The 55831-nt window shown below is 70.9% G+C and carries 57 protein-coding genes (1 of these 57 cut by a window edge); 38 read left to right on the top strand and 19 right to left on the bottom strand.

The window, feature by feature from the left end; genetic code table 11:
• Positions 1-157 precede the first annotated feature (157 nt).
• On the top strand, positions 158-856 hold the full coding sequence (locus ACWDEW_RS32820) for an SDR family NAD(P)-dependent oxidoreductase (RefSeq protein WP_450517577.1): 699 nt from the start codon (positions 158-160) through the stop codon (positions 854-856).
• A 135-nt stretch (positions 857-991) separates the two neighbouring features.
• The gene (locus ACWDEW_RS32825; protein WP_450517579.1) at positions 992-2773 is read left to right on the top strand and encodes an FAD-binding dehydrogenase; all 1782 of its coding nucleotides are present in this window, start codon (positions 992-994) and stop codon (positions 2771-2773) included.
• 62 nt (positions 2774-2835) lie between these two features.
• On the opposite strand, the gene ACWDEW_RS32830 is transcribed toward ACWDEW_RS32825, so the two are convergent.
• Positions 2836-3492: a maleylpyruvate isomerase N-terminal domain-containing protein gene (locus tag ACWDEW_RS32830; RefSeq protein ID WP_450517581.1), complete on the bottom strand. Its 657-nt coding sequence runs from the start codon at positions 3490-3492 to the stop codon at positions 2836-2838.
• A gap of 32 nt (positions 3493-3524) precedes the next feature.
• Positions 3525-4250, bottom strand: a complete 726-nt coding sequence (locus ACWDEW_RS32835; RefSeq protein ID WP_450517582.1) for a TetR/AcrR family transcriptional regulator — start codon at positions 4248-4250, stop codon at positions 3525-3527.
• A gap of 184 nt (positions 4251-4434) precedes the next feature.
• Between ACWDEW_RS32835 and ACWDEW_RS32840 the strand changes: the two genes are divergently transcribed.
• From ACWDEW_RS32840 to ACWDEW_RS32855, 4 genes are all read left to right on the top strand, one after another.
• Positions 4435-6636, top strand: a complete 2202-nt coding sequence (locus ACWDEW_RS32840) for an MMPL family transporter (RefSeq protein WP_450517584.1) — start codon at positions 4435-4437, stop codon at positions 6634-6636.
• Between the two features lie 71 nt (positions 6637-6707).
• Positions 6708-7175 (top strand): MarR family winged helix-turn-helix transcriptional regulator, encoded by a 468-nt coding sequence (locus tag ACWDEW_RS32845; RefSeq protein WP_450517586.1) that lies wholly within the window; start codon positions 6708-6710, stop codon positions 7173-7175.
• The gene (locus ACWDEW_RS32850) at positions 7172-8104 is read left to right on the top strand and encodes an NADP-dependent oxidoreductase (RefSeq protein WP_450517588.1); all 933 of its coding nucleotides are present in this window, start codon (positions 7172-7174) and stop codon (positions 8102-8104) included. The genes ACWDEW_RS32845 and ACWDEW_RS32850 overlap by 4 nt, the downstream gene beginning before the upstream one ends.
• A 137-nt stretch (positions 8105-8241) precedes the next feature.
• Positions 8242-8442: a hypothetical protein gene (locus ACWDEW_RS32855; RefSeq protein WP_450517590.1), complete on the top strand. Its 201-nt coding sequence runs from the start codon at positions 8242-8244 to the stop codon at positions 8440-8442.
• A 10-nt stretch (positions 8443-8452) separates the two neighbouring features.
• Here ACWDEW_RS32855 and eno read toward each other — a convergent pair whose 3' ends face one another.
• The gene (eno, locus tag ACWDEW_RS32860; protein WP_450517591.1) at positions 8453-9736 is read right to left on the bottom strand and encodes a phosphopyruvate hydratase; all 1284 of its coding nucleotides are present in this window, start codon (positions 9734-9736) and stop codon (positions 8453-8455) included.
• Positions 9737-9836: 100 nt separating this feature from the next.
• On the opposite strand from eno, the gene ACWDEW_RS32865 reads away from it, so the two are divergent.
• Entirely contained in the window at positions 9837-10700 is an 864-nt protein-coding gene (locus tag ACWDEW_RS32865) for a winged helix-turn-helix transcriptional regulator (RefSeq protein ID WP_450517593.1), read from the top strand.
• A 6-nt stretch (positions 10701-10706) separates the two neighbouring features.
• Here ACWDEW_RS32865 and ACWDEW_RS32870 read toward each other — a convergent pair whose 3' ends face one another.
• Positions 10707-11483 carry an SDR family oxidoreductase gene (locus ACWDEW_RS32870; RefSeq protein ID WP_450517595.1) on the bottom strand — a complete coding sequence of 259 codons (777 nt, stop codon included), beginning with the start codon at positions 11481-11483 and terminating at the stop codon, positions 10707-10709.
• A gap of 231 nt (positions 11484-11714) precedes the next feature.
• Between ACWDEW_RS32870 and ACWDEW_RS32875 the strand changes: the two genes are divergently transcribed.
• Both ACWDEW_RS32875 and ACWDEW_RS32880 read left to right on the top strand, forming a co-directional pair.
• Positions 11715-12134, top strand: coding sequence for a hypothetical protein (locus ACWDEW_RS32875; RefSeq protein WP_450517597.1), 420 nt, complete (start codon positions 11715-11717; stop codon positions 12132-12134).
• On the top strand, positions 12131-12754 hold the full coding sequence (locus ACWDEW_RS32880; RefSeq protein WP_450517598.1) for a threonine aldolase family protein: 624 nt from the start codon (positions 12131-12133) through the stop codon (positions 12752-12754). The genes ACWDEW_RS32875 and ACWDEW_RS32880 overlap by 4 nt, the downstream gene beginning before the upstream one ends.
• A 47-nt stretch (positions 12755-12801) precedes the next feature.
• Here the strand turns inward: ACWDEW_RS32880 and ACWDEW_RS32885 are convergent, their stop codons facing one another.
• On the bottom strand, positions 12802-14202 hold the full coding sequence (locus ACWDEW_RS32885) for a glutamate decarboxylase (RefSeq protein ID WP_450517599.1): 1401 nt from the start codon (positions 14200-14202) through the stop codon (positions 12802-12804).
• A gap of 81 nt (positions 14203-14283) precedes the next feature.
• Complete coding sequence (locus ACWDEW_RS32890; RefSeq protein WP_450517601.1) at positions 14284-14874, bottom strand: CGNR zinc finger domain-containing protein; 591 nt, start codon at positions 14872-14874, stop codon at positions 14284-14286.
• Between the two features lie 26 nt (positions 14875-14900).
• On the opposite strand from ACWDEW_RS32890, the gene ACWDEW_RS32895 reads away from it, so the two are divergent.
• From ACWDEW_RS32895 to ACWDEW_RS32915, 5 genes are all read left to right on the top strand, one after another.
• The gene (locus ACWDEW_RS32895) at positions 14901-15398 is read left to right on the top strand and encodes a GNAT family N-acetyltransferase (protein WP_450517602.1); all 498 of its coding nucleotides are present in this window, start codon (positions 14901-14903) and stop codon (positions 15396-15398) included.
• A gap of 250 nt (positions 15399-15648) precedes the next feature.
• Positions 15649-16005, top strand: a complete 357-nt coding sequence (locus tag ACWDEW_RS32900) for a hypothetical protein (RefSeq protein WP_450517604.1) — start codon at positions 15649-15651, stop codon at positions 16003-16005.
• A 215-nt stretch (positions 16006-16220) separates the two neighbouring features.
• Entirely contained in the window at positions 16221-16688 is a 468-nt protein-coding gene (locus ACWDEW_RS32905) for a cupin domain-containing protein (RefSeq protein ID WP_450517606.1), read from the top strand.
• 48 nt (positions 16689-16736) lie between these two features.
• A complete protein-coding gene (locus tag ACWDEW_RS32910; protein WP_450517608.1) occupies positions 16737-17666 on the top strand; it encodes an alpha/beta hydrolase in 930 nt (309 codons plus the stop codon).
• Positions 17667-17730: 64 nt separating this feature from the next.
• Positions 17731-18600, top strand: a complete 870-nt coding sequence (locus ACWDEW_RS32915) for a helix-turn-helix transcriptional regulator (RefSeq protein ID WP_450517609.1) — start codon at positions 17731-17733, stop codon at positions 18598-18600.
• Between the two features lie 13 nt (positions 18601-18613).
• On the opposite strand, the gene ACWDEW_RS32920 is transcribed toward ACWDEW_RS32915, so the two are convergent.
• Complete coding sequence (locus tag ACWDEW_RS32920) at positions 18614-19150, bottom strand: hypothetical protein (protein WP_450517611.1); 537 nt, start codon at positions 19148-19150, stop codon at positions 18614-18616.
• 100 nt (positions 19151-19250) lie between these two features.
• Positions 19251-19844, bottom strand: coding sequence for a TetR/AcrR family transcriptional regulator (locus ACWDEW_RS32925; protein WP_450517613.1), 594 nt, complete (start codon positions 19842-19844; stop codon positions 19251-19253).
• An 88-nt stretch (positions 19845-19932) separates the two neighbouring features.
• Between ACWDEW_RS32925 and ACWDEW_RS32930 the strand changes: the two genes are divergently transcribed.
• A complete protein-coding gene (locus ACWDEW_RS32930; RefSeq protein ID WP_450517615.1) occupies positions 19933-20424 on the top strand; it encodes an FBP domain-containing protein in 492 nt (163 codons plus the stop codon).
• On the opposite strand, the gene ACWDEW_RS32935 is transcribed toward ACWDEW_RS32930, so the two are convergent.
• Entirely contained in the window at positions 20402-21163 is a 762-nt protein-coding gene (locus ACWDEW_RS32935) for a phosphotransferase (protein WP_450517616.1), read from the bottom strand. The two genes, ACWDEW_RS32930 and ACWDEW_RS32935, sit on opposite strands and share 23 nt — an antisense overlap.
• Before the next feature lie 304 nt (positions 21164-21467).
• On the opposite strand from ACWDEW_RS32935, the gene ACWDEW_RS32940 reads away from it, so the two are divergent.
• The 3 genes from ACWDEW_RS32940 to ACWDEW_RS32950 are packed head-to-tail and all read left to right on the top strand — an operon-like array spanning position 21468 to position 24360.
• Positions 21468-22532, top strand: coding sequence for a FecCD family ABC transporter permease (locus ACWDEW_RS32940; RefSeq protein WP_450517789.1), 1065 nt, complete (start codon positions 21468-21470; stop codon positions 22530-22532).
• Complete coding sequence (locus ACWDEW_RS32945) at positions 22532-23299, top strand: ABC transporter ATP-binding protein (RefSeq protein WP_450517617.1); 768 nt, start codon at positions 22532-22534, stop codon at positions 23297-23299. The genes ACWDEW_RS32940 and ACWDEW_RS32945 overlap by 1 nt, the downstream gene beginning before the upstream one ends.
• A 14-nt stretch (positions 23300-23313) precedes the next feature.
• Entirely contained in the window at positions 23314-24360 is a 1047-nt protein-coding gene (locus tag ACWDEW_RS32950; RefSeq protein ID WP_450517619.1) for an ABC transporter substrate-binding protein, read from the top strand.
• Between the two features lie 85 nt (positions 24361-24445).
• Here ACWDEW_RS32950 and ACWDEW_RS32955 read toward each other — a convergent pair whose 3' ends face one another.
• From ACWDEW_RS32955 to ACWDEW_RS32980, 6 genes are all read right to left on the bottom strand, one after another.
• On the bottom strand, positions 24446-26650 hold the full coding sequence (locus ACWDEW_RS32955; protein WP_450517620.1) for a bifunctional serine/threonine-protein kinase/ABC transporter substrate-binding protein: 2205 nt from the start codon (positions 26648-26650) through the stop codon (positions 24446-24448).
• Between the two features lie 42 nt (positions 26651-26692).
• Entirely contained in the window at positions 26693-28867 is a 2175-nt protein-coding gene (locus ACWDEW_RS32960; RefSeq protein ID WP_450517622.1) for a bifunctional serine/threonine-protein kinase/ABC transporter substrate-binding protein, read from the bottom strand.
• Positions 28867-29685, bottom strand: a complete 819-nt coding sequence (locus tag ACWDEW_RS32965; protein ID WP_450517624.1) for a hypothetical protein — start codon at positions 29683-29685, stop codon at positions 28867-28869. The genes ACWDEW_RS32960 and ACWDEW_RS32965 overlap by 1 nt, the downstream gene beginning before the upstream one ends.
• A 195-nt stretch (positions 29686-29880) precedes the next feature.
• Positions 29881-30747, bottom strand: a complete 867-nt coding sequence (locus ACWDEW_RS32970; RefSeq protein ID WP_450517625.1) for an RNA polymerase sigma-70 factor — start codon at positions 30745-30747, stop codon at positions 29881-29883.
• The gene (locus ACWDEW_RS32975; RefSeq protein ID WP_450517626.1) at positions 30744-31310 is read right to left on the bottom strand and encodes a carboxymuconolactone decarboxylase family protein; all 567 of its coding nucleotides are present in this window, start codon (positions 31308-31310) and stop codon (positions 30744-30746) included. The genes ACWDEW_RS32970 and ACWDEW_RS32975 overlap by 4 nt, the downstream gene beginning before the upstream one ends.
• A gap of 116 nt (positions 31311-31426) precedes the next feature.
• On the bottom strand, positions 31427-31618 hold the full coding sequence (locus ACWDEW_RS32980) for a GNAT family N-acetyltransferase (RefSeq protein WP_450517628.1): 192 nt from the start codon (positions 31616-31618) through the stop codon (positions 31427-31429).
• Here ACWDEW_RS32980 and ACWDEW_RS32985 point away from each other — a divergent pair.
• The 10 genes from ACWDEW_RS32985 (at position 31617) to ACWDEW_RS33030 (ending at position 41077) form a co-directional block, all read left to right on the top strand.
• Positions 31617-31805 carry a hypothetical protein gene (locus tag ACWDEW_RS32985; RefSeq protein WP_450517630.1) on the top strand — a complete coding sequence of 63 codons (189 nt, stop codon included), beginning with the start codon at positions 31617-31619 and terminating at the stop codon, positions 31803-31805. The genes ACWDEW_RS32980 and ACWDEW_RS32985 overlap by 2 nt on opposite strands.
• Positions 31781-32092 carry a hypothetical protein gene (locus ACWDEW_RS32990; RefSeq protein WP_450517631.1) on the top strand — a complete coding sequence of 104 codons (312 nt, stop codon included), beginning with the start codon at positions 31781-31783 and terminating at the stop codon, positions 32090-32092. The genes ACWDEW_RS32985 and ACWDEW_RS32990 overlap by 25 nt, the downstream gene beginning before the upstream one ends.
• A gap of 768 nt (positions 32093-32860) precedes the next feature.
• Positions 32861-34162, top strand: a complete 1302-nt coding sequence (locus tag ACWDEW_RS32995) for an extracellular solute-binding protein (protein ID WP_450517633.1) — start codon at positions 32861-32863, stop codon at positions 34160-34162.
• Between the two features lie 7 nt (positions 34163-34169).
• Complete coding sequence (locus ACWDEW_RS33000; RefSeq protein ID WP_450517635.1) at positions 34170-35123, top strand: carbohydrate ABC transporter permease; 954 nt, start codon at positions 34170-34172, stop codon at positions 35121-35123.
• A complete protein-coding gene (locus ACWDEW_RS33005; RefSeq protein WP_450517637.1) occupies positions 35120-36013 on the top strand; it encodes a carbohydrate ABC transporter permease in 894 nt (297 codons plus the stop codon). Before ACWDEW_RS33000 ends, ACWDEW_RS33005 begins: the two co-directional genes overlap by 4 nt.
• A 26-nt stretch (positions 36014-36039) precedes the next feature.
• The gene (locus ACWDEW_RS33010; RefSeq protein ID WP_450517791.1) at positions 36040-37170 is read left to right on the top strand and encodes an ROK family transcriptional regulator; all 1131 of its coding nucleotides are present in this window, start codon (positions 36040-36042) and stop codon (positions 37168-37170) included.
• Positions 37171-37204: 34 nt separating this feature from the next.
• Positions 37205-38764: a GMC oxidoreductase gene (locus ACWDEW_RS33015; protein WP_450517638.1), complete on the top strand. Its 1560-nt coding sequence runs from the start codon at positions 37205-37207 to the stop codon at positions 38762-38764.
• Positions 38761-39372, top strand: a complete 612-nt coding sequence (locus ACWDEW_RS33020; RefSeq protein WP_450517640.1) for a nucleoside deaminase — start codon at positions 38761-38763, stop codon at positions 39370-39372. The genes ACWDEW_RS33015 and ACWDEW_RS33020 overlap by 4 nt, the downstream gene beginning before the upstream one ends.
• Entirely contained in the window at positions 39369-40307 is a 939-nt protein-coding gene (locus ACWDEW_RS33025) for a sugar phosphate isomerase/epimerase family protein (protein ID WP_450517642.1), read from the top strand. The genes ACWDEW_RS33020 and ACWDEW_RS33025 overlap by 4 nt, the downstream gene beginning before the upstream one ends.
• A complete protein-coding gene (locus ACWDEW_RS33030; protein WP_450517644.1) occupies positions 40304-41077 on the top strand; it encodes a TIM barrel protein in 774 nt (257 codons plus the stop codon). Before ACWDEW_RS33025 ends, ACWDEW_RS33030 begins: the two co-directional genes overlap by 4 nt.
• A gap of 88 nt (positions 41078-41165) precedes the next feature.
• Here the strand turns inward: ACWDEW_RS33030 and ACWDEW_RS33035 are convergent, their stop codons facing one another.
• Positions 41166-42224, bottom strand: a complete 1059-nt coding sequence (locus ACWDEW_RS33035; RefSeq protein WP_450517645.1) for a LacI family DNA-binding transcriptional regulator — start codon at positions 42222-42224, stop codon at positions 41166-41168.
• A 148-nt stretch (positions 42225-42372) separates the two neighbouring features.
• Here ACWDEW_RS33035 and ACWDEW_RS33040 point away from each other — a divergent pair, with 148 nt between their 5' ends.
• The 4 genes from ACWDEW_RS33040 (at position 42373) to ACWDEW_RS33055 (ending at position 46474) form a co-directional block, all read left to right on the top strand.
• The gene (locus tag ACWDEW_RS33040) at positions 42373-43491 is read left to right on the top strand and encodes a substrate-binding domain-containing protein (RefSeq protein WP_450517647.1); all 1119 of its coding nucleotides are present in this window, start codon (positions 42373-42375) and stop codon (positions 43489-43491) included.
• Between the two features lie 120 nt (positions 43492-43611).
• Positions 43612-44646, top strand: a complete 1035-nt coding sequence (locus ACWDEW_RS33045; protein ID WP_450517649.1) for an ABC transporter permease — start codon at positions 43612-43614, stop codon at positions 44644-44646.
• Positions 44643-45425: an ATP-binding cassette domain-containing protein gene (locus tag ACWDEW_RS33050; RefSeq protein ID WP_450517651.1), complete on the top strand. Its 783-nt coding sequence runs from the start codon at positions 44643-44645 to the stop codon at positions 45423-45425. Before ACWDEW_RS33045 ends, ACWDEW_RS33050 begins: the two co-directional genes overlap by 4 nt.
• The gene (locus tag ACWDEW_RS33055; protein WP_450517653.1) at positions 45422-46474 is read left to right on the top strand and encodes an aldose epimerase family protein; all 1053 of its coding nucleotides are present in this window, start codon (positions 45422-45424) and stop codon (positions 46472-46474) included. The genes ACWDEW_RS33050 and ACWDEW_RS33055 overlap by 4 nt, the downstream gene beginning before the upstream one ends.
• Positions 46475-46481: 7 nt before the next feature.
• Here ACWDEW_RS33055 and ACWDEW_RS33060 read toward each other — a convergent pair whose 3' ends face one another.
• Together ACWDEW_RS33060 and ACWDEW_RS33065 are read right to left on the bottom strand one after the other, a co-directional pair.
• The gene (locus ACWDEW_RS33060; protein ID WP_450517655.1) at positions 46482-47552 is read right to left on the bottom strand and encodes a carbon-nitrogen hydrolase family protein; all 1071 of its coding nucleotides are present in this window, start codon (positions 47550-47552) and stop codon (positions 46482-46484) included.
• Between the two features lie 19 nt (positions 47553-47571).
• The gene (locus ACWDEW_RS33065; protein ID WP_450517657.1) at positions 47572-48591 is read right to left on the bottom strand and encodes a phenylacetaldoxime dehydratase family protein; all 1020 of its coding nucleotides are present in this window, start codon (positions 48589-48591) and stop codon (positions 47572-47574) included.
• Between the two features lie 217 nt (positions 48592-48808).
• Here ACWDEW_RS33065 and ACWDEW_RS33070 point away from each other — a divergent pair, with 217 nt between their 5' ends.
• The 6 genes from ACWDEW_RS33070 (at position 48809) to ACWDEW_RS33095 (ending at position 55131) form a co-directional block, all read left to right on the top strand.
• On the top strand, positions 48809-49774 hold the full coding sequence (locus ACWDEW_RS33070) for an AraC-like ligand-binding domain-containing protein (protein ID WP_450517659.1): 966 nt from the start codon (positions 48809-48811) through the stop codon (positions 49772-49774).
• 182 nt (positions 49775-49956) lie between these two features.
• Positions 49957-50982: a Ppx/GppA phosphatase family protein gene (locus ACWDEW_RS33075; protein WP_450517793.1), complete on the top strand. Its 1026-nt coding sequence runs from the start codon at positions 49957-49959 to the stop codon at positions 50980-50982.
• Positions 50983-51240: 258 nt separating this feature from the next.
• Complete coding sequence (locus ACWDEW_RS33080; protein WP_450517661.1) at positions 51241-52467, top strand: PP2C family protein-serine/threonine phosphatase; 1227 nt, start codon at positions 51241-51243, stop codon at positions 52465-52467.
• A gap of 86 nt (positions 52468-52553) precedes the next feature.
• Complete coding sequence (locus ACWDEW_RS33085; RefSeq protein WP_450517663.1) at positions 52554-54167, top strand: sensor histidine kinase; 1614 nt, start codon at positions 52554-52556, stop codon at positions 54165-54167.
• Positions 54164-54613: a response regulator gene (locus tag ACWDEW_RS33090; RefSeq protein WP_450517665.1), complete on the top strand. Its 450-nt coding sequence runs from the start codon at positions 54164-54166 to the stop codon at positions 54611-54613. Before ACWDEW_RS33085 ends, ACWDEW_RS33090 begins: the two co-directional genes overlap by 4 nt.
• 50 nt (positions 54614-54663) lie before the next feature.
• The gene (locus ACWDEW_RS33095; RefSeq protein ID WP_450517667.1) at positions 54664-55131 is read left to right on the top strand and encodes a MarR family winged helix-turn-helix transcriptional regulator; all 468 of its coding nucleotides are present in this window, start codon (positions 54664-54666) and stop codon (positions 55129-55131) included.
• Here ACWDEW_RS33095 and ACWDEW_RS33100 read toward each other — a convergent pair whose 3' ends face one another.
• On the bottom strand, positions 55132-55831 hold the 3' portion of the coding sequence (locus ACWDEW_RS33100) for a PP2C family protein-serine/threonine phosphatase (RefSeq protein ID WP_450517669.1). The gene runs 494 nt beyond the window's last position; the window shows 700 of its 1194 coding nt (coding positions 495-1194); its start codon lies beyond the right edge, outside the window; the stop codon is at positions 55132-55134.

Here is a 55831-nt window from a genome sequence, read left to right on the forward strand (position 1 = left end):
CGAAGGCAGCCTGAGCCAGGAATCCCCCAGCTTCAGCTGGGGGAGGATGTCAATGCCATGCCCTCCATCCTGCCCCTGAACTCATGATCCTGGTAATGATGTTCCTACGGTCGTGCCGTCCCTGGCACAGCACCGGCGCCGCGCGGACGATCGACGCATGACCACCACGTTCATCACCGGAGCCAACAAGGGGCTCGGCCACGAGACCGCCCGTCGTCTCCTCGCCCTCGGCCACACCGTGATCGTCGGGGCCCGCGACGAGGAGCGGGGTGCCGCTGCCGCCGTCGAGTTGGGTGCGCGGTTCGTCCGCATCGATGTCACCGACGACGCCTCTGTCGCCGCCGCGGCGGCCGATGTCGCCGTACACGAAGGCGTACTCGACGTCCTGATCAACAACGCCGGAGTGCACGGCCCGCACGGGGATCCCGCAGAGTTGACGGGTGCCGACGCGCTCGCCGTCTTCGACGTCAACGTCTTCGGCGCGGTCCGCACGACCACCGCCTTCCTCCCACTGCTGCGCCGCTCGGCCGACCCGGTCGTCATCAACGTCAGCAGCGGCATGGGGTCCCTCGCCATCACGCACGACCCGTCGCGGATCGAGTCCTCCGTCGTCGCGCCGCTCTACACCGCGTCCAAGGCGGCACTCACCATGCTGACCACTCAATACGCCAAGGCCCTCAAGGACGTCCGGGTCAACGCCGCCGATCCCGGCTACACGGCGACCGACCTCAACGGCCACAGCGGTCCCCAGACCGTCACCGAGGGAACCGACGCGATCGTCAGGCTCGCCACCGAGGGGCCGGGCGCGGGCTCCGGCCGCTTCATCGACCGGGAAGGACCACTCGACATGGCGTGACCCGGACCTGCGCAACACTGCCGACACAGCTTGGTTTCCTTAGGTGCTACCGGCGGTAACAACAGAGGTGTCGCGGCACGCGCCACGTGTCGCGCACACCTCCCGCACCTCCCGTACTCATTCGGAAGGCACCTCATGGAGAACCTGACGTCCCCCACGGCGATCAGCAGACGAAGAGCACTGACGGTGGCCGGCGGAGTCGCCGCCGGTGCCGCCCTCGCGGCGCACGCGGTACCGGCGTTCGCGGCCGGCACCTCGGACGCCGACGCCATCGTCGTCGGCCACGGCCTGGCCGGACTGGTCGCGACGGCCGAACTGGTCGCCGCCGGAAAGAAGGTGCTGCTCCTGGACCAGGAGCCCGAGTCCAACCTCGGTGGCCAGGCGTTCTGGTCCTTCGGTGGACTGTTCCTGATCAACTCCGACGAGCAGCGGCTCATGGGCATCAAGGACTCCCAGGAGCTGGCCTGGCAGGACTGGCTGGGCACGGCCGGCTTCGACCGCGGTATCGACGACCCGGCCGGCCAGGACTACTGGGCCCACAAGTGGGCCGAGGCGTATGTGGACTTCGCCGCCAACGAGAAGCGGTCCTGGCTCTACGGCCTTGGCATCCGCTGGTTCCCGATCGTCGGCTGGGCGGAGCGCGGCGGCGGCCTCGCGGACGGACACGGCAACTCGGTGCCCCGTTTCCACGTCACCTGGGGCACCGGACCGGCCGTGGTCGAGCCGTTCGAGAAGCAGGTGCGGGCCGGGGTCGCGAGCGGCAAGGTGGTCTTCAAGTTCCGCCACCAGGTCAACGAGATCGTCCGCACCGGCGGTGCCGTGACCGGCGTCCGCGGCTCGGTCCTCGAACCCAGCACCGCCCAGCGCGGCAAGGCCACCTCCCGCACCGTGGTGGGCGACTTCGAGCTCAAGGCCCCCGTCGTGATCGTCACGTCGGGCGGCATAGGCGCCAACCACGACCTCGTACGGCAGAACTGGCCGGCCCGGCTCGGCACCCCGCCCAAGAACATGATCACCGGCGTGCCCGCCTACGTGGACGGCCGGATGCTGGGCATCACCGCGGCGGCGGGCGGCCGTATCGTCAACCCCGACCGGATGTGGCACTACACCGAGGGCCTCAAGAACTACGACCCGATATGGCCCAACCACGGCATCCGCATCCTCCCGGGCCCGTCCTCCATGTGGTTCGACGCCAAGGGCAAGCGCTTCTCCGCCCCCGACATGCCGGGCTACGACACCCTCCACACCCTCGGCTCGATCACCGCCAGCGGCTACGACTACTCGTGGTTCGTCACCACGAGCAAGATCATCGCGAAGGAGTTCGCGCTCTCCGGGTCCGAACAGAACCCCGACCTCACCAACAAGGACATCCTGAAGCTCCTCTCGCGCATCTGGCAGACGCCGGAGCCGATCGAGAAGTTCAGGAAGAACGGCGTCGACTTCGTCACCGCATCCAGCCTCTCCGAACTGGTCCTCGGCATGAACAGGCTGACCGGCGACGGCCTGATCGAACTGGCCGATCTCCAGCGGCAGATCGAGGCCCGGGACCGGGAGATCGACAACCCGTACTCGAAGGACGCCCAGGTGATGGGGATCCGCAACGCCCTTTCCTACACCGGCGATTCACTCAGCCGCACCGCCGCGATCCACAAGATCCTGGACCCGGCCGCCGGACCGCTGATCGCCGTCCGTCTCAACATCCTCACCCGCAAGACCCTCGGCGGCCTCCAGACCGACCTCTCGGGCCGCGTCCTGGACGCCACCGGTACACCGGTTCCCGGTCTGTACGCGGCCGGTGAGGTGTCCGGCTTCGGCGGCGGGGGAGTGCACGGCTACCGCTCGATGGAGGGCACCTTCCTCGGCGGCTGCCTGTTCTCCGGCCGCCAGGCGGGCCGCGCGGCGGCGGCAGCGATCTGAGTGATACGGCCGCTCGCCTCAGGTCGGCAACTCGGGTGCACCCGCCACGAGTTGCCGACAGGTCAGCCGAGGTAGAGGGGCAACTCCGTCGCGAGGTGGCCCAGTTGTGCTCTTTCCGTATCCGTCGGCGTACGCCGCCCCGTGCCGACGAGCAACGCGTCCCGGTCGGAGAACGACGCGGGGAACGCGGCCCCGGCGATCCCCTCCAGCAACTCGCGTGCCCCGGCGAGTGATTCGGCGGACGGCCCCGCGGCGTCCGGGAGATGGGCGACCAGGTCGAGGTGGTGCAGCGTCCACTCCAGGACGTACGCGGAGAGATAGTCGCCCGAGGTGAGCACCTGGTCCTGCGTGCTCACCCGCAGACCGGGGTCGGCGAGCCGGGCGGCGCGGCCGGCGGCCGAACCGACGTCGTCCAGATGGAACTTGAGCAGCCGGGGCTCCTCGTACGCGGCGGCCAGCCGGACGGTCAGCGCGTCGAGCGGGTCGTCACCGGTGGGTGGCGTCCGGCTGACCGCCCAGTAGGTCACCGCGTCGCGGGTCGGTTCCGTGTCGGCGGGTGTCACGAGGGTGATCAGCACGTCCTGGGCGTCGATGACCAGATGGCAGACCAGGTCCCGCACCAGCCACCCGGCACACCCCGAAGGTCGTTCGAAATCAGCGTCGTTGAGGTCGGCGACCGCCGCGAGCAGAGCTGTCCAGGAGCCTGAGAAGAGATCCACCTCGGCACGCTACGGCGCTCCGGCGGACCGTGTCACGTGATCCGGCGGTGGATGTCCGCCAGCAGGTTGCGCATCGCCATCCGGAAGAGTTCCTCCTGGTGACCGCCGAGGAAGGTGGTGTGCCCGAACACCTCCAGTGCGACCAGGCCGTGCAGATGTCCCCACGCGCTCATCAGCAGGGCGGTCGCGGGCGGCGGCAGACGTCCCTGGCCGTAGTGCGGCAACTGCGCCAGATACCCCCGGAGTTCGGGTGAGAGCGCGGGGAGGTCGGCCGCGGCGAGCTGCCCCGGGGTGAACTCCTCGAAGAGCTCGCGCTCGAAGATCATGCTCATCCGCCGAGTGGCTTGGGTGGTCGGGCCGTCGGCCGGTGCCGCGTAGTCCCGCAGCGGTGTGCCGTAGAGGAGTTGGAAGCGCTCGGGGTGGGCGATGCCCCACCGTCGGTAGCCCTCGGCCGCCCGCACGAGGCGGGGCAGGTCCGGGTCGTCCGCCGGGGTCTCGGTGGCTGTCTGCACGGCGTCGGCCAGGTCGTCGTAGGCCTTGGTGACGAGGACCGTGATGAGGGCGTCCCGGCTCGGGAAGTAGTGGTAGAGCGCCTGCACGGTCATGCCGAGGCTGCGGGCGACCGCGCGCAGGGACAGGGCTGCCGGGCCGTGTTCGGTGAGGTGGCGCTCGGCTGCCTCCACGATCTCCTGGGTGGCGGCGGCCCGGCGCCGCTCGCGCAGGGACGGGAGGGAAGTCGTGGCTTCGTCGGCAGGCATGCGGCGACCGTACGACGGCAACTCGCCCGGGGGAACGCGAAGTTGCGAGGTGTGAGGAAAATCTAACACTGCCAAATCTTCTTGCTCGTCACTAGCGTCGTACGCGGCGACGAAGAGTTCCCTATGGGGCAACTCCATCTGTTTCGCGCCTTTTTCGACGTACGGACAGCAAAGGAGAACGGGCGTGTTTGAACGCATAGCCGAGCTGGTGATCCGCCGGTCGCGGCTGGTACTCGTCGTCGCCGTCGTGGCCGTGGCCCTCATGGGGGTCCTGGGCGCCGGCGCCTTCGGCAAGTTGCTCGGAGGTGGCTACGACGACCCGTCCTCCGCGTCCTCCCGCGCAGCGAAGGTCATCGACCGGAAGTTCGATGGGGAGACGAACCTGGTCCTGCTGGTCGGCGCCACCGGGGGCCGCGTGGACGGGACGCCGGCGGAGCAGAGCGGCCGGGCCCTGGTGGCCAAACTCAAGAAGGAACCGCACTTGGAGAACGTGATCTCGTTCTGGGACACGTCCAGCCCCGACCTCAGATCCAAGGACGGCCACGAAGCTGTGGTGCTCGCCCATGTGAAGGGCAACGACACCGAGCGGGACGAGAACGCGAAGAGGGTCATCGACGCCTACGCCGGACCGTACGAGGACACCCTCACCGTCCGGGCGGGCGGCGGCGCGGCCGTGACCAGCGAGATGGGCACCCAGTCGGCCAAGGACCTCGTGCTGGCCGAGTCCATCGCCGTACCCCTCACCCTCGTACTGCTCCTGCTGGTCTTCGGCAGCGCGGTCGCCGCCCTGCTGCCGCTGGCCATCGGCACCATCGCCATCGCGGGCACCTTCGCGGAGCTGTTCCTCCTCGGCAGCGTCACCGACGTCTCCGTCTTCGCGGTCAACCTGACCACCGCACTGGGGCTCGGCCTCGGCATCGACTACGCGCTGCTGATGGTCAGCCGGTTCCGGGAACAGCTCGCGACCGGGGCGAGCGTGCACGACGCCGTACGGCGGACCGTGAGCACCGCGGGCCGTACCGTCGCGTTCTCGGCGGCGACCGTCGCTGCGGCGCTCGCGGCCCTGCTGGTGTTCCCGCAGTACTTCCTGCGCTCCTTCGGCTACGCCGGGGTCGGTGTCGTCGTCATCGCGGCCGTCAGCACCCTGTTCGTCATGCCGGCCCTGTTCGTCGTCCTCGGCCACCGCGTCAACGGCGGACGGCTGCCGTGGGCCAACCGTGCCCGCTCCGGCACCCGGGCACCCCTGTGGGGACGGCTGGCCCGCACCGTCATGCGGCGGCCCGCGCTCACCGCGCTGCCCGTCCTCGCGGTCCTGCTGCTCGCGGCGAGCCCGCTGCTGGGCATCACCTTCGGCACCCCCGACGAACGTGTCCTGCCCGAGGACGCCGCGAGCCGTCAGGTCTCCGCCGTACTGCGGGAGAAGTTCAACGGCAGCGACGACGCGGCTCTCCACGTCGTCATTGACTCACCCGTCAACAAGAGTGAGCTCGGGGTGTACGCGACCCAGCTGTCCGGGCTGGAGGGTGTCGTCCGCGTCGAGACCAGCACGGGTACCTACGCCAAGGGACAGCCGACTGCGGCCGATCCCGGCAACCCCGCCCTCGGCCGCCCCGACGCGCAGCAGATCAACGTGGTCAGCACCCTGACACCGAAGTCCGACGCGGCCCAGAGCCTGGTCCGGGAGGTGCGGGCGGTCGCCGTGCCCGCCGGAAGGCGGCCCCTGGTGGGCGGAGTCGACGCCGTGCTCGTCGACTCCAAGCACTCCGTCGGCACCCGGCTCCCGCTCGCCGTGGCCCTGGTCGCCCTCACCACGTTCCTGCTGCTCTTCCTCTTCACCGGCAGCGTCGTACAACCGCTGCGCGCCCTGCTCCTCAACATGATCAGCCTGGGAGCCACCCTCGGCGTCATGACATGGATCTTCCAGGACGGCCATCTCTCCTCCTTGCTGGGCTTCACGGCACAGCCGATGGACGTCTCCATGACCGTGCTGATGTTCTGCATCGCCTTCGGCCTCTCGATGGACTACGAGGTCTTCGTCACCAGCCGGATCAAGGAACTCCACGACCAGGGCGCGGACAACGAGTCCGCCGTGACCAACGGTCTCGGACACACCGGACGCATCGTCACCGCTGCGGCCTGCCTCCTCGCGGTGAGCTTCTTCGCCTTCGGCACGGCGAAGCTCAGCTTCATGCAGCTGTTCGGCCTGGGCAGCGGACTGGCCATCCTCATCGACGCCGTAGCCGTACGCGGTGTCCTCGTCCCCGCCGCGATGCGGCTGCTCGGCCGGTCGGCGTGGTACGCGCCCGGCTTCCTGCGCCGCTTCCACGCACGGTTCGGCCTCAGCGAAGGCGGCACCGCCCCGGAGCCGCACCTGATCCGCTCGTGAGAGGCGCACGCGAAGTGTATTAGAGCTAAGATGATTAGAGCTAATACACTTCGGCCGGAAGGGGCCCGCGCGTGGACCTGCGGCAGCTGTTCGACGACCTGGTCCGTTTCGAGACGGACCTGTGGAACGGGATCGACGCCCGGCTCCGCCAGGACTGCGGTGTGACCCTGGGCAGCCTGAACGTGCTGCTCGTCGTCGAGCGCGCGGGCTCCTGCCGGGTCAACGACATCGCCGCCGCCCTCTCCATCACGGTCGGCGGCGCGAGCCAGGCCGTCGACCGGCTGGAGAAGGCGGGCCACTGCGCACGACGGCCGCACCGCACCGACCGCCGCTCCTCGATCGTCGAACTGACGGCGGCCGGGCGGGACTTGGTGAACGAGGCGGGTCCGGTCTTCGACCGGGAGCTCGCGACCTGGCTGGCCCGTCCGCTCGCGGCCCCGGCGCTCGGCCACCTCGCGAACACGCTTGCCGTACTCCGCGCCGCCAACCCGCGCACCCCGGACCCCGGGCCAACACCCCTGACGAAGGAGACCAGATGAGCCCCGCGCAAGCACGAGCAGTCCGCTTCGACGAGTACGGCGACCGAGACGTCCTGCACGTCACCGAGGTGCCGATGCCCAGCCCCGCCGCCGGCGAAGTCCTCGTCGAGGTCCGGGCGGCCGGCATCAACCCCGGTGAGGCGGCGATCCGTTCGGGCGCGATGCGCGAGCGCTTCCCCGCTACCTTCCCGTCCGGTCAGGGCAGTGACCTCGCCGGAGTCGTCACCGCGCTCGGCGAGGGAGTCACCGACTTCGGCCTCGGCGACGAGGTACTCGGCTTCTCCTGGCAGCGCTCAAGCCACGCCACCCACGTCGTCGTACCGGCGACGCAACTGATCCCCAAGCCGGCCACCCTGAGCTGGGAAGTGGCCGGCTCCCTCTACGTCGTCGGCTGCACCGCGTGGGCCGCGGTGGACGCGGTGGCACCCAAGCCCGGCGAGACCGTCGCCGTCTCGGCCGCCGCCGGGGGAGTGGGCACCGTCACGGTCCAACTCCTCGCCCTGCACGGTGCGAACGTCCTCGGCATCGCCTCACCCGCCAACGCCGAGTGGCTCACCGCCCACGGCGCCACCCCGGTCCCGTACGGCGACGGGCTCGCCGAGTCCCTCACCGCGGCGGCACCCGGCGGGATCGACGCGTTCATCGACCTGTTCGGACCCGACTACGTCCAACTCGCCGTCGATCTCGGCATCCCCCGGGACCGGATCGAGACGATCATCTCGTTCCAGAAGGCGCAGGAACTCGGCACCAGGAGCGCGGGCAGCGAAGGTGCCTCCACTCGGGAGGTCCTCACCGAAATGGCCGACCACGTGGCCTCCGGCCGTATCGAGATTCCGATCGCCGCCACCTGTCCCCTCGACCGCGTCCGCGACGCGTACGCCGAACTCGAACAGCGCCACACGCGCGGAAAGATCGTCCTCATCCCCTGAACTGCCCCTGAACCGGCGTCACTTGCTGTCGCGGAGCGCTGAGGTGGTCTTCCCGGTGCGTTCGCGCAGCAGCAAGCGCAGGGTGTTGGGGGTGCTCGTGGCCGGCCTTCCTGGACATGGTCTCCAGGGAAAGGTCGGTGGTGCGCAGCAGGTGGGAGGCGCGCTCGATCCGCAGGTCCTGGACGAACCGGGTGTTCGACGCCTTCGAGGACGGGCAGGGACGGCAGGCGCACCTGACCGGCCGGATCGCCGCTGCCCTGGGGGAGATCGCGGAGACGAAGCTCAGCGCGCCGCCGGTCATCGCCCCGGTCGACCTGCTGGGAGCGAAGGTCTCCTGAGGCGGACGCCTCAGCGGCGCAGTCCCAGTGCGTCCCGCCCGGCGTAGCGAGCCTGGGTGCCCAAGTCCTCCTCGATACGGATGAGTTGGTTGTACTTGGCGGTGCGGTCGGCGCGGGACAGCGACCCGGTCTTGATCTGTCCGCAGCCGGTGGCGACGGCGAGATCGGCGATCGTGGTGTCCTCGGTCTCGCCGGAGCGGTGGGACATCACCACGGTGTAGCCGGCCCGGTGGGCGGTCGCGACGGTGGCCAGGGTCTCGGTGAGGGTCCCGATCTGATTCACCTTCACCAGAATGGAGTTGGCGATCCCGTCCCGGATCCCGGCGCTGAGCAGCGTCTCGTTGGTGCAGAAGACGTCGTCACCGGTGAGCTGGCAGCGCTCGCCGAGCCGTGCGGTCAGGTCGCGCCAGCCGTCGTGGTCGTCCTCGGCCATCGGGTCCTCGATCGACGCGACCGGGTAGCGGTCGACCAACTCGGCCAGGTAGTCGGCGTGTTCGGCGGGGCTACGGCGGAGGCCCTCGCCCGTGTAGTCGTAGACCCCGTCGCGGAAGAACTCTGACGTCGCCGGGTCCATGACGAGGGTGATGTCGGTGCCGGGCTTGTAGCCGGTGCGTTCGATGGCGTGCAGGACGAAGTCGAGGGCCTCGTCGGCGGTGCGCAGGTCGGGGGCGAAGCCGCCCTCGTCGCCGACGTTGGCGCTGTGGCCGGCGGCGATCAGGTCGCGGCGCAGGGTGTGGAAGACCTCGGAGCCCATGCGGACCGCCTGCGCGAAGGTGGCCGCGCCGATCGGGGCGATCATGAACTCCTGGAAGTCCAGCGGGTTGTCGGCGTGGGCGCCGCCGTTGACGATGTTCATCATCGGTACCGGCAGCAGGCGGGCGTCGACGCCGCCGATGTAGCGGTACAGCGGGAGCCGGTGGGCGGCCGCGGCGGCCTTGGCGGTGGCGAGGGAGACCCCGAGCAGGGCGTTGGCGCCGAGGCGCGCCTTGGTGTCGGTGCCGTCGAGTTCGATCATGGTGTGGTCGACGGTGGCCTGGTCCTCGGCGTCGAGTCCGGTCACCGCGTCCGCGATGGTCTCGTTGACGGCGTCGACGGCACGCCGAACTCCCTTGCCGTGGTAGCGGGTTGGATCACCGTCGCGCAGTTCCACCGCCTCCCTGGCTCCGGTGGAGGCGCCCGACGGTACGGCCGCGCGGCCGAGCGATCCGTCCTTGAGCTCCACGTCCACCTCGACGGTCGGGTTGCCCCGGCTGTCGATGATCTCGCGTGCGACGACCCGGCTGATGGCGGTCACGGTGCAACTCCTCACGCAGGGCCCGCGTCTCCGGCGTCGGCGGGCGGTAAGTTCCGTCATGAAACAAAGTGAGTCCTGAAAGAGAACCTACTATGGGCGCATGAGGATGCACAACGCCGACGAGACCTGCGGCATCGCCCAGGCCGCCGTGGTCCTGGGGGACTGGTGGAACGTACTGGTGCTGCGGGAGATCGCCCGCGGCCATGTCCGTTTCGACGCGCTGGCCGCCGGGATCGGCCTGTCCCGCAACGTCCTGACCGAACGCCTGGGCCGGCTCGTCGCGAGCGGGGTACTGCACCGCCGCCTCTATCAGCGGCGTCCGGTGCGCTACGAGTACGTACTCACCGATGCCGGGCTCGGTCTGCTGCCCCTGCTCGTGGCCATGCAGGACTGGGGCGACCGGTGGATGCTCGGTGACGGCACTCTCAGCGCGACCACGGCCGAGGACAGCGCCGAGCACTCCCGCGTGCACGCCCTGCCCGGCACCCGTCTGCCCGACGACCTTCAACTCCCCGGCATCCAGGGCACGGACGTGCCGGTCGTCTCACCGGAAGCCGCCGCGACCGTGCTGTTCACCTACCCCGGCACGGGCATCGAGTGGGGCGAGCCACCGATCCCCGGAGCCGAGGGCTGCACGTTGGAGAACCGGCTCTTCCGCGAGGCCTGGCCCGAATTCCGCCGGGCGGGCGTGGATATGCGTGGGGTCAGCACTCAACTCCCGCACGAACAAGCGGAGTTCGCCCGGGCCGAGGAGATCCCGTTCCCTCTCCTGTCCGACGCCCATCACCAACTCGCCGCCGCCCTGCGGTTGCCGACGTTCCGCGCGGCGGGCCGGCTGCGGCACAAACGGCTGATCCTGATCATCGACGCCGAACGGACCGTACGGCACGCGCTGTTCCCGGTCGACGACATCCCGCACGCCGTCAAGGAGAGCCTGCGCCTGGCCGCGGAGTGCGCCAGGTGACGTCCGCTACGCGAACCCCCCGTTGCTCTTGAGGAGTTGGCCGTTGATCCACTGGCCCTGAGGTGAGCAGAGGAAGTCGACGAGATGGGCGGTGTCCTGTGGAGTGCCGAGACGGTTGAGCGGTGTCTGCCGCAGGATCTCCGCCCGCCCCTCCTCGGTCATCCAACCGGTGTCCACCGGGCCCGGGTTGATGACGTTGGCGGTGATCCCGAGCTGGGCGAACTCGTGGGCGGCGGCCAGGGTGATGCGGTCCAGGGCGCCCTTGCTCGCACCGTAGGGGAGGTTGTTCACGGTGTGGTCGCTGGTGAGGGCGATGATCCGGCCGCTGCCCGGAGCGGCGGCGAACCGTCGGCCGTACTCGCGGATCAGCAGCCAGGTGGCGCGCGCATTGACCGCGAAGTGCCGGTCGAAACTCTCGACGGTGGTGTCGAGCAGACCGGAGTCGACGGACTCGCAGTGGCACATCACCAAGGCGGTGACGTCGCCGAGCCCGCGTCCGACCTCGTCGAAGACGCGGGCCGGAGCATCCGGGTCGGACAGATCCGCTTCGACAGCCATGGCTGCGGCGCCCTGTTCCGTGAGCGTGTCGGTGATGGCCGACGCCGCGTCGGACTCGACACCCCAGGGCATGCGCTCGTCGTAGGGAGCCCAGTAGGTGAAGGCGATGTCCCACCCCGAGGCCGCCAGCCGACGGGCGATGCCCGCACCGATCCCGACGGTGCGCCCCACTCCGGTGACGAGCGCGAGGGGGCGGGTGGTCGGGTGGTCGGTGCTCTTCGTCATGGTCCGAGATCGTTCATGACGGACACGGGATCGGCAACTGCCCTTTCCTGACGGGTGGTTGGTGCGGCGGGGTCGGCTGTGAGGGGGAGCTGCTCGAGGGACGGGACACCCTGGGTCGACGTAGCGGACTGTCTGTTTCATCCGCAGGGTGGGGGGAGGACAGCCGCCGACCGGGGATGGCTTGAGGATCGGGAGATCGTCCCGGTCCGGGACCACGACTCGGGGCTGGTCGTGGCGACGGCAGCCGTGGGCGGCGGACTTCCGTCCCTTGCCGTGGGGGAGCGGGTGCGGGCCCGGATCGATCTTGAGACTCGGATGCTGCACGCCGCGCTGCAGACCGCCGGGCACCTCGTCGAGGCGGTCGGACGGGCGCAGGGCTGGGAGATGCCCGGCAGCATCCACTTTCCCGGGCAGGCCCGCATCGAGTTCCAGGCGCCGGTCGGGGACGCGCGGCTGGGGGATCCGGAAGGGCGGGAGGAGGTGACCGCCGTGCTCCGCGAAGGGGTGGCGGCCGCTGTCGCCGACGATCTGCCGGTGTCCGCTCGCTATCTACCCGACGGACGGCGCGTCGTGCGGCTCGACGCACCGCATTCCGCGCCGTGCGGGGGCGCCGGGCCGGTGACGTCCACAGCGTGCAGCCGTCCGTGGTGAGCATCAGTCAGGCCACCGAGAGCGGGAGCGTCTACACGCTGGAGGGGATCCGCCGACTGTCCGGCATCGCCGAGGGCGCCGGACTGCGCGTCCACATGGACGGCGCGCGCTCCGCCAACGCGCTGGACCAACTCGGCGCCACCCGGGCCGAGATGACCTGGAAGGCCGGTGTCGACGTCCTGTCCTTCGGCGCCACCAAGAACGGCGCGATGACCGCCGACGCCGTCGTCTCCTTCGCCCCCGCGCTCGCCGCCGAGCTCGCCTTCCGCGCCAAGCGCGCGGGCCAGCTCGCCTCCACGATGCGGTTCCGGACGGCGCGGCCCGACGCGTACCTGACCGACGGGCTGTGGCTGCGCAACGCCCGCCGGGCCAATGAGATGGCCGCCCGCCTCGGTGACGGCCTCAAGTCCATCGCCAGCGCGGGACTGTTGGCCACCCCGCAGGCCGACATCTTCTTCTGCCGCCTGCCCCCGCCCGTCACCGAGGGACTGCTCGCCGAGGGCTACGCCTTCTACCACGACCGCTGGGAACCGGGCATCGTCCGGTTCGTCACCGCCTTCTCGCACAGCGCCGACGACATCGACCAGCTCCTCGACGCGGTCCGCCGCCACACCCGCTGATCAACGGCGGCGGGACCGGCGAACTCCGTTTCCCTCAGGGCGACTTGTCAGGCGGTGACGAGTGGCTGGAGCGGCGGCGCGGGTGCCGGCAGGACGGTGTGCAGGTTCCGGGTGACCTCGGTCAGGTCGGCGATGAACATGCCGGCGAGTTCGGCGGTGAACCCGGTCCGCACCACCAGCCGTAGCACGGAGACGTCCTGGCACGGGGCGGGGAAGCTGTACGCGGGCAGGTGCCAGCCGCGGGCGCGCATGCCGTGGGAGACGTCGAACACCGTGAAGCCCTGCGTGCCGGGGGCCAACCGGAAGGCGAACGCCGGGAGTTCGGAGCCGTCCGTGACCAGCTCGAAGGGGGCGATGGTACGGATGCGGGCGGCGAGGGCTCGGGCGGTGGTCCGGCTCTGGGCCGCCAGGTCCCGCAGCCCCTCGAAGCCGTAGCGGAGGAAGCTGTAGTACTGGGCGACGACATGCGCCCCCGGCCGGGAGAAGTTGAGGGTGAAGCTGAGGGAGCTGCCGCCGAGGTAGTCGACCTCGAACACCAGGTCGTCCGGGAGGGCCCCGGTGTCGCGCCACAACGCCCAGCCCAGGCCGGGGAAGACGTGCCCGTACTTGTGCCCCGAGGTGTTGATGGAGGCGACCCGTTCGAGCTGGAAGTCCCACATGAGGTCCGGGTCGAGGAACGGGGCGACCATGGCGCCGGACGCGCCGTCGACATGCACGGGGATGTCGGTGCCGGTGGCCGCCTGGTATCCGTCCAGGGCCATGCAGATGTCCGCGACGGGCTCGTAGGAACCGTCGAAGGTGGAGCCGAGGATCGCCACCACGCCGATGGTGTTGTCGTCGCAGTACGCGGTGAGCGCGTCTGCGGTCAGGTGGTAGCGGCCCGGCTCCATCGGGACGTAACGCGGCTCCACCTCGAAGTAGTTGGCGAACTTCTTCCAGCACACCTGCACGTTCGCGCCCATGACCAGGTTCGGGCGCGCGGTGTCCTTGCCCTGGGCGCGCCTGCGTTCCTGCCAGCGGCGCTTGAGTGCGAGTCCGCCGAGCATCGCGGCCTCACTGGAACCGGTCGTCGAGCAGCCGCGGACCTGTTCCGGGTGCGGTGCGTGCCACAGCCGCGCGAGCATCCGTACGCAGCGCTCCTCCATGGCGGTGATCTGCGGGTACTCGGCGCGGTCGGCGAGGTTCTTCTCGGCGGTCTCCGCCATCAACTCCCTTGCCTGCGGCTCCATCCACGTCGTCACGAAGGTGGCGAGATTGAGGCGTGCGTTGCCGTCGAGCATCAGCTCGTCGCGTACGCGGCGGCAGATCAGGTCGGGCGAGGACGACGTCTCGGGCAGTTCGTCGACCGGCAGCAGGAGGTCGGCGGCGGCCGGCTGTCCGGCGCGGCGGGAGACGGTCCGGGTGTCGGACCCGGCTTCGGGCATGACGGCGGTATGCGGGATGGGCATGAGTGTGGGAATGCCTTTCTGGTCCGTGCGGCCCCGTGCATTCCGACGCTAGATCCACAAGCGGTGCGACGTATGTGCCGATTACACCGATCCAGTGATCGATTTGCGCTCTGATGAACTGGATTTTCCCTTGTACATACTGGATGCGTCATTTTCCTGGCCGCGGGCCCGGTGCCGGCGCACCGCGTCGCGGTTGGCGCAGAGTTGGGAGCAGTAGCGCTGCCGTCCCGTACGGGAGGTGTCGGCGAAGACCATGTCGCACTCGGCCACGGCGCAGCGCCGCAGGCGGTGCATTCCGCGTCCCGAGAGATGCAGTGCGGTGCCCACCGCGATCAGGGAGAACAGCACATCTCCGAGCGGCTTCCGGTCGTCCCGGTAGTGGAGGTGCCAGCCGCTGCCCGCGTGGTCGGTCATCCGTGGATAGGCGGCGGCCTCCTCCAGCATCCGGTTGACCAGCGCGGCGCGCTCCTGCTCGTCGCTCGCGTCGACGACCTTCTGCCACGACTCCAGCGCGTACCGGGCCCGGTCGAGATCCTGGGCCGTCGTCGCCCGCTCCAGCGCCAGACCCGCATCGCGGCAGCGGGCCGCCAGTTCCTCGGTGTCGGAGGGAGGCCGGTTGACCAGATCCGCCGCCAGGTTCACGGCATCCTCGCCGTAAGGGTTGAGGTGCATAAGACCATTACAGCAGTCTGATCACCATGGGACAACGCGACAACACAGATCCGTCCCGGGTGCGGCAGGCCGTGGAGTACGACCTCGTGGAGCTCGTACGGCTACGGGCGCTGCTCTTCGAGGACTTGGGCGGCGACTTCTTCAACCCCGCCTCGGTGGGCGGCGATTGGCTGGACGCGCTGGCCGTCGTGCTCAAGGAACAGCTGACGGTGGACACCGTGCGCATCCTCGTGGTGGACGGCGACGGCGGCACCCTCGCGGCCTGCGGGATCGGCACCGTCGAGCAGCGACTGCCCGGACCGCATCTGCGCAACGGCCGGATCGGACAGGTCCTCGGCGTGGTCACCGACCCGGCCCACCGGAGACGCGGGCACAGCCGCTCCATCATGCGGGGCCTGCTCGACTGGTTCCGGGACAGCGGCGTCTCCCGGGTCGACCTGCACGCCTCCGCCGAAGGCGAACCGCTGTACCGCGACCTCGGATTCACCGAACACCCCGACCCCTCCCTGTACTGGCGCCCGTGATCGGCCGGGACGATGCCGCGCACTTTCGGCGGACGGTCCTCGCCGTCGCCACCTTCACCCAGGCCGCGTCGGGCTTCTTCGTGCAGGGCATCGGGGCGATGGGCATCGTCCTGCAACGTGAACTGGGCCTGAGCGCAGCACAGTTGGGCCTGCTGATCTCGGCGGCCCAACTCGCCCCGCTGCTCGGGCTCACGATCGCCGGGGAGCTGCTGGTCGGGCGTGGGCCGCCACGGCACTGCTCATCACCGCCGTGGTCGTCCACACGGTCGGTGAACTGTGGCACGCGGCGGCCGGCTTCGAGGTGTCCTTCGCGCTCGCCCCGCGCTCCGCCACCGGCCAGTACCTCGGCGTGTTCGGCCTGGGAACGAGCCTCGCCGAGGCGTTCGGCCCCGGGCTGCTCATCGCGCTGTGCATCACCTGGGGCCGCCCCGGCTGGTACGTCGTAGGCGCACTGTTCCTGCTCACCGGCCTGGCAGCGCCTCCCGCGGTCCGCCTGGCCCTACGACACGAGCAGGCTCAGCGGTCTCATGCCGAGCGCCTGAGGCTCCGGCGCCGGGCGGAGACCGCCCGGATCTCCATGTCCTCGTCCTCGGACGGCAGTTCTTGATCGGGCGCGACGTTCATGGCAGCAGAGGATGCCGCACGACGACGACGTTCTCGGACGCGCGTGACACCCCGGGGCGGACGCGGGGGAGTGGTACTGCTGGTCCTACCCGTATGCCTGGCGGCCGGGGCGGAGCCAAGAGGATCATCGCAACGACCGAGTCATCCCCGTGATCGCGCGGCAACAGGACGCGGCACGGACGCAGAACGGACACCGTCATGACCCTGGCCTACCTCGCACAACCCGAGCAGCAGCAGAAACTGGAGTGGCTCGACGGCGGTGAGTTCGCCGTACTCCTGGACGCGGCGGCCACCGGCGGACAGCTGACCGTGGGACGGTTCTCCGTCCCCAGGGGCGAGGCGCCGCCGTACCACGTGCACACACGTGAGGACGAGGTCTTCATGCTGATCAAGGGCAGTGCGCTGCTCTGGTGCGACGACGAGGAGATGGAGCTGTCGGAGGGCGGGATCGTCTTCCTTCCCCGCAACGTCCCGCACGGCTACCGGATCACCTCCGACACGGCGGATCTCCTCATGATCTGCACACCCGGCGGCATCGACGGCATGTTCCGCCACGCGGGGCGCGACCTGACGACCCCGCGCCCCGAGGGCTTCGAGATCTCCCGGGACCTCATGGCGGAGGCCGCCGACAAGTACGGCCAGATCATCGTCGGCCCGCCGCGCTGACCCGCGCCACCCCGCACCGCTTCCACCGGAACCACGAAAGGCACCACCATGTCCCGGCAACAGCGCCAGGCCCTCGACGAACTGCTGCGGCACGGTCCGCTCGACCTCGGCGGCGACGTCGCCGAACAGCGGGCCCTCTTCACCGAGTTGATGGCGTCCATCCCGTTGCCGCCCGACGTCTCGACCACGGTGGGCGAACTGGGCGGTGTCCCCGTCGTGACCGTGGAGACCCCGGCGAGCGACCCGGCGACCGTGGTCCTCTACCTGCACGGGGGCGCCTACGTCATCGGCTCGGCGGCCGACGCCGTGGGTCTGGCCGCCGAGGTCGTACGGCGCACCGACGCGCGCGCCGTGTGCGTCGACTACCGGCTGGCCCCCGAGCACCCGTTCCCCGCGGCGGTCGACGACGCCCTGGCCGTCTACCGGGCCCTCCTCGACGACGGACTGCCCAGCTCCGCGATCGCCTTCGTCGGCGAGTCCGCGGGCGGCGGTCTCGTCGCCGCGACGCTGGTCGCCGCCAAGGACGCGGGGCTGCCCCAGCCCGCGTCGGCCGCGGTGTTCTCCCCGTGGGCCGACCTGAGCGTGTCCGGCGCGAGCGCGGTGAGCAAGGCGGCCGTCGATCCCTCGGTCACCCCGGAGGGCCTGCGCAGGCGGGCCCAGGACTATCTCCGCGACACGGACCCCACCACGCCCTACGCCAGCCCCGTCTTCGCGGACCTGACCGGGCTGCCGCCGCTGCTCATTCAGGTCGGCTCGCACGAGATCCTGCTGGACGACGCCGTACGACTGGCGGCCCGCGCCGCCGCGTGCGACGTACGGGTCGATCTGCAGGTCTGGTCCCAAGTGCCGCACGTCTTCCAGGGGTTCGCGGTGATGCTCGACGAGGGCACCCAAGCGCTCGACGCGGCCGCCGCGTTCACGCGGGCGCACTGGACGGACGTCACCGAAGGCGCCGGGGCGCCCGAAGCCGTGGGGTAAAGAATCCGTAGTGCGGAGGCCGAAGCCCCGTGTGCCGTACGGCGTGTCGACGACGATGGCGTGCATGGCTGCGACGAACCACTTCGGCATCGCTCTGCGGGGGTGGCGAGAGCGTGTGTCACCACGGGAGAGCGGGCTGGAGCCGGACGGGGGGCGGCGCATCCCCGGACTGCGCCGGGAGGAACTGGCCGGGCTGGCGGGTTTGTCGGTCGACTACGTGGTCCGGCTGGAGCAGGGCCGCGCCCGCAACCCCTCGGCCCAGGTCGTCGCCGCGCTGGCCAGGGCCCTGCGCCTCGAACCGTCCGAACGCGACCACCTGTTCCGCTGCGCCCACCTCGCGCCGCCCGCGACCGGGAACGTGTCCAGGCACATGCCCGCGCGGGTGCACCGGCTCGTGGGGCAGTTGGCCGACAACCCCACCGCGGTGTTCGCCGCCGACTGGACGCTCATCGGCTGGAACGACATGTGGTCCGCCGCGATCGGCGACCCCCGCACCTACGGCTGGGACGAGCACAACCTCGTCGCCGGGATGTTCCGGCCGGGTGGCGGAACCGGACGGGCACCGATCGCGGGCTGGCCCGTGCGGTCCTGGGCGGGTGACGAGGTCGAGGAGGAGGATCTCGTCGCCGACCTGCGGGTCACGGCCGCCGCCCATCCCCATGACGCACGGCTCGTCGCCTTCGTCGACCGCATGCTGCGCGACAGCCCGCGCTTCGCCCGCCTGTGGTCCAACGGCACGGCCCGCACCCACGTCGGAGACCGAAAGACCGTAGAGCACCCGCGAGTCGGGGACATCGACCTCGACCTCGACGTCGTGATGGCCGCCGGCACCGACCTCAGGATCGTCACGTACACGGCGGCGGCCGGGACGGACGACGCGCAGAAGCTGCACGATCTGCGCGCGGCCCGCTCCCTGCCGGCCCGGGTCCCGTGAGGGCGGCGGTACGTCAGTCCTCGTCCGTGCGCGACAGCGCGTCGGTGATCAGACGGGTCGCGGAGTCGGGGTCCTCCGTGATGCGGTTGATGTGCTCCGCGAGCAGGAAGGCCGTGGCCTCCAGCGGAGTCATCTCCTCCTTGGTCCAGTCCCCGTACTGCTCGCGCCACAGATTGGGGCTCAGCCCGATGCCCGCCGCGACGACCATGCCGGCCATGGCGGGGACGGCCTCGGGAGGGATGCTCCTGGGCATCATGCGCAGCGTGCCCACGAGGGTGGGCACCACGTACTCGATGACGTCCTTGCCCTGACTCTCGTGCGCCTTCCGCAGCCACGTCATGAAGATGTAGATGAGGGTGCACATGCCGCCCAGGACGTCGTCGACGCCCTCCGGACCCAGCGACGCGATGAACTGCTCCATCAGCGCCTGCTGTTCGGGATCGGCCCCCGTCCTGCCGTCGTGGACCGTCTTGAGCCGGGAGTCGACGATCATGAGCGCCGCACCCACGTCACCGACGGGAGCGTGCTGGGGGGCGAGGGGCGATGACACGGGATTCCTCCTCGGTCGGCCGTGACCGGCAGCGCGTAGTGTCCGTGCGCATCCGTAGAGTATGCGGCCGAGGCGGAGCCGGACGGCGGTTTGCCGTCTTCTACGGTCGTGATGCGGGCGTTCCGGGCCAGGTGCGCAGCAGAGCGTCCAGCGCGTCGAGGATCCCGGTCCAACTCGCCTGTGCGTCGGGGGCGCTGTGGTCGAAGCCGCCGGCGGTCTCCAGGCCGACGAAGCCGCTGAAGACGCTGCCCAACAGCCGTACCGCATGCGTCTGTTGCGGCTCGGGCAGGTCGTAGCCGCGCAGGATCGCCCGGGTCATCCGGGCGTGCCGTACGCCCGCGCTCGCGGCGGCGGTCTCCGGGTCGAGGCGGAAGCGCGCCGCGACGAAACGACCCGGGTGCTTGAGGGCGTAGTCGCGGTAGGCGTTCGCGAAGGCGGTCAGGGCGTCCTTGCCCGCCCGTCCGGCCACCGCCGCGGAGACCTGGTCGGCCAGTTCCTCCAGGGCGAGCAGGGCGATCCTGGTCTTGAGGTCGTGGGCGTTCCTCACGTGCGAGTACAGGCTGGCGGTCTTGACGCCGAAGCGCCGGGCGAGCTCCGCGGGGGTCGCCTGCTCGAAGCCGATCTCGTCAGCCAGGTCCGCGCCCGCCCGGACCAGGCGCTCCGTGGTCAGTCCCACCCGTCCGGTGCCTGTCATGGTCGCGTCCTCCGCGTCGATTCCCTCATCCCCTGCTTCGAAGATTATGCATTTGCCTAACTCGATTAGGCAAATTAGCGTGCCTGTTATGAAACCGCTGACCGAGCAAGAGATCCGCACCGCCTTCGTGAACTGCACCAAGGGTGAGGCCAAACGCCTGTCCGTCCCCCGCGACCTGGCGGAACGATCCTGGGACGACCTGGACTTCCTGGGCTGGCGAGATCCCCAGGCCCCCGACCGGGCCTATGTCGTGACCGAGCTGGACGGCCGCCCGGTCGGTGTCCAGCTGCGCACCTCCGGTGCCGCCTCCTGGCAGCAGCGCCGCAGCATGTGTTCGGTGTGCCTGACCACCCACACCGGAGGCGTGTCCCTGATGGTCGCGCCGAGATCGGGGAAGGCCGGCCAGCAGGGCAACTCGGTCGGCGTCTACATGTGCAGCGACCTCGCCTGCTCCCTCTACGTACGCGGCAAGAAGGACACGGGCGTCGGCGCACGCCTCCAGGAGTCCCTCACCCTGGACGAGAAGATCCGGCGGACCGTGACGAACCTTGCCACGTTCATCGCGCGAGTGGGCGCGTGACCAGCAGCGCCCTCTCGAACGTGGAGCGATGCGCGGAGGTGTACGCGTGCTCCCGCTCGGACCACTCGATCCGGGGGCCGATCAACTCGGCGTCATCGGGGCGGAGTTCGGGCTCGTCGAAGCGCCGGCGCCACCACCTCGCGTTGCGTGCCTGCCGGTCGAGCATCGCGTCGACCAATTCGCCCCGGGCGGAGCCTTCCAGGCCGTAGGCGTCCGCGAGGACCCGCACCTGGGCCGCCTGCGCCGCGGCGGGCGGAGCGGTGGCGCGGGAGGACACGCACCATGTCCAGGCCGCATATCCGACGTCTTCGAGAGGATCGCCGGGTGCGGCGGTGTCGAAGTCGATGAAGGCGTAGGGCAGACCGCCGCGGAAGACGGCGTTGTTCGGACCTGGGTCGTGGTGGCAGACGACAGGGCACGCCCGGGCGAGCACGCAGCCGCGCGTCGCGTCGTGCAGGGACCGGAGCAGCACACCGGCCGCCGTGACCTGCGCGTCGGTCCAGCGCCGGAACCTGGCGGGCACCTCGCCGGGCAGATAGCCGAACGTGTCACGTCCGGCCGCGTCGAGACCGAGGTGGCGTGGGGCACCGGTGAAACCGCGCCGTTCGAGATGGTCGAGAAGCCGCGCCACGAAGGGCGACGCCTCCGTGACCGGTCGGCGCACCGTGTCCCCGACCCGCACCACGCCAGGGGTCACGCGCCCGCCGCGCAGGGGTACTTCGCCGTCCCGTCTCCGCATCTACGACCGCTCCGTTCATCGTGTCCGGGGCGAGGCCGGGGTTCGGGCGCCTCCGACCTGCTCGTCCCCGTTTGTTAGGCTCCCCTAGCCTCCCGCGGGGGAAGTCCGGTGAGAACCCGGCGCTGACCCGCAACGGTGTGCGCGGCGCCCCCGTGGTCGTCGCGCGAGCCCGATCGCCCGTGGGCGGTGCGACCCGTTGACTGCTCGCCGTGGACTGCGAGAGGGGATCCGAGCGGCCGGCACGGTCGTACGGTCTGCCTCCTCGATCGAGGCTCACCAGGCGGCCCCAGGTGAAGGACCGCCGATCGTGCGCCGACCTCCGAGCTCCGGCCCGGGCCGAACACCCCAGCCACTGTTGATACTTGGGCTACTGGTCCTGCTCTGCGCCTCCCTCGTGTGCGGTGTCGCACTGGGGGCGGCCGGCATCGGACCAGCAGACGTGTTCCGCTTCCTGTGGGCGGGGGGCACCGGCGGAACCGTGCACGCCACCGACGCCGCCGACTACACCATCGTCTGGGAGATCCGGCTGCCCAGGGTCGTCCTCGCGGCCGTCGTGGGGGCCGGGCTCTCGGCCGTCGGCGTGGCCGTCCAGGCCATGGTCCGCAACGCGCTCGCCGATCCGTTCGTCCTGGGCATCTCCTCCGGCGCGGCGGTCGGCGCCAACGCCGTCATCCTGCTGGGCGCGTTCGCCGGCCTCGGCGTCTGGGCCCTGTCCGCGTCCGCGTTCGCCTCGGCGCTCGCGGCCATGGCCCTGGTGTACGCCGTGGCGCGCTCGCCGCACGGCCTCACCCCGCTGCGGCTGATCCTCACCGGGACCGCGCTGGCCTACGGCTTCGAGGCCGTCACCACCGTGATGGTGTTCGGCGCGGCCCGTGGCGAGGCGGCCCGCTCGGCGATGATGTGGCTGCTGGGGAGCCTGGGCGGCGCGACCTGGGCACAGGTCCCACTGGCCGCCGTCACCGTCGCGGCCGGCTGGGCGTGGCTGCGGTGGCGGGCGGAATCACTCAACGCCCTCGCGATGGGGGACGAGACCTCCGCCGCGCTCGGGGTCCAACCCGCCCGACTACGGCGGGAGTTGTTCCTCGTCACCGCGGCCGTGACCGGAACGGTGGTGGCGGTCAGCGGCGCCATCGGCTTCGTCGGGCTCATGGTGCCGCACCTCGTACGGATGATCGTCGGCGCCGATCACCGCAGGGTCCTCGCGGTCGCGCCCCTGACCGGTGCGGTGCTGCTGGTCTGGGCCGACGTGCTCTCCCGGCTGCTGCTGGCGCCCGCCGAACTGCCGGTCGGCGTCATCACCGCCGTGGTGGGAGTGCCCGCCTTCCTGCTGCTGATGCGGCGCGGCGGCTATGCGTTCGGGGGGCGTTGATGCGGCTCGACATCGAGGGGCTGTCGGTCGACGCGGGCGCGGTGCGGCTGGTCGACGACATCCGGCTAGCCGTGGACCCCGGGGCCTTCGTCGGGCTCGTCGGCCCCAACGGCAGTGGTAAATCAACCCTGTTGAGGTGTGTGTACCGGGCGCTGCGGCCGGCCGGCGGCACGGTCCGGCTCGACGGGGACGACGTGCACGCGATGGAACCACGGGCCGTCGCCCGGGTGTTGGCCGCGCTGCCGCAGGAGTCGTCGGCTGAGTTCGACTTCACCGTCACCGAGGTGGTCGCCATGGGGCGGCTGCCGCACCGGGATCGGACCGCCGCGTCGGACCGGGAGATCTGCGCCGACGCCATGGAACGCACGGGCGTCGCCCACCTCGCCGACCGCGGGTTCCTCGCCCTGTCCGGCGGCGAGAGGCAGCGTGTCCTGATCGCCCGCGCCCTCGCCCAGCGCCCTCGCGTCCTCGTCCTCGACGAACCGACCAACCACCTGGACATCGCCCACCAGTTGGACGTGCTGTCCCTGGTCCGTCGCAGCGGCCCGACCGTGCTGGCGGCCCTGCACGACCTCAACCTCGCCGCCGCGCACTGCGACCTGCTGTACGTGATCGCCGACGGCCGGATCGTCGCGTCCGGCGCACCGCACGACGTACTCCGACCCACCCTGCTCGCCGAGGTGTTCGGAGTCCGAGCGCACCCGGTCCGACACCCGGAGACCGGCGCGGTCCAGCTCCTGTTCGACCTGCTCCCGCCCACTACCTGAGGACAACACGCCCCATGCGCAAGCTGCTTGCCGCCGCCCTCTGCCTCGCCGCGACCGCCACCGGATGCGGTGCGAGCGTCGAGCAGACCGCGGACACCCGCCCCACCGAGGCGGTCACCCTCACCAACTGCGGCCAGAAGGTGACGTACAAGACCGTTCCGAAGCGAGTCGTCACCAACGACGTCGGCATCACCGAGCTGATGTTCGCCCTCGGACTGGAGAACCGCATGGCCGGGTTCGCCATGCCCGACGACAAGGGCGATCTCACCGACGTGCCCTGGAAGGACGGCTACCGGAAGGTCACGTGGCTGTCCAAGGACCAACTCACCAAGGAGAACGTCCTCGACGCCCGCGCCGACCTCGTCTTCGCCGGCTGGAACTACGGCTTCCGCGACGACAGCGGCTTCACCCCCGACGCCCTGAAGAAGCTCGGCATCCCCTCGTACGTCCTCACCGAGTCCTGCCGCAACGGCCGCACCGACACCTCACGCGGCATCATGCCGCCCCTCGACGCCCTCTACGCCGACCTCACCAACCTCGGAAAACTCTTCGGCGTCGAGAAGCGCGCCGCCACCCTGATCGCCGACTTCAAGAAGCAGACAGCCGCAGTCCACAGCAAGGCCCCGGCGGCGAGACCCACGGTCTTCCTCTACGACAGCGGCCAGGACGCCCCGTTCACCTCGGGCCGCTACGCCGCCCCCGACCAGATCATCAGCGAGGCCGGCGGGGTCAACGTCATGCACGACGTCAACGACTCCTGGACCACGGTCGGTTGGGAAACCGTCGTGAAGCGTGACCCCGGTGTCATCGTGATCTGCGACTACGGCGACGTGAGCGCCGCTCAGAAGAAGAAGTTCCTCCTCTCCTACGCCCCGCTTCGCAACGTCTCCGCCGTCAAGCACCGACGGATCTTCGTCCTCGACTACGTCGACCTCGTCGAAAGCCCCCGCAACCCGTCGGCCATCGCACGCCTCGGCGCGTATCTCCGAACGGTGGCGGCGGGCAGGGGCACGTCCACTGTCCCCGCGGCCACCCCGCGCAGCCCAGCGGTGACGAACTGATAGCGGAGAGGTGGGAGTTCGACACTGGTCGCGTGGTCACTGAGGTGCACGCCACAGAATGTCACGCGGCGCTCCGGCGGTATGACTAGAGCTCCGCCGCCCGGACCTGGTCGTAGCGACCCAGAAAACGGAACGCGCCGCCCCTGGCCTGGTACAGGAACGCCGTGTTCTCCGGGGCCATCGTGTGGGTGGTGCCCTGGACGAAACGGATCGGCTTGGCCACTCCGTCGTACGAGAGGTGGAAGAGGCCCTCGGCGACCTGCGCGGGCTCGATGGGGGTTGTCGTCCCGAGTGCGTCGAGGGCTCGGGCGATCAGGCCGACGGCGTCGTACGCCTCGGCGGACCACCGGCCGGGTGTCTCGCGGTAGCGCGTTCGGTAGGCCGCGGTGAACGCCTTCGCGGCTGGGGTGTCGGCCGACTGCGCCTGGGTGTAGGGCGCTTCGAAGATCCAGCCCTCGGCGGCCTGCCCGGCGGCGGTGAGGAAGGCGCCGCGCATGACCGGCTCGAAGCCGGCCACCGCGCCAGCGAAGTGCGCTGCCGCGAGGGCCCGGGCGCAGGCCGCCGCCCGGCCGGGTGATGTGCCGGCGTAGATGACCGCCTGCGGCCGGGTGGCCAGGGCGTGGGCGACGGCCGGGGCGAAGTCCGCTGTCCCGGCGGCGACTTGGTGGACCGTGACGGTGCCGTCGCTGGGCGGTGTCTCCACCAGGTCGCGCCGGATGCCGGCGGCCGTTTCGCCCGCCGCCCGGTCCTGGACGACCGCCGTGCGGTGGGTGGGGCGGGCCCTGGTCAGGTAGGAGAGGAGCGGCAGGGTCTGTGAGCTGTCGGAGGCCCGGGTCACGCACAGCGTGCGCAGCGTCGTGGTGGAGAGTCCGGCGGTCCCGTCGTCGACCGACACCAGGACCACCGGCATGGACGCGGCGGCGTACAGCGGTGCGGCGGCACGGGCGCCGGCCGTCGTGCTGGGGCCGATGACGGCGCTCACAGACCGCGTGGCCAGCACACGCCGTGCGGTCTCCCGCGCTCGCGCGCCGTCGCCTCCGTCGTCGTACGAGGACAGGGCGAGGCGGTAGGAGACGTTCGCGCGGGCGTTGTGGGCGGCGACGGCGAGGAGTGCGCCGCGCTTCTGTGCCTGGCCCAGGGCTTTCTGAGAACCCGTCAGGTCTGCGTGCAGGGCGAGGGTGTGCGTCGGGATGTCGCGGCGCGTGCCGTTCGTCGCCGGGTGGCCCCTGGTGAGGAGAACGGCCGCAGCCGTGCCGGACGCGGCGAGTACGGCGGCTGCCGAGCCGCCGATCGCCAGGACGCGGCGGCGTGAAATCCCCTGCCTGGTAGGCGTGTTGAGCGGCTCGCGGGTGGGGGCGACCGGTCCCGCGGTGCGTGGTGGCGGGTCGAGGGCGCGCGCCGAGCGCTCCGCGACCAGTCGCAGTACGGCGGGTGGCAACCAGTCGGTCGCCGGGGCGGGGCCTTCGTCCGGGTGGTCGTCATGCGTCAGCGCGGAGTGGACCTCGGCCGCCGTCGGCCGGAGCGCGGGATCCTTGGCGAGGCAGCCGTCGATCACCGACCGTAGCGGTGGCGGGAGTTGGGCGAAGCCGGTGCGGTCGGGGAGTTCGTGGACCGTGCGGTACAGGACCACGGGTGCGTCACCGGTGCCGAACGGGCGCCGCCCGGTCGCCGCGTACGCAAGCACACACCCGAGCGAGAACAGATCGCCGGCCGGGCCGACCTCGCCGCCGTGCGAACGGGCCTGTTCGGGGGAGAGGTAGCCGGGGGTGCCGACGACCGCGTCGGGGGCGGTGAGCGCGGTCGTGCCGGCGCCCTTGGCGATGCCGAAGTCGATGAGACGGGGGCCGTCGGGGACGAGCAGGATGTTGCCGGGTTTGACGTCCCGGTGCACTAGGTCCACCGCGTGCAACTCGCCCAGCGCCCGGGCCAGTCGGGCCCCGAGCACGCGGACCGACTCCGGGGGCAGCGGCCCGAGTCCGTCCACCGCCTCGGCCAGTGACGGGCCGGGGACGAACGCGGTGGCCAGCCACGGTTCACGCGCCTCGGTGTCCGCGTCCGTCACCGCGACCACCCAGCGGCCGGTGAGGCCGGTGGCCAGCCGTACCTCGCGCCGGAAGCGGGCACGGAAGGCCGGGTCGGCCGCGTACTCGGCCCGGATCACCTTCAGCGCGACCGGCGTCCCGTCGGCGGAACGGGCCAGATACACCACGCCCATCCCGCCCGCACCGAGCCGCGCCAGCAGCCGGTGCCCGCCCAGCTCCTCCGGGTCCTCGGCCCGCAATGCCCGCATCCCAGCGCTCCTGTTGCTGCTCGACGACGGCTTCTCCAGCGGTCAGGAAGACAGGCCCACCGGGCCGGCATAGGCGAAACGGCCGTCCGTGAGCCGGTAGTGCTGGACCTGCCGTGTGACGAGCTGGTGATCGGCGTCGAAGGTGTAGGTGGTGACCAGGCCCTTGAAACTGGACTTGGCGAGCGCGCCCGTGACTTGAGCCCGGGTGGGGCGGTGCGGCGCGCTCCCGCTGGCTGCCTTGCTCGTCCCGCTCCCGGCCAGCGCCGTGAGCCGGTCGGCCAGCAGGCGGGTGACGTCGTAGGCCTCGGCGGCCCAGTCGCCCGGCGCGGTGCCGTATCGCTTGCGGTAGGCGGTGGCGAACGGTCGTACAGCCGCGGCGGCCGGGTCGATGTACGGTGCCAGGACCTGCCAGCCCTCGCCCGCCGGGCCCGCCGCCGCGACGAAGGCCGGTGTGGCCGACGAAGTGTCCAGGAAGCGCGGTCCGGTGAAGTCCCGTGCGGCCAGGGCCCGGGCGAGCGGGGCGGCACGCTCGGGAGTGCCGGTGTAGTAGAAGCCGTCCACGCCGTGGGCGAGCATGTCGGCGACGACGGTCGACACGTCGGGCGCGAGCGCGGGCACGACCCGGGCGTAGAGAGCGATGCCGGCCGCGTGGGTCGAGCTGTGGACGACGTTGACGGACTCCATGCCGGTGATGCCGCCCGCCCGGTCGACCAGCAGCCCCGGGCGGCGGGACCCCTGCGCGGTGAGCGCGGTGACGGTGGCGAACGCGGAGTACGCGGCCAGCGGAGCGGCCCGGAAGTAGCTCTTCGGCTTGGCCAGCAGCGCCGACTGGACTGCGGAGACGGAGAGTTCGGAGACGGTCATCAAGGGCAGCCCGGCACTCTCGTACACCTCCACCGCGCTCTGCGCCGAGGCGTAACCAGTGGGGCCGAGAACCGCGAACACATCGCTGTCGCGCGTCAGTTGGCGTGCCACCGCCTGCGCCCGGGCCGGTTCGCCGCGGTCGTCCAGCACCCGCAGAGTGAGCGTGAATGCCTTGTCCCTGCGGGAGTTGAACTGCTCCACGGCGAGCCGTGCGGCCCGCTCCTGCGCGGTCCCCGCCGCCTTGAGCGGGCCGCTCAGATCGGCCTGGACGCCGATGGCCCAGTCGCGGCCGGTCGCCGAACTCGACGGTGCCGTACGGTCGTTGTCGCGCAGGGCCGCCCACAGTGCCACCCCGCCACCGGCCGCGAGCAGTGCCGTACCGCCCGTGGCGAGGGCAAGTACCCGACGGCGGCTCGGACGTGGGGGAGTCGGCTCGTCAGGGACCTCGGTCGCCTCGATACCGGGCAGTGCCAGCATCCGCGCCGACCGGTCGGCGACCATCCGGACCACCGGGTCCGGCAGCCAGCCGATGGAACCGGCCGGCGCGTCCTCCACCAACTCGGTGTCGATCTCCGTGACGTGAGGCCGTTCCCCGGGTTCCTTGGCGAGGCAGCGCACCAGCAGGGACCGGAGTTCGGCGTCCTCGACTCCGTCCAGATCCGGTGTGTCGTGCACGGTCCGGTACAGCAGCGCGTCCGCCGCACCCGTACCGAACGGCAGCCGCCCGGTCGCCGTGTACGCCAGCACACAGCCCAGCGAGAACACATCGCTCGCCGGAGCCACCGGCAGCGCCCGGGCCTGCTCCGGGGAGAGGAACCCGGGCGTGCCCACCACCATGCTGTCCGAGGTCAGTTCGGTCTCCTCGGCCGCCGTGGGCCGCGCGATGCCGAAGTCGATCAGCCGGGGCCCGTCCAAAGCGAGCAGCACATTCCCCGGCTTGACGTCCCGATGCACCAGACCCGCCCGGTGCACGGCGTCCAGGGCGCGCGCCAGCACCTTGCCCAGTACCCGCACCACCCGCGCGGGCAACGGCCCGCACTCCGCCACCGCCTCGGCCAGCGAGGGCCCCGGCACGAACGCGGTCGCCAGCCATGGCGCGGGCCCCTCCGTGTCCGCGCCCAGCACCGGCACCACCCACGGGCTGTCCACACCGCGCGCGGAGTCCGCCTCACGCCTGAACCTGGCCCGGAACTCCGCCTGTTGGGCGAACTCGGGCTGGATCACCTTCACCGCCGCGAGCTCCCCGGCCGTGCCGCGCCCCACATAGACCACGCCCATCCCGCCCGCGCCGAGACGCCCCAACAGCCGGTAGCCGCCGAGCCGGGACGGATCGGAGGGAAGCAGCCGCTCCATCACGACCCACCACCCTCCGTGCCCGACGCGGACCCGGTGGGTCGGCCGATCTCCTGCTGCACCCGCAGCAGCATCCTCGGAAGGACCTCCGCCACAAGGGAGTTGAGCTCCTGCTCGCCACGGCCCCGTCCGCCGCACACGGACGCTCCCACCACCACCGAGCCCAGTACCGCCTGCTGCCACCAGTACGGATACGGCCCACCGCGCGTGTCACTCACACACTGCCCGGTCTCCAGCAGCAGATCGTCGCCACTGGTGTTGCCGCCCTCGCCCCGGGCGAACGACAACGACTGCAGGCCCGTCAGCCGCTCACCCGGCCGCTGGGTCTGCTCCGTGCAGTCGAGGTCCTCCTCCAGCATCCGGGCCTGCTCCCACGACGCGTCCAGCGCCGTACGGTGCACGGTGACCGTGGCCGACAGCCGCACGGAGCCCTTCCTGCCCGCCGCGGGTACCTCGAAGTGCCGGGTAACGGTGGCCAGACCGTCCCCGGGCAACGGCTCCAGCCGCCACACGCAGTCGTCCCCCAGCACCGCCCACCGCCCGGGTGCACTCTCGTACGGCGTCGCCCGCAGCACCCCGGTGCCGAACAACTCCGGCCCAGCGATGACCTGTTCGATCAGCGCCCGAGCCTGGGACGCGGTCTTCGGTTCCCGGGCCGGGTCCGTCCCGGAGGTGGCGGAGGCGGAAGCGCGCCGGGCCGTCCCGGATGCCGAGGGCGGCGACGCGGAACCGCCCCCGCCGCCACCTGTGCACCCCAGCAGCAGGCCCCCGCAGGCTGCCACCACCCCACCGACCCGCAGTGCTCTGGCATACGCCACGACGTCGCCCCCTCCACGGCCTGCCGTACGGCCGACCCCATGCAGCTACCGATGCACCCCGGTCGCGGCGCGGTTCCCCGCCCTCCGCTTCTGTTCCCGGCTTCGTACAGGATTCGTACGGACGAGTCGACGGTAGGACTGATGTTCCGTCAACTCACGCTGTACATAGGGTATTTCGCTGTCGACGGGGCGGACTCACCTGGCGAGTTCGGTCGGCTCGTCGAGTTGCGTCAGCTTCCGCGGATTGCGTACCACGTAGATCCTGGTGACCCGGCCGTCCTCCACCACGAGACTGATCGCGGACGGCACACCGTCGACGTCCATGCGGCCCGCCGGTTCGCCGTTGAGCCATATAGGCGTGGTGTCGAACGCGGCCACCAGCGTGTTCGCGCGGGCGAGGATCGGTGCGACCAGCTCGGCCCCGTGGATCGGGGCGAGCGCGGCCGGGACGACCCCGCCGCCGTCGGTCACCAGCACCACGTCCGGTGCCATCACCTCCATCAACTCCCGCAGATGGCCGGACCGCAGGGCGTGCAGGAACCGTTCCACCACGGCCGCCTGCTCCGACCGGCTCACCTTCACCCGTGGCCGCCGGGCCGCCACATGCTCCCGCGCCCGCCGGGCGACCTGCCGCACCGTCGCCGCGGACTTCCCGACCACCTCGGCGATCTCGCCGTACGACAGCTCGAACACCTCGCGCAGCACGAACACGGCCCGCTCGGTGGGCCCGAGCGTCTCCAGCACGGTCAGCATCGCGATCGACACACTCTCCGCGAGCTCGACGTCCTCGGCGACATCGGGGCTGGTGAGCAACGGTTCGGGCAGCCACTCACCCACGTACTCCTCTCGCCGCCGCGACAGGGTGCGCAGCCGGTTGAGCGCCTGCCGGGTGACGATCCGGATCAGGTACGACCGCGGGTCCCGCACCTGGGACCGGTCCACGTCGGCCCAGCGCAGCCAGGACTCCTGCAGCACGTCCTCCGCGTCGGCGGTCGAGCCGAGCATCTCGTAGACGACGGTGAACAGCAGGCCGCGGTGGGCGACGAAGAGGTCCTCGGTCATACCGGCATCTTCCCCGCCCGCGGGGCCAGCGGGATCTCGCAGGCGTCGGAGTAGCCCTGCGAGGTGATGCCGTGGGCGGTGTTGCACCTGGCGGCCATGTTGGCGAAGCCGATGAACACGGTGAGTTCGACGAGTGCGGCGGGGCCCAGCCGCTCCAGCAGGCGCTGCGACAACTCGTCGGTGACGGTGGTCGGCGTGGTCGTCATGGCCTCCGCGTACTCCATCACGTCCCGCTCCAGGGGCGAGAACACGTCCGCCTGCCGCCAGCGCAGCACCTGGCTCGCCTTCGTCAGGTCGAGGTTCTGGTTCAGCGCGAAGAAGTAGTTGACGTCGAGGCACCACCCGCACCCGACCTGCGCCGCCACGGCCATGTGCGCGAACGTCTTCAGCCCCGCGTCCGCCGCGTCCCACGTGCTCACCCTCGCCGTGAACTCCTGGTTGGCCGCTGCCAGTTCGGGATGGTTCCACAGCACTTCGACGGGCTCGGGCACGGCCCCGAGCTGCTTGATCATGCTCTCCCGGAGGTCGACGGGAAGCTCGGCCTTCGGAACGCGAATCGTCACGGTGTCCTCCTGGTACATGTGCCTGTCCGGGCCAGGTCGTCTGCCTCCCCGGCGGTTCGGCATGAAGACACCGGCGGACCCATGGATGTGACACCGGGACGACGCGACGGGGACGCTTACAACGGCAACTCCAGGGTCACCGACTTCTCCTCGAAGCCGTTGCGCCCATAGAAACGCCGAGCCTCGGCGTTACCGGAGTACGCGGTCACCTCGGCCGGTTCCGCTCCTTGCTCCTTCGCCCAGACCCTGAAGGCACGGACCAGACGCTCACCGATCCGTTCGCGACGGTAAGCGGGCCGCACATACATGCTCACCAGGGTCGCGACCCTGACCGGCCGCACCCTCGCCACCGGCGGCGAGGACTGGACTGTCCTGTTGTGGGACCCTGACCCCGGAAGGGTCGCCTCCCGGATCTGTGACAGTGCCTTTCCCGCCCTCACCCACGCGGAATGGGGCCAGTACTTCCCGCAGTGGAAGTACCGCCCGCCCTGTTGAGGGCCGGCTCGGCACGCATCGTGATGCCGAGCCGGGCATCACCCAGCGGTTCCCGACCCGGCGGCGAGGTCGTCGGCGTCGGCGCGGGCGAGTACGGCGTCCACGACGGCGCACTCGGCCTGGTCCAGTACATAGAGGTCCAGGGCGATCGCGTCGGCGGCGTCCTGCTCGGCGTCGTCGGCGCGGCGTTCGGCCTTCTTGAGGTCGCGTCCGGCCTTGTGCTCGGCGCTCGCCGCGCGGCAAAGTGCTTCTCCAGCGAGTCGTGCACATCGCTCAGCCGATCCTGAGCCCGGGCCCCGGCCTCCTCGGTCTTGGTTCCCACGCCATCAACGGAGGCCTTGAGACTGGTCTTGGTCGTCTCCAGCTGCGCGCGGCTCTTCGCCTTTGCGGCCGTGGCGGTGTCCTCGACCTTCTTCGTGCGGTCCGCCAACCTGCTGAGCTGGTCCGAAAGCTTGTCCATGGTGCCCCCTGTCTCGTGAAGTTGAATCGATGGGTCTCGGCGGCCCGGTGGCTTGGACATCGACAGGTCTGAGAGGCCATGCCGATCTCCACAGCGCCGGTGACCGGCGCCCACCCGGCGCCCCGGAGGGTGAGTGCGCGTGCCGTGATGCCGGGCCGCAGAATCGCGGCGGCACCGCCCACGGCCCGAACCCGACTGCGAGAATGCCGCGCCACAACAGTGCGTTGGGGGAGCCGGGCACGGTGATCACTTCCCCTCCGACCTGTGGGTAGGGGCCGGTCGCCGCTCTCCCAGGCCCGAGGCCAGGGCTCGGCGGTCCGTGGCCCATCCGTCATGTGACTGCACTGGTGCAGCTGTCGGGGTACGTAGGCGCGGGGCGCTGCGGGCCGGTCGGACGGCATGCGCGGCCGATTTCGCTACAAGTTCCGAAATTATTCGTGACGGCTCCGCCACGCCGTCGAAATAGGTACTTCCTAGCGTTAACGCCAGTCGCATAGGCGTCATCGCACCCATTGGGTCCCTCAAGCCGCAAGAAGTGCTTTCTCACGAAAAAACATCACTGTCCTCAGCGATGTCATGAGACAGGAGCCACCGAGTGTCCAACCCCTCCCGTCGCGGCGTCCTCAGACTGACCGCCGGCACAGCCCTCCTCGGCACCCTCGCCCTGACCGGCTGCGGGCGCGGTGACGAGACCACCGCCGCGAAGACAGCCGCGAAGCCGGTCGGCACCGCTCCGGCGACCGGCACCGTCAATGTCTGGGCCACCCAGGACGACGCCAGCGTGCTCGACAAGGTGATCAAGCCGTTCAAGGCCGCGAACCCGGACGTCACCGTGAAGTTCACGCTGATACCGAACTCCGAGTACTACACCAAGCTCCAGGCGGCGATCGCCTCGGGGAAGGGCCCGGACGTGGCCCAGTTCTTCCCCGAGTCGCAGGCGCAGTTCCTCGACCCGTCGATCCTGCGGCCCGTGCCGGAGGGGCTCGTCGACTCCGGCAGCTTCTTCAAGAGCCTGTGGGACGCCGGTGTGGCCAAGGGCGTCGCCTACACGGTGCCCTGGTACGCGTACACGTACGCCCTCGTCTACCGCGCCGACCTCGCGAAGAAGGCGGGCGTCAAGGCACCGACCACCTGGGCCGAGATGCTGCCGTTCTTCAAGGCGCTGCAGGGTGCCGGAGCCGTGCACGGGCTCGGGGCCGACAACGGCTGGGACATCTTCAACGGCCAGGACGCAGCGATGTACGCCTGGCAGGCCGGCGGCACCCTGCTCTCCGCCGACGGCAAGTGGTCACTCGACACACCGGCGATGGTCGACGCGATCAAGTACAACGCGTCGTTCTTCACCTCGGGAGTCGCCGACACCGCGACCCCTACCTTCCTCGACTCCCAGCCGTACTTCGTCTCCGGGAAGACCGCCTGCATGATCACCGGCCCCTGGGTCGTCGGCCAGCTGGACACCGCCGCGAAGAAGACCGGCTGGACGGCGTCCCACGTCGCCACCGCGCCGCTGCCGGCCGGCGCCTCCAGCAGTGCCTCCTTCTCCGGCGGCGGCAGCTGGGGTGTGCTCACGACCGGCGGCAACACGGACGCGTCGTGGAAGTTCATCCGCTACGTCTCGCAGCCGAGCACCCAGGTCGCCCAGTTCAAGGCGTACAGCTCGCTGCCGGCGGCCGTGTCGGCCTGGGACGACCCGGTCATCAAGGGGCAGCCGCTCCTCGACGCGTTCTTCACGCAGCTGACGAAGGCGCGGGCGTTCCCGCAGGTGAGCACCTGGCAGCAGGTCGCGACCCGGCTGGGCAAGGAGATGGAGGCCGTGGCCAAGGGCAAGGAGACCGCGGCGAAGGCCGCCGCGAACATCCAGGCGTACGCCGAGAGCGTCGGCACGAGCACGAAGTGAGCCGTCGATGACCATCACCCTCACCCCGCGGGCGCCGCGCCACCGGCCGCGCGGCGGGCCGGTCGCGGCCCCCGCGCGCCGTGGCAACCGCAGCCTGCGGCGAACGGCTGTCGCCTGGCTGTTCCTCACCCCGTTCATCGTCGTGTTCCTGCTCTACACGGCGATCCCGACCGTGGCCGCGCTCGGCTTCAGCCTCACCGACCTGCACGGCGCGGATCTGCGCCATCCCTTCGCGGTCGACTTCACCGGTCTGGAGAACTACCTCCGGCTGTTCCAGGACCAGACCTTCCTGCGGGACATCCTGAACACCGCCGTCTTCGTGGCCGTCGGTGTACCGCTCACCATGGGCGTCGGATTCGCGCTGGCCATCGCGCTGGACTCCGGCATCCAGCGTCTGCGCGGCCTCTTCCGCACCGTGTTCTTCGCACCGGTCGTCACCAACATCGTCGCCGCCGCCCTGATCTGGCAGTACGCCTTCAACCCGAGCGGCACCGTCAACAAGGTCCTCGGCGCGGTCGGTTTCGCCGGACCGAACTGGCTGGACGACCAGCACCTGGCCATGCCCGTGGTCGTCCTGCTCGGCGTCTGGCGCAACTTCGGCACCGCGATGGTCCTCTTCCTCGCCGGTCTCCAGGCGATCCCGCGAGACGTCTACGAGGCCGCCGCCCTCGACGGGGCGGGAAAATGGCGGCAGTTGAGGCACATCACCGTCCCCCTGCTGCTGCCCACCACCCTCATGGTGTCGGTGCTGCTCAGCGTCTTCTACCTCCAGGTCTTCGACGAGCCCTACCTGCTCACCGACGGCGGCCCGCTCGGCTCCACCGAGTCCGTGGCGCTGTACACCTACCACCAGTTCGGGGTCGGCGAGTTCGGGGTGTCCTCGGCCGCCTCCTTCGTCACCCTGGTGCTCGTGGCGCTGGTGAGCATCGTCCAGTTCCGATTGCTGAGGCCCCGCGCATGACCGCCGTCACCGCGTCGGAGAACACCGACATGACCACACGCAGCGCCATCGCCCGAAGTGCCGTACGACCGCGGCCCGTTGCCCGGCCCCTGCTCTATGCCGCACTCGTCCTGTGCGCGCTGCTCACCCTCCTCCCGTTCCTCTGGGGGATCAGCGGCTCGCTGCGCAGCCTCGACGAGATCCGCTCCGACCCCGGTTCCCTGTTCCCCCACCACGTCACGCTCGACAACTTCACCCGGCTGTTCCGGACCCAGGGCTTCGGCCGGTTCATGGTCAACAGCATCGTCGTCGCGGCCATGGTGGTGGTCGGCAACATCGTGGCGGCATCGGCCGCCGGCTACGCGCTCGCGAAACTCGAATTCGCGGGCAGGCGGCTCGCGTTCGGCGCGGTCATGGCCGCGATGATGGTGCCGTTCACGGCGGTGTTCGTCCCGCAGTTCGTGCTCACCGTCGACATGGGGCTCGCGGACACCCTCGCCGGTATCGCGCTGCCCAGCCTGGCGATGCCGATGTCGGTGTTCATCATGCGGCAGTACGCGTCGTCGATCCCCGACGAGTTGCTGGAGGCGGCCCGCATCGACGGGGCCGGCGAGTTCCGGATCTTCTTCCGGATCTTCCTCCCGCTGGCCGGCCCGGCGGTCGCGACGATCACCATCATGTCGTTCCTCAACTCGTGGAACTACTTCATCTGGCCGCTCGTCGTCGCCCAGAGCACCTCCAGTTACACGCTCCCGGTGGGCCTCGCGGCCACCAGCCAGGCGGCGGCGCACGTGACCGACTACGGCCTGATGCTCGCCGGTGCCGTGGTCGTCATGCTGCCGGTGCTCCTGCTCTTCCTGTTCCTGCAGCGGTACTTCGTGCAGGGCATCGCCGGAACGGGAATGAGGTGAGCCGGCTGAAGTCCGCGACCAACGGGATGAACCAGAGCGCCGTCCGCCGCGTCAACACGTCGGTGATTCTGCGTACGTTGGCGGTGTCGGCCGGGCCGATGACCCTGACCGAGCTCGCCGAGCAGGCCGGACTCTCCCGTCGTACCAACGAGTTGATCCTGGACTCGCTCATCGAGGCGGGCTGGGTCACCGAGCTCGACCGCGTGCCCACCAGCGGCTGCGCCGGCCGCCCTGCCCGACGGTATCGACTGCGCGCGGAACACGCCCTGTTGGCGGCCGTCCGTATCAGCACCCTGGACGTGTCCGCGGTGGTGGCCGACGTCCGCGGCCGTATCCTCGGCCGGGCGCACCGCCCGCTGCGCGCCTACCAGGATCCGCAGTCCACGCTCGACGACGCGGCGGCCCTCGTACGGGAGGCACTCGACGACGCGGGCGGCTCACCGGACCGGCTGCGCGCAGGTGCGGTCGCGGCCGGTGGCGCGATCGACGACGAAGGTGTCGTACGACGCCTGGTGCACACCACGCGCTGGGAGGGCGTGCGTCTGCCCGACGAGCTCGGGCGGCGCGTCCGCATGCCCTGGTTCGCCGACAACGACACCAACCTCGGTGCGCTGGCCGAGCGTTGGCGGGGCGTGGCCGGCGACCACGACAACGTCGTCTGGGCGGTCCTCGGCAACCGGACCGGCCTCGGCATCCTCATCCGGGGCGCCGTGCACCGGGGTCTGGACGGCGCCGCCGGCGAGATCATCGAGGCACACTCGATACCGGTCGGCTCGGTCGAGAACCACCCCGTCGCCTGGCTCACCTCACCCGAGCCGGATCGACGCCGGGTCGCGCTGGACCGCTTCGACGCGGCCCGCACGGGGGACGCGGAAGCACTCGCCGAGGTCGACGAGTTCGTCGAGAACATCACCTCGATCCTCACCACCCTGTCCTGGACGGTCGCGCCCTCGCTCATCGTGCTCGGCGGCGGCCTGGAGGACGCGGCCGACGTGCTGCTGCCCCGCGTCCGCGAGGCGATGCGCCTCGCCCGCACCCCCGCGATCGAACTGCGCGCCACCGGCCTGGGCCGCGACGCCGCGCTGATCGGCGCAGTGAAGCTGGCACTGGACCGCATGGACACGGAGCTGTTCGGCCCGCTCGTCCCCGGCGCGTAACTCCCCCCACACGAAACGACTTTGGAGTTTCCCTGTGACCGACACCCCGCACACCGACGTCCTCATCGTGGGCAGCGGCATCATGGGATCCGTGGCGGCCCGGCTGTTGCGGGACGGCGATCCGGGGCTGGGCATCACGATGGTCGAGGGCGGCAGCGCCATCGGCAGGACGCCTGGGCTGCATCTGCACGACATCGACGACCCGGTCCTCTGGTCGCGCTACAACGAACAGGTCGTCAGCGGTGTCCAGGGCATGTACACCGGCGCCGAGGTGGTGCGGGAGGCGGCGGCCAGCCTCACCGAGCTGACGCCCGGAATGTTCCACGCGCTGGCCTTCGGCGAGGACGCCGAGGCGATGCCCGCGACGGCACTGGCGTGGAACGCGGGCGGCATGGGCGTGCACTGGACCGCCGCGACCCCGTGGCCCGCCGGGGACGAGGTGTTCGACTTCGGCGACCCGGCCGGATGGGCGGCGGACCTGGACACCGCGCGCCGACTGCTCGCCGTCACGCCTTCCCCCATCGGCCCCACCGAGGCCGGCCGTCTGGTTCTCGACGTACTGCGAAGGCGCTACGACGCCACCGCGCCGGCCGACCGGCGCCCGCAGCCGATGCCCATGGCCGTCACGACGACGGCATCCGGCCCCATGCCGCGCACCGCGCCGGGGACGATCTTCCCGCCCGTCGCGTCCGGCGGAGACCCGGCGTTCACCCTGCTGACGGCAACACTCGCCACCCGCCTGCTCGTCTCCGACGGCCGGGTCACCGGCGCCCGACTGCGTCGCGTCTCCGACGGCACGGAGACCGACCTCCACGCGGACACCGTCATCGTGTGCGCCGACGCGCTGCGCACCCCGCAGCTGCTGTTCGCCTCGGGCATCCGCCCCCCGGCCCTGGGCCGCCACCTCAACGAGCACGCGTTCATCACCGCCCGGGTGCTGCTCGACCTGGACCGGTTCGGCATCGCACAGGACGACCTGCCCCTGCCGCGCACCGGCGAGTTCAGCACGGACTCGCTCTGGCTGCCGCAGAACGGCACGGCGCAGCCCTTCCACGGACAGATCATGAACCGGACCTACGTCGACGACGACGGGCGCCCGCTCGCACACGCCGTGGGCCTCACGCTGTATGCCCCCGTCGAGTCGCGCCCCGAGAACCGTCTCGTCTTCTCGGAGTCGGAGACCGACCTCGCCGGACTGCCGCGCATCCGTGTCGAGTTCGACCACTCCGACACCGACCGCGCCCTGATCGACCGGGCTCTCGCCGAAGTCCGGTCACTGGCCGAGGAGTTCGGTCCCTTCGACCCCGCGACCGAACTCGCACTGCTGCCGCCCGGCTCCTCCCTGCACCTGACCGGCACGGTCCGGGCGGGCACCGCCGACGACGGCACGACCGTCTGCGACCCGGACGGCCGGGTATGGGGCTACGACAACCTGTACCTCGCCGGCAACGGCGTGATCCCCACCCCGATGGCCGCAAACGTCACCCTGACCGGCGCGGTGACCGCCGTACGGGCCGCCCGAGCCGTCGCCGCCCGAGCCGTCACCACCCGTACCGCGCCGCTGGCCGCGCACCGAGAGGAAGCCCGAACGTGATCGACATCGCGAAGGAATACCGCGTGGCGCTGTCCCCGTGGATCGACGACGAGCTGGCCGACGTGCCGGCGGTGGTCCCCGACCGCGCGGACCGGATGCGGCTCGTGCACCGCCTGGCCGACCGCAACTGGCGGGAGGGCAACGGCGGTCCGTTCGCGGCTCTCGTCGCCGAGCGCGGCACCGGCCGGATCGTGTCGGTGGGCGTGAACGTCGTGCTCGCCTCCGGTGTCTCCAGCGCGCACGCGGAGGTGGTGGCCCTGGGACTGGCCCAAACGGCCGTCGGCGGCTGGGACTTGGGCGCGGAAGGGGTGCCCGTCCACGAACTCGTCGTCAACTGGCGCCCCTGCGTGCAGTGTTACGGGGCCACGATGTGGTCCGGGGTGCGCGGTCTCGTGGTCGCGGGGGAGGGGCCCGAGCTGGAGGAGATCACCACGTTCGACGAGGGCCCCCTCGGCGCGGACTGGGCCGAGCAGTTCGAGGCACGCGGGATCGAGGTCGTAGGAGACGTCCTCCGGGACGAGGCGCTGGCCGTGTTCCGCAACTACCGCAAGGCGGTCGACGCGGCCGACGGGATCGTCGTCTACAACGCCCGCGGAGGTACCGCGTGACCGTCACGACACCGCGTTTCGCCACCGACGTGATCACCTTCTACCACCCGGACTTCTGGAACCTCCCCTCGGCCGAGGCGGTTCGCGACTGGGCCCTCGCCCACCCCGAGCGATTCTGGGCACGGGTGATGGACGCGCTGGTCGAATCCGGTGTCACGGGCATCGAGCTGACCTTCGCCCCGGGCGACATCGCCTCGGCCCTGCGGGCCTTCGGCAGCGCGCCCGCCTTCCGCCGCGATCTGGCGGCCCGCGGCCTGTCCGTCGTCAGCGCGTTCATCGCCGACAGCGACGCACCCGGCTGGCGGGACGGCGACAACCTGCCCGCGATCGTCGCCGACGCCGAACGCAGGGCGGCCTTCCTCGCCGACGTGGGCGCGGAACTCCTTGTCGCAGGCCTGCCCATGCGGACGACCTTCGGCACGCGACCGCCCTTCTTTGTCGACGCCGCGTACATGACCCGCATGGCCGACATCGCGCACGCGGTCGGAGAGGCCGTCTCGCGTCTCGGCGTGAGGCTCGCCTTCCACACGGAGTCCAACAGCACCCTCTGGTACGAGCGGGACATCGACCTGTTCATGGCCCTGACCGACCCGCGCTACGTCTGGCTCTGCCCCGACTCCTGCCACATCGCCCTCGGCGGCGGAGACCCGGTGGCGGTGGCCCGCCGCCACATCCCGCGCATTGCCCTCGCCCACTGGAAGGACGCGGTCGGGCCCATCGACGTCGAACTCGCCGTCGACGAAACGGTCTTCGCCCAACAGCAGCCCTACATGGCCGAGTTGGGCTCGGGCATCGTCGACTGGCAGGGCTGGGCCGAGGTCATGTCGCGCACCCCCGGCGCCGACACCGTACTCGTCGAACTGGACGAGGCGGCCGACCCGGTTGCCGCCCTCAGAGCCGGAACGGCCGTGGCGAGAAAGGCGGTTCGCCCGTGATCGACTTCTCCGCCTGCGTCGAGATGATGTTCCTGGAGAACCAACGCCCTCTCGACGACCGCGTACGCGCCGCGGCCGACTCCGGATTCCGCGCGGTGGAAATCTGGGAGTGGTGGAACAAGGACCTCTCCCGCCTCAGCCGCGCACTGGACTCCACCGACACACGCCTGATCACGCTGTGCGTCGAGTCGTGGCGGGACAAGTGCGACCTGGGCGACCCGTCGTCGCACGAGGAGTTCCTCACCCGCGTACGGGCAGCCGCCGACGCGGCACGACGACTCAACACGCCGGGGCTCGTGGTCCTCGCCGGAGACGTCGTCCCGGGAATCGAACCGGCCACCCAGCTCCGCAACGCGCGCACGGCTCTCGCACGGGCCGGAGAGGAAGCCGGCGGCTATGGCCTCGAACTGCTCGTGGAGGTCGTCAATCGCGCGGACGAGGGCCCCAACGCCCTGATCTCCGACTCACGGTCGGCGCTTTCCCTCCTGCGCGCGATCGACCTCCCGAACGTCCGCTTCCTCTACGACCGCTACCACGCCGTCCTCAACGGCGAGCCCCTCGGAGCCGAGATCCAGGACGCCGTGCCGTTGCTCGGTCACGTCCAGGCAGCCGACATCCCGGGTCGCCACGAATTCGGCACCGGGACCATCGACTGGGCCACGGAACTCGCCTGGCTCCAAACGGCCGGATACGACGGTTACGTAGGTATCGAGGCGACACCGCTCGGCGACAGCAGCAAGGTCTACGCCGTTGCCCGTGGCCTCCTCTGACGGCCGGAACCATCAGGTCAGGGTTGTTGACCAGTGCCTTCACTCTCTGTGGGGCGGTGGTTCGCAGCTCGTGCGGCGGTTCAGCGGTTCAGCCGTGGTGGGGTCCGCCGGCTGTGATCTCGCCGGAACCCCGCTCGATCAGCCGGGTCGGAATGGTGACGGCGCGGGTGGGTGACCGGTCGCCGTCCAGTCTGCGGAAGAGCATCTCGGCGGCTGTCCTGCCCAGCTGCTCGACGTCCTGGGCGATGACGGAGATGCCCGGGCTGAGGATGTCGGCCAGGGGAAAGTCGTCGAAGCCCACATGGGCGACGGTGTCCTGGAGGCCGAGTGCGCGCAGCGCTCGCACGGCCCCTATGGTGACGAAGTTCTGGCTGGTGAACAGCGCGGTGGGCGGGTTCGGCAGCGCCAGGAGCCGCCGCGTCGCGGCGATCGCGGATTCCTCGCTGGCCCCGGTGTGCCGGACGATCTCGTCGTCGTACTCGATGTGCCCGACCTCCAGGGCGTGCCGGTAGCCGTCGAAACGCTGGGCGGCGGTGGAGATGGTCGCGCGGTCGCCGAGGTAGGCGATGCGGCGGTGGCCGGCCTTCAGCAGGTGGTTGACGGCGGTGAGGGCGCCCTGGCGGTTGTCGGAGACGACGGTGTCCGCGTCGAGCAGGCTGGGCTCGCGGTCGACGAAGACCATGCAGGTGCCCGAACGCTGCTCGCTGATCAGATAGCTGTGGTCGCGGCCGGCCGGCACGATCACCAGGCCGTCGACCCGCCGGTCTATGAGAGCGCGGGCCAACTCCCGTTCCCGGGCCGGGTCCTCGTCGAGGCTTCCGACCAGGACGAGCACTCCGCGCCCGCGTGCCACGTTCTCCACGGTACGGGTCAGGGCCGCCGAGAAGGGGTTCGCCGAGTCCTCGACAAGCATCCCGATCGTGGCCGTCCGGCCGTCCCCGCGACGCAGGCTGCTGGCTGTCAGGTTGGGCCGGTAGCCCAGTTTGTCGGCGGCCTCGCGCACCCGGGCGGCGATCGCCGGATCGACGGTGGGCACCTCGTTGACCACGCGGGAGACCGTCTTGATGGCGACGCCTGCCAGTGCCGCCACCTCGCGCATGGTGGGGCGGCTGCGGGGGGACGGCGACGGCGGCTCGCCCTGAGTCATCGTTGTCTCCAACTGATTACGCGTTACCGACTTGTTGCCGACGCATGTTTACCAGTGTCTTGACGCGCTCGTCCATACGGGCCCACTATCCCGTCGAGTCAACGTTGTCTCAGCGTCGACCAAGGGACGGCTCGAAAGGGATCACGTCATGAACCTCTCCTCCAGCCAGGCAGCGGGCCTCCGCAGTCGGCGCACCCGGGCGGCAGCCATCGGCATCACCGTGTGCCTCGGCGCCAGCCTCGCCGCCTGCGGCTCCTCCGACTCGGGCTCCTCGTCGTCCGGCAGCGGGAAGGTAGGTGTTTCACTGATCCTGAAGACGCTGAGCAACCCGTACTTCGTGAGCATGGAGAAGGACGCCAAGACCCAGGCCGCCAAGGACAAGGTGAGCCTCACCGTGGCGGCGGGAACGTCGGACGGCGACACCCAGACCCAGATCACCGCCATAGACAACGCCGTCTCGCGCGGCGACAAGGGCATCCTGATCACCACGAACGGCGACGCGGTGAACACCGCGCTCAAGCGCGCCAAGCAGGCCGGCCTCTTCGTGATCGCCCTGGACACCGCACCGAACCCGCCGAGCGTCGCGGACATCACCTACGCGACCGACAACGAGCAGGCGGGCAAGCTCGACGGCCAGTACGCGGCGGCGGCCCTGGACGGCAAGCCCGCGGTCATCGCCATGCTCGACCTGTTCAACAACCAGGTCGTCTCGGTGGACATCGACCGCGACCACGGCTTCCTGGAGGGCATGGGCATCGACCCGGGCAGCAAGACCGAGAACGGCAAGGAGGCCAAGACCGGGAAGTACACCGCCGGCAAGGGCGGCACGTACACGGTCGCCTGCCACCAGCCCACCCAGGGCGCCATCGACGGCGGACGCACCGCGATGGAGAACTGCCTGTCGGCCAACCCGAACATCAACGTGGTCTACGCGATCAACGAACCGGCGGGCGAGGGCGCGTACAACGCGCTGAAGGCGGCGAACAAGCAGAAGAGCGTCGCGATCTACGCGATCGACGGCAGCTGCTCGGGCCTGAAGAACGTCACCAGCGGCGAGTTCGCCGCCGACGCCGTGCAGTACCCGGGCAAGATGGCCGCCCTCGGCGTCAGCTCCATCGCGAAGCTCGCCCGCGGCGGCAGCAAGCCCAGCGTCACCAACGGCAAGTCGTTCTACGACACCGGCACCGCGCTGGTCGCCGCCAAGGCCCTCGGGGGTCTGACGGTCCAGTCCCCGACGCAGGCCGCGTCCGCCTGCTGGGGCAGCTGACCCGGCCGGCCGGGTGGGCCGCCGGCAGCCGTCACGGCACCGGCGGCCCACCCGCACCAGCCCGTACGTCATGAGCTCCTACGAAGGCCCGCACGAGGGAAAGAACCGGAAGGACCCCCTGTGACCACCCACGTGGACAGTGAAGCGACACCGGCGCCGGCGGAGGACTTCCTCAACCGGCCCGCCACGCCGGCCCAGCGCATCCAGTCGGTGCTGCACCGTCAGCCGGCACTCAGCCCGGCGATCGTCCTGGTGCTCGCCGCCATTGTGTTCTCCCTGGTCAACGAGCGCTTCTACGCGTTGCAGAACCTGTCGCTCATCGCCCAACAGGTGGCCGTCATCGGCTCGTTGGCCGTCGGCCAGACCGTCATCATCCTCACGGCCGGCATCGACCTGTCCATCGGCGCGGTCATGGTGCTGGCGTCGCTGCTGATGTCGAAGCTCGTCGCGGACAACCACCTGCCGGGCGTGCTGGCCCTGCTCGCGGGAGCGGCCGTCGCCGTCGCCGCGCAGGCCGTCAACGGCCTGCTGGTGACCAGGATCAAGCTGCCACCGTTCATCGTCACGCTCGGCACCCTCAGCATCTTCACCGCGATCACGCTCATCTACGCCAAGGGCCAGACCGTCTCGCTGGAGCCGGGCAACATCCTCATGTGGAGCGCGGACACGGTCTCCATCGGGCAACTGAACCTGACCACAGGTGTGCTGCTCATGATCGCCCTGTACGCGGTGGTCGGCTACGCCCTGCGCTACACCGCCTGGGGCCGGCACCTGTACGCCGTGGGCGACGACATCGAGGCCGCCCGCCTGGCCGGCATCTCCGTCAACCGGGTGCTGCTGAGCGCCTACCTGGTCGGCGGTTTCGCCATCGCCGTGGGCGCCTGGATCCTGGTCGGCCGGGTCGGCGGCGGTGACCCCAACAGCGGGCTCAACGCCAACCTGCAGTCCATCACTGCCGTCGTCATCGGCGGCACCAGCCTGTTCGGCGGCCGCGGCGTGGTGCTCGGCTCGCTGATCGGCGCGCTCATCGTCCAGGTCTTCGTCAACGGTCTGGCACTGGCCGGGATCGACCCCAACTACCAAGTCCTGACAGTCGGCGTGCTGGTGATCGCGGCTGTCTCCGTCGACCAGTGGATCCGGAGTGTGAAGTCGTGACGACCCCCACCGCCCCCGTTCTCGAAGCCAAGGGCCTGGTCAAGGTCTTCGGCCGGGTCGTCGGCCTGAACGACGTCGACCTCACCCTCTACCCCGGCGAGGTTCTCGCCGTCATCGGCGACAACGGCGCCGGGAAGTCCACCCTGATCAAGTGCCTCTCCGGGGCGCTCGTCCCCGATCAGGGCAGCATCCTGGTCGACGGCTCCGAGGTGAACTTCAAGCGGCCGCAGGACGCCCGCGAGGCCGGCATCGAGACGGTCTACCAGACCCTCGCCGTGGCCCCGGCGCTGGACATCGCCAGCAACCTGTTCCTCGCCCGCGAGATCCGGCGCAAGGGTGTGCTCGGCTCGGTGTTCCGCATGCTCGACACCGGCGAGATGAAGCGTCAGGCGTCCGACCACATCAAGCGCCTGGGCATCAGCACCCTGCAGAACATCAACCAGGCCGTGGAGACGCTCTCCGGCGGCCAGCGCCAGTCGGTGGCCGTCGCCCGCGCGGGCGCCTTCGGCGGTCGTGTCGTCATCCTCGACGAACCCACCGCCGCGCTGGGCGTCCGCGAGACCGGCCAGGTGCTCAAGCTCGTCCGCGACCTGCGCGACCAGGGCCTCGGCATCATCCTGATCAGCCACAACATGCCCAACGTCTTCGACGTCGCCGACCGCATCCACATCCAGCGCCTCGGCGGCTGCGCCGGGGTCATCACCCCGCAGTCGCACTCCATGGAGGACGCGGTCGCCATCATGACCGGGGCGAAGAAGCTCGTTCCGGAAGCCGGGTGACAGGCGGGGGCGGGACCCGGGACGGGACTGCCGACACCTTCCGGATCGCCGAGGGCAGCCTCGGCGAGGAACCCACCGTGAGCGTCTCCGCGCCGGACGGCGCGGTGCGCGCCGTCCTCGCCCTGCGCGGGGCGACACTGCTGAGCTGGCAGGTAGGAAACGGAGCCGCCGGGCAGCCCACGGAACTGACGGAACTCACGGACGGCTACCGCGACGAGGCCGAACTCCTGTCGCAGGACGGTGTACGGGCGGGCCTGCTCGCCCCGTTCCCCAACCGTGTGGCCGACGGCCGCTATCGCTACGGCGGTTGCGACCACGACCTGCTGCCCGGCCGCGTCGGCGAGCGCACGGTCTACCACGGCTTCGCACGCGAAGCACCGTTCCGGCTCGTCGCGGCCACCATGACGCCCGACTCGGCACGGCTGCTGCTGCGCAGCACGACCATCCGACCCGGGCGGTACCCCGGCTACCCGTTCGCGCTCGACCTCGACGTGGAGTACACGGTCGGCCGCCATGACCTGGGCATCGAGATCAGGGCGACGAACGTGGGGGAGACCGCCGCCCCCTACGCGGCGGGTTGGCACCCGTACTTCACCCTCTCCCGCCCCATCGACGAGCTGGTCCTGCGGATCCCCGCCCACACGCTGATCCGCACCGACGACTGCCTCATCCCCCTGCGCGGAAAGGACGCCCTGCTGTCCCTGGACCAGCGCCCCGACATGGACTTCCGTACGCCCAGGAGGCTCGGCGACGCCGTCATCGACGCCTGCTTCGCCGACCTGACCCCCGGCTCCGGGGGCCGCACCGAGACGGTACTGAGCGATCCCGCGACCGGAGACGAACTACGGGTGTGGCAGTACGGCGGGTACCTGCATGTCTTCACCGGCGACACCCTGGCCCGCGACCGGCGCGGATCCATCGCGCTGGAGCCCGTCGAGGTACCCACGGACGCCTTCAACCGCCCGGAACTCGCCGCCGCCTTGTCACTGCAGCCGGGCCGGCGGCGGGAGTTCCGTTTCGGGGTCACGTACGTGCCCTCGACGCACTGAGCCGGCGTCAGCCGACCGCTGTCGCCTCCGGCTCTCGGACCGGCTCCGTCCCCGGTTCCGGTTCCGGCTCCGTGATGATCGCCTCGGCACCGTCGAAATGCTCGCCGGGCAGGGCGGCACAGGTGCCGTACTCCACCGGGCGTCGCTCGGCGCGGTTGAGGAGGAGCCGGGTGACGTCGGGGCGGGCGTAGTGCCCGACCGGGTCGGCGGCGGCCTTGGCGAACGGGATCGCGGTCAGGTCGATGTCGGCGTACAGGATGCCCTCTGCGTCCTCGGGCAGCGGGTCGGCCAGGGGGCGCCCGTCGGGGCCGTAGATCCGGGCGAAGCCGCCGCCGCGCTGCAGCAGTTGCTGCTTGACGGGAGTGTCGCAGAACAGCTCGACGGCCGCCTCGCCGACCACGGCGCACGGGGCGAGGACGAAGACCTGGCCCTCGGCGGCGTAGATCTGGGAGGCGGCGGTGTTGACCTCCGGGCCGAGTGCGTAGGCCGCGCCCTTGTACACGGAGAAGCTGGGCCAGGCGGCCACGTGCACCTGCTCGTGCTGGCTGAACATGGCGTACTTGGTGAGCGGTTGGAGGTGTTCCCAGCAGCACAGGGCACCGACGCGGCCGAGTTCGGTGTCGTGGACCACCAGGTCGGAGCCGTCGCCCTCGCCGAACACGGTGCGTTCCACGTGGGTGGGCTTGAGCTTGCGGCGGGCGCCGACGAGCTTGCCGTCGGCGGAGATGATCGCCTGGCCCATGTACAGGCTGCCGCCGCCGCGTTCGCTGAATCCGAGGGCCACCGCGATGGAGTTCGCGCGTGCGGCGTCGAGGAGGCGTCGGAAGCGCGGGCCTTCCAGGGTCAGTGAGTTCTCGTGGTAGCGCCCGACGAACCGCATGCCGGCGGCGGGGGAGTCCAGCCACAGCCACCAGGGGTAGCCGGGAACGAAGGTCTCGGGGAAGGCGATGAGCTGTGCCCCCGCGCGGGCGGCCTCCTCGATCAGGCCGATGCTCTTGTCGATCGTGGCGTCGGCGTCGAGCCATACCGGCTCGGCCTGGACGGCGGCCGCCTTGAAGGCCCCTGTGTACTCGACCATGGTCAACTCTCCTCTGTCGTCAGGTGGTTGGGGACAGCGGCAGGAAGCCGGTGCGCGGATCGCAGTTGACGTACTCGGCGGTCACCGAGCCGCTCGGCAGTACGGAGACCTCGTGCCAGAAGGCGACGTCCAGCGGGCCCTCTCCGCCGCCGACCATCCGGAAGAAGCTGGCGTAGATGTCCAGGTGCGTGCGGTGCGACCGGCACCAGGTCATCAGGTGTTCGAGCGAGGCGAACCAGGCGATGGTGCAGGCGCGGTCGAGCGGCGTGCCGTCGGCCGCCTCCTCGGTGAGGTTGCGGGCGGCGATACAGCCGGATCCGGCGTTCTCCGCCAGGAAGTCGACGCCCCGGTCCTTGACCGGCTTGACGTCGGCCAGGTACGTCTCGCGGTAGAGCGTGCTGGCGGACCAGTCCTGCGCGGTGCGGATCAGCGCCACGTTTCCCGGTACGTCGACGCTGACGCGGCGGCCACGAGTCTCCCGGGCCGCGGGATCCCGCGGCTCGAAGGCCGGCATCGCGGGCTCCAGCGCTTCGGAGGCCGACGCCGCGATGCGGTCGCGGGCGGCGCCCCAGTAGTCGTGCACCTGGGTCTCGGGGAGTTCGAGGGCGCCGGACTGCGAAAGACCGCTGGTCGTGTAGTCCTCACGGCGGTGCGTGTGCAGTGTCTCGTTCCGCTCGACTGGGATCACGGACTCCTCGCGCCAGTGCCCGACCGGGCCCTGCTCGGGGAGGCCGTCCCAGGCGGCGCGGACGGCGTCCGACTCCCGCCAGCGCCGGTGGCGGCCCGGGTCGTACCAGTACGCCAGCAACGCCACGTTGTGCGCTCCGGCGGTGTCGTGGAACGATCCGCGGTCGACCAGGTCCGGCCCGTCCGGCCCGGTGAACAGCGCGGCGAGGCCCGCCGCGCCCCGCTCGGCCTCCTCCCGGGACGACGCTTGGCAGCCGTACTGCGCGAAGACGAAGGCGTCCGTGCCCTTCGGGAACCGGGCACTGTAGGCGGTGAAACGAGGGGTGTGTCCCGGTGGGGCCGTTCTCGGCATGGCGCGCTCCTTCGACGAATGCGACGAACTGTCCGTGACTCGAAGCGTGGGCCGCCCGGCAGCCGCGACTTGACCACCAGCGCACCGGAACTTGCCCGAGAGGGAACTCGCGGGCGCGCGGGCCGGTGGGTCACAAAACCGATACGCGCACGTGACCTCGGAGAAGCGCTGGGCGAGGCTATATAGGACGAGCACGTCGGTCACCGGTGGAGGCGCCGTGAGCCTTGTCCTTTCCACGGACTCCGTGCCCGCAGGCGAGCGGCGGGCCTACTGGCACGATGCCGTCTGGCGCACGTTCGTGCCCCTGGACGTCTCCACCCCGAAGGCCCCCGCCGACGCGCCCTTCTCCGGAGCGGTCAGGACCGACCGCCTCGGCCACCTCCAGATCTCCACCGTGGACGCCGACCCGGAGCGGGTCTTCCGCACGCCGCGGCTGATCGCCCGGGACAGTGCCGAGTACATGCTGATCGGCCTGCAGGGGTACGGCCCCGCCGTCATCACCCAGGACGGGCGGGACGCCTTCCTGCGGCCGGGCGACTTCGCCTTCTACGACACGACCCGGCCGTACACGCTGAGCTTCCCCGACCGCTTCCAGATGAAGGTCTTCCAGCTGCCGCGACAGGCGCTCGGACTCCGGGAGACCGATCTGCGGCGTATCACCGGCGTCACCCTCCGCGGCGACGAGGGACCGGCCGCCCTGGTGGCCCCTTTCCTGGCCGGTCTCGCTTCCGCTGCCACTTCCTGCCGGCCCCCGGTCGGCGAGATGCTGGCGCGCAACGCCGTGGGCCTGCTCACCACCCTCATCGCCGAACACATCGGCCGGGACACCGCCGACGCGGACGCCGCCCACCGCGCGCTGCTGGTGCGGATCAGGGCCTTCATCGACCACCACCTCGCCGATCCCGGCCTCTCACCGGAATCGATCGCCGCCGCCCACCGCATCTCCGTCCGCTACCTGCACCGGCTCTTCCAGGACGAAGGCCCCACGGTCAGTCGCTGGATCCAGCACCGCCGCCTGGAGGAATGCCGGCGTGAGCTGAGCCGCCCCGGGCGCATGAGCCCGACCGTGGCCGCCGTCGCCCACCGCTGGGGCTTCGCCAACCCCGCGCACTTCAGCCGGGTGTTCCGGGCGGCGTACGGGATGTCCCCGCGCGAATGGCAGGCCAGAGGCGAAGGCGCCTGATACGACTCATCAGTCAGCGGGGGTGATTCGACGCGTTCTCGGCCGACTCCGGCCGCGTACCGGCGTGATGGCACGCGCTGATCGCCCCGGCCGCTCCACCGCGCTCCTGCGTGTCGGCCATGGTGGCCGGTCCCTCCCGCAGATGGCGACTGACGGCGCTCTTCCTGGGTACTCACCGGCTCATGCGGATGAGCGTGGTGGACGTGGGGTCGAACACGGTTCGGCTCGTGGTGGCGGACGTGGGGGACGGTGTGCCGTTGCCGGTGCACACGGCCAAGTGGAAGTTGCGGCTCTCCGAGCGAGTCGGGCCGCAGGGAGAGATCCCCGAGGAGGCCGTACGCCATCTCGTGAAAGCGGTGTCGGCCGCCGAGGAGACCGCCCGGAACTGGGGCGCGGCCGGGCCGCTCGCCTTCGCGACGGCGGTCGTGCGCGGCGCGCCCAACCGGCTCGACGTGCTGCGCTCGGTGCATGCCGAGACGGGGATACGACTGTCCACGCTGCCGGGGGAGTTGGAAGGCGAGCTCACGTTTCTCGGCGCCCGGCGCTGGATGGGCTGGCGGGCCGGGCCGCTCGCCCTGTTCGACATCGGGGGCGGCTCCTTCGAGGTCGCGTTCGGCCGCGGCCGGCTGCCGGACTTCGTGGCGTCGCTGCCGCTCGGGGCGGGGCGGCTGACCCGGGACTTCCTCCCCGGCCAGGAGAGGCCGCCCGAGCAGACGGTCAAGGCGATGCGGCGCGAGGTACGGCACCAACTGCGGGACGTGGCCGCGCGGATCCGCTGGGAAGGGCCACGGACCACGGTGGTGACCTCACGCACCTTCCAGCAGCTGGCCCGGCTCTGCGGTGCCGCGCCCGGGCGTCAAGGTCCGTTCGTGGAAAGGAGGTTGGTGCGGTCGGAGCTGCGCGTGGGACTCGACCGGCTGGCCGCCCTCGCGGCGTCCGAACGGGCCCTGCTCCCCGGTGTCTCGGCACCGCGGGCCGCGCAGAGCCTGGCCGGTGCCGTGGTCGGGCACACGGTGATGAAGCTGACGGGCATCAAGACCGTCACCGTCTGCCCCTGGGGCATCCGCGAGGGAATCCTGCTGCGGTACATCGAGGACGGCGGTTCGTGGTGGACCGAGCTGACGCGCCGGAGCGCCGACGCGGAACCGGTGGGACGGGCCGCCCTGCGCCTCGCGCCGGGTCCGGAACCGAGGGCCGCGGGCGGCTGACGGCTTGCGGCCCGAATTCCGTTCGCGGCTGTCGGCCGGTGCCTGTCCGCGTACGGTTCGGCGATGAAGGAGACGGTTCCGCAGCGATTCCCGGCGGCCCGTCGTACCCTCAACAGCGCTGGAAGCGGGGCGAGTTGGCCGCTGCCGGTCCAGGCCCCGCCGACCGCGTACGGGACGTCCCGGCGTACCGGTATGCTCTCGACTGTTGTCTCACGGCAACTAAGTCACGGGAGCCGGCGCGGTGGGGAGGGAAGGGCCATGATGGTGCCACGGCCGCCGGCCGACGACCTGCTGTCGGTGGACGGCGAAGGGTCCGGGCCGGAAACCTGGGTGACCTGGCAGCCCACCGTCCTGCTGGTCGAGGACGACGCGGGTGACGCGCTGCTGGTGGAGGAGCTGGTCGCCGACAGCGCACTCAAGATACGTCTGCAGTGGGTGCGGTCGATGGCCGAGGCCGCCGAGGCGCTCGCCGCCGGCGTACCGGACTGTGTGCTGCTCGATCTGCATCTGCCGGACGCGCAGGGGCTGGAGGCGCTCTCCCGGGTACGGGCGGGCGCCGAGCGGTCCGCTGTCGTGGTCCTCACTGGTCTCGCCGAGGAGGAGACCGGACTCGCCGCCGTCGCCGCCGGCGCCCAGGACTACCTGATCAAGGGCCGGGTCGAACCGGGCCTGTTCGGACGCGCGGTGCGCTATGCCATCCAGCGCAAGCAGGCCGAGCGGGCGGCGGTCGCCCTCCAGGCCAGCCGCATGCAGGCCCAGGAGAACGCCCGCCTGGAACGCGGGCTGCTGCCCAGGCCCCTGCTGCGCGGCGAGGGCGTGCAAGCGGTGGCCCGCTACCGTCCGGGGCGTGCGCAGGCACTGCTGGGGGGTGACTTCTACGACATCGTGCAGAGTGCCGACGGCACGGTCCACGCGGTGGTCGGCGACGTCTCCGGGCACGGCCCCGACGAGGCCGCCCTCGGTGTCGCCCTGCGGATCGCCTGGCGCACGCTGGTGCTCAGCGGTGTCACGGGCGCCGAACAGGTGGCCCGGCTGGAGGAACTCCTCGTCGCCGAGCGCATCCGCAGCGAGGTCTTCGCCACCCTCGTCTGTCTCACCGCCGCACCCGGCGACCGCACGGCCCGCGTGGTGCGGGCCGGGCACCACGGACTGCTGATGCGCGACAGCGCCGGTGTGGAGTGGGTGGAGGTGCCCGGCGGTCCGGCACTGGGCGTGGTTCCCGGCCTCGCGGACTGGCCGGTCGTGGATCTCTCCGTACCGGCGGGCGCGGCCGTGATCCTCTTCACCGACGGACTCTTCGAGGGGCATGTCGGCCGGGGCTCGGAGCGCCTGGGGGAGGACGGGCTGCTACGGCTCGCCCGGCAGCTGGCCGCACTGGCCCCGGAGCCGTTCGTCGACGAACTGATCGCCGGCGCCGAGGCGCTGGCCGAGACCCGGGGCGGTCTGGCGGACGACGTGGCCGTGCTGCACCTGCACTGGACATGAGGCGGCTGCCCCCGGATGTGATTCACCGCGCCGGAAATGAGCAGGTGGGACGAGAGGGTGTCGCAACGAGACGAACGGTGAGGGACATGGCGGGTGGAACGGGGATCGGGCGCCGACTGACGGTGCAGGGATGGTTCTTCCTTGCGCTGTCGCTCATGGTGCTGCTGGTGGTGATCGGCACCGCGATCGGCGCGAACCTGCTCAACCGGACGGCCGACGTCACCGACGACCTGCTCCGGCGCGTACAGCCCGCCCAGACCGAGGCGTACCGGCTCCAGGCCGCCCTGGTCAACCAGGAGACCGGCATCCGCGGCTACGCGATCGCCGCCGACAAGCAGTTCCTCGCCCCGTACACCACCGGCAAGCAGGACGAGGCCCGCTCTGCGGCGCGGCTGCGCGAACAGCTTCGCGACCGGCCCGGGCTGCTCGCCGATCTGCGGGCGGTGGAGCGTGGGGCGGCCGACTGGCGGCGCACCTACGCCGAACCCCTGGCCGCCGCCGTCACCCCCGGCCGCCCGCACACCGTCGACCAGACCACCGTCGACAGCGGCAAGCACGACTTCGACCGGCTGCGCGCCCTCTGGGCGACCCAGAACGCCGACCTCGCGCAGGCCGTCAAGGAGGGCCGCGCCCACCTCGCCCACCAGCGGACGGTGCGCGACACCGTGCTGAGCGGCATGATCGCCGCCTTCCTGCTCACCGGCGTCGCCCTCGCCGTCCTCGTACGGCTGCTGGTGACCCGGCCCCTGGAGGCGCTGAACAGGGCGTCGGAACGGGTCGCGGCGGGTGATTTCGCGCACCGCATCACCGGGGACGGGCCCGCCGACCTCACCGCGGTGGCAGGAGCCGTCGAGGGCATGCGCAGACGGATCGTCGCCGAACTCGACGCCTCCCGCGAGAAGGAGGAGGCACTCGGCCGCCAGGCCGAGGAGTTGGACGCCCAGGCCGTCGAACTGCGCCGGTCCAACGCCGAGTTGGAGCAGTTCGCCTATGTCGCCTCGCACGATCTGCAGGAGCCGCTGCGCAAGGTCGCCTCGTTCTGCCAGTTGCTGGAGAAACGGTACGGGGACAAGCTGGACGAACGCGGGCTGCAGTACATCGACTTCGCCGTCGACGGCGCCAAACGCATGCAGGTCCTCATCAACGACCTGCTCACCTTCTCCCGTGTCGGGCGCCTCGACGACACCCGGGAGAAGGTCGGTCTCGGCGCGGCGCTGGACAAGGCGCTGCGGAACCTGGAGGCGGCCGTCGAGGAGTCGGAGGCCCGGGTCGACCGGCCCGAGACCCTGCCCGAGACCGTCGGCGACCCGACACTGCTCACCATGCTCTGGCAGAACCTCGTGGGCAACGCCCTGAAGTTCCGCCACCCGGACCGCGCCCCGCAGGTGTCCGTCACCTGCGCACCCGATCCCGAGACCCCCGGAATGTGGCGCCTGTCCGTCACGGACAACGGCATCGGCATCCCCGAGGAGTTCACCGACAAGGTCTTCGTGATCTTCCAGCGGCTGCACAGCCGCGACGCCTACGGCGGCACCGGCATCGGACTCGCCCTGTGCAAGAAGATCGTCGAACACCACGGCGGCCGGATCTGGATCGACACCACGGCCGGCGAGGGCACCCGCTTCTGCTTCACACTCCCGTTCGCCGAGGAAGCCACCTCCACGGACACCGCCACCGACGACGAGAAGGCCCTGACATGACCCTCCCCGACGCGACCCCGATCGACGTCCTCCTCGTCGAGGACGATCCGGGCGACGAACTGATGACCCGGGAAGCCTTCGAGGACAACAAGATCGGCAACACTCTCCACGTCGTCCGGGACGGCGAGGAGGCCCTCGACTTCCTCTACCGGCGCGGTGCGCACACCGGCGCCCCACAGCCCGACCTCATCCTGCTCGACCTCAATCTGCCGAAGTACGACGGCCGTCAGGTCCTGGAGAAGATCAAGTCCGACCCGGAACTGGCGCACATCCCCGTCGTCGTCCTGACCACCTCCTCGGCCGAGGAGGACATCATCCGCAGCTACAAACTGCACGCCAACGCCTATGTCACCAAGCCGGTCGACCTGGACCAGTTCATCGCCGCGGTCCGGCAGATCGACGACTTCTTCGTGCAGGTGGTTCGCCTGCCCCACCGCCCCGGCTGAGACGCCGGTATGCGCGTCACCACACCCGACTTCCCTGAGGTGTCGAACTCGTGGCAACGCACCAGGAGGCGGACGGCACGGACCCCTTCGCGGGCCGGGTCGCCGATGCCGTGGACGGCTTGACCGAGCTGTGGACCACGGCGGCAGGAGAGGCGTCGGTACGTCTCTCGCCGTATCAACTGCGCGCCCTGCAGGCCCTGGAGGACACACCGGGCGCGAATCTGACCATGCTGGCGGACCGGCTCGACGCCGGCCTGCCCACGGTGAGTCGGCTCTGCGACCGGCTTGAGGCGGCCGGGCTGCTGTTCAGGGACACGGCACCCCACAACCGCCGCGAAATACGGCTCAGTCTCACCGCGCACGGAGGGGACGTCCTCGCGGAGGTCGCCGCACTCAGGTCCCGGGCGCTGGCAGAGGTCGTACACGCCATGGAACCGGACGACCGCGAGGGGCTGGAGCGCGGCCTGCGGGCGTTCGCCGCCGTGCGACGGCATCGGCCGCCCGGCGACGGCGGATGATCACGGTGCCACGGGCTCGCGTCCGCGCCAGTCGAGGCAGACCACGGCCGCGTCGGCGGGCAGGTCCGTGCCGCCGAAGTGGTCGGCCAGGCTCGCCACCACCGAGCGCGCCACCTCCTGCGGAGCCTGCGTCGGCGCCGTGTCGAGGGCCCGGCGCAGCGCCGCCTCGCCGAACAGGGCGCCGTCCGGCGAGCGGGTCCCGTGGACGCCGGTGCTCAGCACCACGAGGCGGTCTCCGGGCCGTACCGAGAAGATCTGCTCCTCGTAGGCGGTCTCCTCGAACATGCCGAGCGGGAGCTGGGCCTCCAGCTCGATCTGCCGCACGGTGTCGCCGCGCCGGCGGTACAGGCGGGGCGAGCCGGCGTCGACCGCCTGGACCGTGCCGGTCGCGAGGTCGAAGCGGAGCAGCAGGGTGGAGGCGTAGACCTTGCCTCCGAACTGGGCGTAGACCGCCTGGTCGGCGAGCCGGGCCTGGTCGGCGAGGCAGAGGCCGGCGCGGCGGGCGTTGCGCAGGGCGCCGACCGTGACGCCGGTCAGCAGGGAGGCGTCGATGCCGCGGCCCATGCCGTCGGTGACCGTCATGGTGAGGTGACCGCGGTCGGTGCTCCAGTCGAAGTTGTCGCCGCCGATGGTGTACGCGGGTTCCAGATGGGCGCCGATCACGAACTCCGGGCCTTCGCAGCCCCGCCCCGGCAGGAGC

It is taken from the genome of Streptomyces sp. NPDC001100, from assembly GCF_053598575.1.

Excerpts from the sequence above, each read along its gene's own strand:
- ACWDEW_RS32820 (WP_450517577.1), top strand. The coding sequence starts at position 158 with ATGACCACCACGTTCATCACCGGAGCCAACAAGGGGCTCGGCCACGAG.
- ACWDEW_RS32825 (WP_450517579.1), top strand. The coding sequence starts at position 992 with ATGGAGAACCTGACGTCCCCCACGGCGATCAGCAGACGAAGAGCACTG.
- ACWDEW_RS32835 (WP_450517582.1), bottom strand. The coding sequence starts at position 4,250 with ATGCCTGCCGACGAAGCCACGACTTCCCTCCCGTCCCTGCGCGAGCGG.
- ACWDEW_RS32850 (WP_450517588.1), top strand. The coding sequence starts at position 7,172 with ATGAGCCCCGCGCAAGCACGAGCAGTCCGCTTCGACGAGTACGGCGAC.
- ACWDEW_RS32865 (WP_450517593.1), top strand. The coding sequence starts at position 9,837 with ATGAGGATGCACAACGCCGACGAGACCTGCGGCATCGCCCAGGCCGCC.
- ACWDEW_RS32870 (WP_450517595.1), bottom strand. The coding sequence starts at position 11,483 with ATGACGAAGAGCACCGACCACCCGACCACCCGCCCCCTCGCGCTCGTC.
- ACWDEW_RS32885 (WP_450517599.1), bottom strand. The coding sequence starts at position 14,202 with ATGCCCATCCCGCATACCGCCGTCATGCCCGAAGCCGGGTCCGACACC.
- ACWDEW_RS32890 (WP_450517601.1), bottom strand. The coding sequence starts at position 14,874 with ATGCACCTCAACCCTTACGGCGAGGATGCCGTGAACCTGGCGGCGGAT.
- ACWDEW_RS32895 (WP_450517602.1), top strand. The coding sequence starts at position 14,901 with ATGGGACAACGCGACAACACAGATCCGTCCCGGGTGCGGCAGGCCGTG.
- ACWDEW_RS32905 (WP_450517606.1), top strand. The coding sequence starts at position 16,221 with ATGACCCTGGCCTACCTCGCACAACCCGAGCAGCAGCAGAAACTGGAG.
- ACWDEW_RS32910 (WP_450517608.1), top strand. The coding sequence starts at position 16,737 with ATGTCCCGGCAACAGCGCCAGGCCCTCGACGAACTGCTGCGGCACGGT.
- ACWDEW_RS32915 (WP_450517609.1), top strand. The coding sequence starts at position 17,731 with ATGGCTGCGACGAACCACTTCGGCATCGCTCTGCGGGGGTGGCGAGAG.
- ACWDEW_RS32925 (WP_450517613.1), bottom strand. The coding sequence starts at position 19,844 with ATGACAGGCACCGGACGGGTGGGACTGACCACGGAGCGCCTGGTCCGG.
- ACWDEW_RS32930 (WP_450517615.1), top strand. The coding sequence starts at position 19,933 with ATGAAACCGCTGACCGAGCAAGAGATCCGCACCGCCTTCGTGAACTGC.
- ACWDEW_RS32935 (WP_450517616.1), bottom strand. The coding sequence starts at position 21,163 with ATGCGGAGACGGGACGGCGAAGTACCCCTGCGCGGCGGGCGCGTGACC.
- ACWDEW_RS32945 (WP_450517617.1), top strand. The coding sequence starts at position 22,532 with ATGCGGCTCGACATCGAGGGGCTGTCGGTCGACGCGGGCGCGGTGCGG.
- ACWDEW_RS32950 (WP_450517619.1), top strand. The coding sequence starts at position 23,314 with ATGCGCAAGCTGCTTGCCGCCGCCCTCTGCCTCGCCGCGACCGCCACC.
- ACWDEW_RS32955 (WP_450517620.1), bottom strand. The coding sequence starts at position 26,650 with ATGCGGGCATTGCGGGCCGAGGACCCGGAGGAGCTGGGCGGGCACCGG.
- ACWDEW_RS32960 (WP_450517622.1), bottom strand. The coding sequence starts at position 28,867 with ATGGAGCGGCTGCTTCCCTCCGATCCGTCCCGGCTCGGCGGCTACCGG.
- ACWDEW_RS32970 (WP_450517625.1), bottom strand. The coding sequence starts at position 30,747 with ATGACCGAGGACCTCTTCGTCGCCCACCGCGGCCTGCTGTTCACCGTC.
- ACWDEW_RS32985 (WP_450517630.1), top strand. The coding sequence starts at position 31,617 with ATGCTCACCAGGGTCGCGACCCTGACCGGCCGCACCCTCGCCACCGGC.
- ACWDEW_RS32980 (WP_450517628.1), bottom strand. The coding sequence starts at position 31,618 with ATGTATGTGCGGCCCGCTTACCGTCGCGAACGGATCGGTGAGCGTCTG.
- ACWDEW_RS33000 (WP_450517635.1), top strand. The coding sequence starts at position 34,170 with ATGACCATCACCCTCACCCCGCGGGCGCCGCGCCACCGGCCGCGCGGC.
- ACWDEW_RS33005 (WP_450517637.1), top strand. The coding sequence starts at position 35,120 with ATGACCGCCGTCACCGCGTCGGAGAACACCGACATGACCACACGCAGC.
- ACWDEW_RS33010 (WP_450517791.1), top strand. The coding sequence starts at position 36,040 with ATGAACCAGAGCGCCGTCCGCCGCGTCAACACGTCGGTGATTCTGCGT.
- ACWDEW_RS33035 (WP_450517645.1), bottom strand. The coding sequence starts at position 42,224 with ATGACTCAGGGCGAGCCGCCGTCGCCGTCCCCCCGCAGCCGCCCCACC.
- ACWDEW_RS33040 (WP_450517647.1), top strand. The coding sequence starts at position 42,373 with ATGAACCTCTCCTCCAGCCAGGCAGCGGGCCTCCGCAGTCGGCGCACC.
- ACWDEW_RS33060 (WP_450517655.1), bottom strand. The coding sequence starts at position 47,552 with ATGGTCGAGTACACAGGGGCCTTCAAGGCGGCCGCCGTCCAGGCCGAG.
- ACWDEW_RS33065 (WP_450517657.1), bottom strand. The coding sequence starts at position 48,591 with ATGCCGAGAACGGCCCCACCGGGACACACCCCTCGTTTCACCGCCTAC.
- ACWDEW_RS33075 (WP_450517793.1), top strand. The coding sequence starts at position 49,957 with ATGCGGATGAGCGTGGTGGACGTGGGGTCGAACACGGTTCGGCTCGTG.
- ACWDEW_RS33080 (WP_450517661.1), top strand. The coding sequence starts at position 51,241 with ATGATGGTGCCACGGCCGCCGGCCGACGACCTGCTGTCGGTGGACGGC.
- ACWDEW_RS33085 (WP_450517663.1), top strand. The coding sequence starts at position 52,554 with ATGGCGGGTGGAACGGGGATCGGGCGCCGACTGACGGTGCAGGGATGG.
- ACWDEW_RS33090 (WP_450517665.1), top strand. The coding sequence starts at position 54,164 with ATGACCCTCCCCGACGCGACCCCGATCGACGTCCTCCTCGTCGAGGAC.